Consider the following 57,671-nt stretch of genomic DNA (forward strand, 5'->3'; position numbering starts at 1 on the left):
CCAGTCGCTTGATCCACAGTCGAAGCAAGGTGAGCTGGCGCTGCTGTTGATACGCACGGCACGGGCGCTGCATGCGCTGACCGGGGGTGATGAGGACTGGATCAGGCATTTCATGCGCACCCCCAACAAGATCACGGGCGGCATTCCGGCTGAGCAGGTAGCCAGCATTCAGGGGCTGATGAGTGTGCTGCAGTTCGCTGATGCGCTGCGGGGCAAGACCTGATGATCTGGGAAGCAAGCGAAGGCCCTGAGCATATCGGCCTGCTACAGGGCCGGCTGTTTCGCCTGGTGGAGAGCCAGGGCCAGATTGCCACCCTGGGTTATGTGGACACCCTGGAGGAGCAGGCACTGCTGGAAGAATTGCTCGATAGCGTGAAGCCACCCTACCCCACGGATACCGAAACCCTGCATTATCTGCTCAAGAGTCCGTTCCGCTATCCTCCCCTGCGCTGGGGCTCGCGCTTTGGCCGCACCCACGAACCCAGCCTGTTCTATGGTGGCGGTACGGTGCACACGACACTGGCCGAATCCGCCTATTATCGCTTCGTGTTCTGGTATTCGATGGAGGGGCCCTCGCCGAAGGACCGGATACGCAGCGAACATACCTTGTTCTCGGCGCGCTATCACACGCCGGCGGGGGTTCGCCTGCAGCAGCCGTTCACTCAGCACCTTGGCGAGCTGACGCATCCCAGCCACTACCTGCCGTGTCAGCTGCTCGGCAGCGCCATGCGGGCAGCCGGCGTGCAGGCCTTCGAATACCCCTCGGCGCGGGACCCCGAGCGGGGCCACTGCATAGCGCTGTTCGCCCCTGCCGCACTCCGCTCCCGGCAACCGGACAATAGTAGTCAGTGGCTGTGCGAGCTCAGCGCCCAGGCAGTTTCCTTCAAGCAGATTGCTACCAATACACTGACCACCTTCATACTGCCCGACTTCCTGGTGGACGGTGATCTACCATTACCGGCCTGACATCGATTGTCGAAGAGATGGCATCTGGTCTTGCCGGACAGGGCCCTGTCGTCGAGCAGGTGCACGGCAACCCGTAAGCGGGCGCTGTTCACTGAAGCAGTAGCTATCAGCGGGGCATGACTGATTCCAGCCATTGCGCCAGGGCAGACCCTGCTGGCCAATTGCGAATGAAGCGTGCGCGGTCCTTCGCCCAGGCCTTGCGTCGCCCGGCCTCGCTGCGGTGCGCCTGCATGACATCCAGATCGATCAATACCACTTGATCGTCCTGCCACAGCAGGTTGGTGGCCTTGAAGTCACCATGGCTGATGCCTGCCGCCACCAACTGGTTGAAGGTTCGCAGCAATGCCTCGGCAATTACTGGATCAGGGATCGTTGCACCTGTCTCATCCAGGCGCTGGATCAGGTTCGGCCCTGGGCAGTACTCGCTGATCAGCCAGGCCTGGCGGCGCCAGGGCCCGATACGACGCTCGATCATCGCCAGCGGCCTGGGCGTGGCGATACCGAGGAATTCCAGTCTCCAGGCCGCCAACCAGGAGTTCCAGGCCCGGCTCGGACGCCAGAAACGCGTGAGCCAATGACCGAACCCCTTGATGTTGTAGCGCTTGATGACCATTTCACGGCCACCCACCGTGGCGCGGGTAACGGTGCTGCTCCCCCCGTCCTTGAGTAATGGCTTGCCGTTGAAGACACTATCTGGCGCGGCCAGCAAAGATGCCAGCGTTTCCTGCTCCGAGCGCAATACGACTGCAAAGCGGTTGCAGGACCGCTCAACCGCAAACTGGCTGCAATCACGCAGTGTCTTATCGAGAAAGCCATCCAGCCGTATCTGGCGTTGCGCGTGAATGTCCATGAGCAGGTGCTGACTCTGCAGGCCCGGCAACGGATGGCAAGCCAGGTAGGACTGCAGCAGATGATCCACCTGCTGGTCCCATTGCGGCATCAACTGGGCGAAGAACAGCGCAAGGTTGCTCTGGGCCATCGGCAATCCCAGCGGCTTGCCCGGCTCCTTCGCCTCGATCGCGTCCCCATCGATGACATACAGCTGTTGCGCATCCTGCAGGAAGTTACCCAGATGCAGGTCAGTCTGCGCCAGCCCCTGAGCATGCATGGCGGCAATGGCTTCCAGCGCACCCTGCAGGATGGCGACCGCCTCGGGGCTGCCCGGTGACCGGTCGGGTAGTCGCTCCCAGAGCTGCTGCAGACTTTGCGCGCCCGGCAGATATTCGGTCAGCAGATAGCGCCCGCCACCGGGCAGCTCACCACTGTCCAGCAGAGCAGGCGTGGTGATGCCCGCCCTCTGCAGGGCCTGGATACCCACGCTCTCACGCTGCCAATGACGTTCGGCACCGGTGGCGATGAACAGCTTGGCGAGCACCTGCTGGCCATTCCATTCGCCGCGTCCGACCAGGCGCTTTCCCGGCAGAATGCGCAGCCACTGCCGGATGAGCAGCGGCTTGCCCGCGGCGAGCTGCAGGCTGAGGTCGACCGGCGGGGTGCGCCCGGCATCGCGCAGCCTGGCGGTGGACGAACTCATTTGCGCCCCTTGCGTTTGCTGGCAGAGCGCTGGGTCACTCGTGTTGCCCAATAGCGAACCTGCGCGTCAACCTCTGATTTGCCCAGATAGGTCAACAGAAAACGCAGGCGCTGGGTCCGGCTGGGCGCCTGACTGCGGCGATTCAGGGCATCCAGGTCACGCATGTTCCCCCAGGGGGAGAAAAGATGGGCGCGGGATTTTTCCAGATCGATCAGACGCACCCCAACCCCATCGGCGAGCGGCTTGAGAAACAGATGTTTGGGGTAGAGGCAATTGTGCACCACCCCGCTCCCGTGCAACTGCGCCACCAGTGCCGCTGCCGCTATGAGCAGATCACGCTGCAGACGGTAGCCCAACTGGTCCCAACGGGAGAACCAATGGTCCAGGGGCTGGTAGCCTTCCAACGCCCGGGTCAGCAGAATGGCCTGCACCTTACCGTCAACCCGACGCCGGGCGTAGTAGGCCGCCTCCAACGCTGGAATACCGCGTTCGGCATAGCGACCTATATTGTAGAACTCGCGCCCGGCAGTCGGCTCACCCAAAGGTCTGCGCAAACTGCGAATCAGGTAGTTGCTCTGACGCTTGAGGTAGAAGACCTGTGGCTGTCCATTGGCATCTTCCAGCGTCAGCCGGCTGACGCTGCTGAAGCCGCCACGGGCGCGGTTGGGCTCATCCACCTGCTGCGCCGCGACATTCCACAATGCGTCGAAGCTATCGAGCTGATGTCGCCGCAACGTATCGCGCACACTCACCGAAACAAAAGGCGATGCACTCATTCTCGTCCCTCGAAATACCGCACGATCTTGCCGATACGCACGCGATCCGCCCGATTGAGCCGCTCCCGCCCACAGTACAGCAGATAGAAACGCAGCCTCTGGGTACGACTCAGGTGGAATTTGCCGATCTTGTCCAGACAGGCCAAATCCTTGATCTTGCGCCGCTCCAGGAACGGTCCCCACCAGAAGGTTCCGCCCGGGCAGTCGATCAGGTAGATGTTGCCCAGTGGCGCTCCGTCCACCAGGATATTGCGCCATTTGAGATCATTGTGGGCAAAGCGATGCTCATGCATTATCCGGGTGGCATCAGCTACCTGATGCAGGACATGCCTCGCCCAGCGCGGGTCATGCAGGCACGGGGCATGCTCAGCCGCCAGGCGTGCCATATCCCGCGTTCCCTGCAGCTCTTCGGTGATCAGTGCTCCGCGCTGGAAACCACCGAAGCGCTTTTCCATGCCATAGCCGACAACAGTGGCGACGGGGATACCCCAGGCGCGAAAGTACAGCAGGTTGCGCCATTCTGCGCGCACCCGCGGACGCCCGATGAAGCGCCGCAGATGCTTGCCGGCACCATGGTAGCGCTTGACGTAATAGTGTCGCGAGCCAACCTGGACCCGCAGCACCTCGCTCAGCGGATCGCTGGCGACTTGTTCCCCCTGCAGCGCAAACACCGCATCCAGAGATGCAAAGGCTGCACCGGCAGGGCCGATGACATATTCCGGGTTGAGTGTCCAACTGCTCATCTTTCGCTACCGTCCTTGGCGTACTTGCGCTCGAAGCGCGTCTGCAACCTGGCTGCCTTGCGCTCCAGCATGCTCAGCAGAGCCGCTTCCTCCGCAAGAATCCGTCGCAGCGGCAACTGGAAATAGGTCTTGAGAAAGCGCAGCTTGTCGCGTTCGCTCAGTCCGATATTCAACGCCGAGAAATACAGCCCGGCCAGATCCTTGTCGCGCCAGCGGCGTGGCACCTCCGTGCGCACCTGCGCCCGGTGCAGGTCGATCAGCGACAGGCGCAGATTGTCCGCACGGGGCGGGGTATCGATATGCAGCAGGAAGTGGCAGATATAGCAGTCACGGTGATTGACGCCGGCACGGTGCATGCGTCCGGTCATGTCAGCTACCCGATGGATAAGCGCATGCTTGAGCGCTGCTGGCGGCGGATGGCTCGGCCAGTCGCGGCTGAAGTCCTCCAGACTGATGGTCGGCGCCAGTTCCTCGGTGATGATGAAGGAGTGTCGCGCCGCAGGACTGCTGCCGCGCTCCCCAAAGGCCACGGCGGTCATGGTCGGCACACCGGCACGGGTCAAGGCCCCGATCGCCTCCCACTCCTGGTCGGCACCGAGCACCGGTCTCTTGAGTGTCGACCAGTTCTTGAATATCTCGCTCCAGCCAACGCCGCGGTGAATCTTCACAAAATAGCCCCGTCCAGCCACCTCGGTGCGCAGCGTGCGGCGTGCTTCCAGCTCGCGAAAGACCTCGCCCTGCAGCTGCTCCACCTCGACAAAGGCATCTCGTCCGGCCCACAGGGACTTGAAGGGTTCATGCAACACCAGCTTCAAACCAGCTCTCCCAGAATCACATCGGCGGCCCGTTCCGGCATGCTGTACAGATCGGCATGCTCGGCATATTCCAGGGCGTTCTGCTGCCACTCCTCGCGCGTCTGCGGGTCATCCAGAATACGTGCCAGCCAGCTGTCGAGGGTGTTCTGCTCGAAAGGCTCCGGCATCACCAGCCCGCAATCGGCCTCTTCGATGTAATGGGCATAGCCGCAGGCTGCCGTGGTCAGTACCGGCAGCCCCGCTACCAGCGCCTCCAGCAGCACGGTACCGGTGTTCTCGTTGTAGGCCGGGTGGATCAACAGGTCAGCGCCCAGCAGGAAGCGTGGTACATCGCTGCGTCCCTTGAGGATCTGCACCTGTTCGGACAGTCCCAGGGAACGCATCTGACGCAGGAATGGCGCCGGATCATCGGCGCCCATGACGATCAGACGCGTGCGCTGGCGCAGCGCCGGCGGCAGAGCCGCGACCGCCTCCAGGGTACGATCCAGCCCCTTGGTCTTGAAACCCGAGCCGATCTGCACCAGCAGCAGATCATCATCGGTCAGCTTGAATTCAGCACGCAGACCAGCACGGATCTCCGCCGCATTGGCCGGTGCGCGGCGGTCAAGCGCAATGCCGGGAGGCAATAGATGGAAACGCTCGACCGGTGTGCGGTAGTGCTTCATGAACAACGGCAGTTGCACTTCGGAGATCATCAGGATCTCGGTGCGCCCTTCAGGCCCGAAGACCGCCCGCTCGTAGGCGGAAAAATGCCGATAGCGCGGACCGTACTGATAGAACCAGCTGCGCTGGTTCTGCGCCTTGTCCTCATAACAGCCATCGGCAGCGTAATAGACATCCAGCCCCGGCATCTTGTTGAAGCCCACCACCCGGTCGGCCGGGTCACGCTTGAGGTCTGCCTGCACCCAGGTGACGAATTTCTCATTGCGCCGCTGGCTGCTCATTGCCCGCGCCGGAACAATACGGATATCGAAGCCTGATGGGCGCTCGCCTTCCCAACCCATGGTGTACACACGAATAGCATGCCCGCGCTGCTGGCAGACCTGGGCGATACGCAGGAAGTCACGCTGCAGGCCACCGAAGGGGAAGTACTTGTAGAGCAGAAATGCCAGTTGCATCAGGACTCTCTTTGTCAAGGATGCCCGCGTCTTCACCTATCTGGCGAAGGCGCCTGTTGTATATGCGCCAGAACACAGATTCATTCGAATCGGCGAGTTTAGCATAGCTGTGGTGGGCACTGGCGGAGCGGGGGTACATAGCTGGGGAGGCAGCCGTTAGCGTAGTGCAGGGGCGCTACACCCCGAGACTCACGGGTTTGTCGAGCGCCTGCTCGACGATAGCTGCAGCGGCTGCGAGGTTGCAGACGCGCTATCCCCTCAAGCACAACACCCCTTCCAACTCCAGCATCACCCGCTCCGGCTGCAGGCGGGTAAAACACAGCGGCAGCTCCTGGCGCAGGTCGAATTGCCGGGCATCGTCGGGGGTCGGCTCGTACTTGCACTTCTTGCTCATGCAGGGAGCACAGGGGAAGTCGCTGGCCAGATGCACCTGGCTCCGGCCGTAGGCGCCACTCCAACCAGGGTTGGTTGGCCCGAACAGGGATACCGTCGGCACATCCAGCGCCGCAGCCAGATGTCCCAGCCCGGTATCCACCGCCACGCAGGCGCGGGCGCCGGCGAGGATGCGGGCCATACCGGCCAGCGGTAGCCTGGGCAGCACCTGCACACCGGCAATACCTTGGGCGATACGCTCGGCCCGGGCCTTTTCCGCATCATTGCCCCACGGCAGCTTGACTTGGATGCCGCGTTCCACCGCCAGCTGCGCCAGTTGCTTCCAGTACAGCTCCGGCCAGTGCTTGGTAACCCAGGTGGTGCCGTGCAGGAACACGACATACCGCTCGGCGGCTTGCTCGCCGGCGAGATAGGCGCGGTTCACACCGTAATCCCCGGTCTCGGCGGGCACCTGATATCCCAACGCCTGGGCGAACAGTTGCCGCACCCGCTCCACCGCGTGTTGGCCCCAGGGCACGCTGAGAGGCTGATCATACCAACGGCTGGCCAGCGGCTCGCGGACCGAGTGGCGATCCAGCCCAGCCACCGGCGTCTTGAGCCCAGTCGTCAGGAGTGCACTTTTCAGCAGTCCCTGGGCATCGATGATCAGATCGTATTTGTGGGTTTTCAGACGCTGCCGGAAGCGGCGCCATTCACCACTGCGCAGAGTTTTCAGCGGATGCTTGCGCCAGCGGCGGATGGCCACCGGTATCACCTCGGCAACGGCCGGATGCCACAATGGAATCTCCGCAAAACCCTCTTCCACCACCCAGTCGAAACTGATACCAGGTATTGCCGCCTGCGCATCGGTCAGTGCCGGCAGCGTATGGATGACATCGCCCATGGAGGACGTCTTGATCAACAGGACACGCATGGTCAGACCGGCAGGGGATCGGCCAGCGGATCGCCGACCAATCGATCCAGCGCGTCGATCACCCGTTGCGGTTCCAGGTCACGCAGGCAGTTGTAGTGGCCGAAGCGGCAGGTACGATCGAAGCAGGGACTGCAATCGAGCCCCAGTCGTACTACCTCGACCTGTTCGGCAAGGGGCGGCGTGAAGTCCGGCGAGGTCGAGCCATAGACTGCCACCAGTGGACGGTTCAGCGCAGCGGCGACATGCATGAGCCCTGAGTCGTTGCTGACCACCGCCGTGGCGCATGACAGCAGGTCGATGGCCTCGGCAAGGCTGGTTTCCCCGGCCAGGTTGGTCGACTCCTCGCGCAGCCCGGGACGCAGCCGTTCGCGAATCTGTTCGCCCACCGGGTGGTCGTTCTTCGAACCGAACAACCAGACCTGCCAGCCCTGACGCACCTTCTGGTCCGCTACCGCCGCGTAATGCTCGGACGGCCAGCGCTTGGCCTCGCCGAACTCCGCACCGGGACACAGCGCCAGTACCGGTCGATCCAGTTCCAGGCCAAAACGTGCCAGTGCCGTCTCACGACTGGCCGACTCGATCTGCAGGGTAGGCCGTGGATAGGGTCGCGTCAGCTGATGCTCCGGCTCCCAGGCCAGCGCCATGAAGCGCTCGATCATCAGTGGATACTGGCTCTTGTCGAGCACGCGGATATCGTTCAGCAGACCGTAGCGCATTTCGCCGCGCCAGCCGGTGCGCTGGGCGATCCCCGCAAAAAACGGCACCAGGGCCGATTTCAGGGAATTGGGCAGCAGGATGGCCTGATCGTACTGACCGGCCAGACTCTTGCCGATACGCCAGCGACTGGCGATATCCAGCACGCCGTGCCCCAGCGGGAAGCTCAGCGCCTGGTTGACCTCGGGCATGCGCTCGAGGATCGGCCGGCTCCACTCTGGGGCCAGCACATCGATGACACAGTCCGGGCCGTGACGCAGTTTCAGGCAGGCAAACAAGGTTTGCGCCATGACCATGTCACCGACCCAGCTGGGACCGATAATCAGAATTCTCATCAAGCCTCACATCCTATCGTCATTGCGAGGTGCAGGGGGCGGCCGTCCGCCGACGTGGCAATCCATGCACTGGACGTTGCCGGCCAGCACTGGATGGCCCGCCCCGTGGATTGCCACACCCCCTTGGGCTCGCAATGACGGTATTCAGCTTTCAGCTCACTTGACCGGCGTCAGCCATTCGCGATACGCGCTGTTCTTGCCATTGACCAGATCAAAGTAGGCCTTCTGCAGTTTCTCGGTAACCGGGCCACGGCGACCGGCACCAATCTGCCGGCAGTCCACTTCGCGAATCGGCGTCACTTCCGCTGCGGTGCCAGTGAAGAAGGCCTCGTCAGCGATGTACACCTCGTCGCGGGTGATACGCTTCTCGACCACCGGAATACCCATTTCCCCGGCCAGGGTCAGCACGGTAGCGCGGGTGATGCCGTTCAGGCACGCGGTCACTTCCGGGGTATAGATGATGCCGTTCTTGACGATGAACACGTTCTCGCCGGAACCTTCGGCCACATAACCTTCCGGGTCCAGCAGCAGTGCCTCGTCGGCACCGGCCGATACCGCTTCCTGCAGGGCCAGCATGGAGTTCATGTAGGCGCCGCTGGATTTGGCCCGGGTCATGGTGATGTTGACGTGGTGGCGGGTGAACGAGCTGGTACGGATGCGAATGCCCTGCTCCAGCGCTTCTTCGCCCATATAGGCGCCCCAGTACCAGGCCGCGATCACGACATGAACCCGGAGGTTGTCAGCGCGAATGCCCATGCCTTCCGAACCGTAGAATGCCAGCGGGCGGATATAGGCGGTTTCCAGATTGTTCTCACGCACCGCGGCACGGCACGCTTCGTTGATTTCTTCCTTGGTGTAGGGAATCTTCATGCCCATGATGTGGGCGGAATCGAACAGGCGGTCCGTGTGCGCCTGCAGACGGAAGATGGCAGTGCCCTGATCGGTGTTGTAGGCGCGAACACCCTCGAACACGCCCATGCCGTAGTGCAGCGAGTGGGTCAATACGTGGACGTTGGCCTCGCGCCACGGCACCATTTTCCCATCAAACCAGATAACACCATCACGATCAGCCATCGACATAACAACCAGCTCCATTCATAGATCTATCTACTAGGTTCAGGTGCTCCGCCAGCCCACGGTCGCGTGGCTGGCCAGACGGAGCTTGCCCGTTGCGTTCTGGCCTGATCATGCCTGCCGAAAGATTCTCAAGGTCATTCAGGCATCCACGACGTCCGGTAGCCACTGCTGCCAGAGTCGGATGATGTCATGTCGGTAGTCATGAAACTGGTCGCCAGGTGTTTTCCCCGGCTGCTTTTGCAAAGCCAGGCGATGGGCTACTGCTCGGTAGGCCTTGTAAGCCTCCTGCACACGCTGAACGTCCTCACCGGCGATCAATCCGGCGTCACGCAGCCCGTCCAATATTCTGATGTTATCCGTAAAGCGCAGCAACTCTGGGTACCGGCACGACCAGGCCAGAACCGCATATTGCACCATAAATTCGATATCGACGATACCTCCGGCGTCGTGCTTGAGATCAAACTGCGCCTCGGCGGTAAAGGCAGACTCGTCGAAACCGGCCCGTGTGGCTTGCGTGGCAAGATTGTCGCGCATCTTCTGGCGCATGTTCAGCACCTCCTGGCGCAACACCTGCTCATCCCGCTCGCGCCCCAGCACTGCCGCGCGCAGGGCATTGAAGCGATCGCTCAACTGCCCGCAGCCGGCCAGCGGACGTGCCCGCACCAGCGCCTGATGCTCCCAGGTCCAGGCCTTCTCCTGCTGATAGCGGGCAAAGGCCTCCAGCGACGTGACCAGCAGACCGGAATCACCCGAGGGGCGCAGGCGCATGTCCACGTCGTACAGCACACCGGAGGTGGTCTGGGTATTGAGCATATGGATGATGCGCTGCCCCAGCCGGGTATAGAAGCGCCCACCATCCAGCGGACGCGGACCATCGGTTTCCGCCTCGGTATCGCCGTCATGGATGAATACCAGGTCCAGATCGGAGCCGTGCCCGAGTTCGATCCCGCCAACCTTGCCATAACCGACGATGATGAAATCCAGCTCGCAGGGACTGCCATCATGCCGCCGCGGTAGCCCATGGCGCCGGACCATGTCGCGCCAGGCCAGCTGCAGCACCTGCTGCAGGATCGCCTCGGCGATCCAGGTCAGGTAATCGCTGACCTTCATCAGCGGCAGGCTGCCGGCGACTTCCGAGGCTGCCACGCGCAGCGTGTGGGCACGCTTGAAATAGCGCAACACCTCCATCTGCTGCTCCAGGTCATCCTCGGGAATACGCAGCAACTGCTGGCGCAGCTCGTCCAGCAGTTCGCCGGTTTCCGGCGGACGGTACAGGCGACCGGCATTCAGCAGCTCATCGAGCACTACCGGATAGCGGGCGATCTGCTCGGCAAGCAACGGGCTGGCCGCGCACAACACCAGCAACTCGTGCAGCGCACCGGGATTTTCCGTCAGCAGCACCAGATAGGCCGAGCGCCGTGCCACCGCTTCCACCAGCGGCATCACCCGCTCCAGCGCCAGATCCGGGTCTTCCTGCTCACAGGCCATGCCCAGCAGGCGCGGCAGGAATACATCCAGGCGTTCACGACCCATGCGCTGCATGGCGCGCACGCGGCCGGAGCGCATGAGGTTCTGCAGCAGATTCCAGGCCCGCTCCGGATCCTTGAAGCCGCCTTCGGCCAATTGCTCCCGGGCCTGCTCCGGCTCGGGGAAGCCCGCCAGCAACGTCATCCATTCCGCATAGGGTGCCTGTGGCTGATCCTCATCCTCATCCGGGTCGGCAATCACGCCGGCAAAATGCCGCGCCACCCGGCTGCGCTGTAGCTCCAACTGGCGACGAAACTCATCCCAACTGTCGAAACCCATGATCAACGCCACCCGGGCCTGACCCAGCATGTCGGTCGGCAGCATCTGCGTCTGACGGTCATCGATGGCCTGCAGCGCATGCTCGGTATCGCGCAGGAAGAGATAGGCCCCCTTGAGTTCGTCCACCGCCTCATCGGGCAGATAGACATTGGTCGCCAGCACATCCAGCACCGCCAGGATCGGTCGCTGCTGCAGGCTACGATCACGCCCCCCGTGGATCAGCTGGAACGCCTGGCCGATGAATTCCACCTCGCGAATGCCACCCGAGCCCAGCTTGACATTGTCCTGCAGCCCCTTGCGCTGCACCTCACGCTGGATCAGTTGCTTGAGATTGCGCAGCGCCTCGATGGCGGCGAAATCCAGATAGCGCCGGTAGACGAAGGGCTTGAGCAGCCCGAGCAGCTCGGCGCCGGCACGCTGGTCACCGGCGACCACCCGCGCCTTGATCATGGCGTAGCGCTCCCAGTCCCGGCCCTGGCTCTGGTAGTACTGCTCCAGTGCATTGAAGCTGAACACCAGCGCGCCACTGTCGCCATAGGGCCGCAGGCGCATGTCCACGCGGAACACGAAGCCGTCGACGGTGACCTCATCGAGCAGCTTGATCAGGCGCTGTCCTGCCCGGGTGAAGAATTCCTGGTTAGAGAGGCTGCGCCGCTCGCCCTGGGTTTCCCCCTGGGCCGGAAAAGCGAAGATCAGATCGATATCCGAGGACAGATTCAGCTCCTGCGCGCCGAGCTTGCCCATGCCCAGCACCACCATGTGCTGCTGCTCACCGGCATGGCTCAAAGGCGTACCGAAACTGCTGGCCAGCTCCCGATAGACCCATTGGTAGGCCTGCTCCAGACAGGCATCGGCCATGTCCGACAGATCCCGGGTAGTTTCCATGGTCGGCGCCTGCCGAGTCAGGTCACGCCAGATGATGCGCACCTGGTGCTGCTGGCGGAAACGCCGCAGCCGCTGCGCCAACTGCTCCTCAGTCGCGGCATCGGCCAGCGCCTGGGCCAGCAGGCTGGCCATCTCGCCAGCGGCCAGCGAGCGCCACAGCCGTCCATCCTCCGTCAGTCGCCAGGCCATGCCGGGGTCACGGCGCAATTGCTCGGCGACGAAGTCGCTGCCGGCCAATACCTGTTGCAGCTCTCCCATGAAGGCATCGCCCAACTGTCCCAGGCGGGATTCCAACCCTGCCTCATGTACTGCGCCAAGCCACTGCGCCAGGTGGTGGTCCACGACGGTGCGGAGTGCGGTGGGCAAAGTGGCGGGCAATGAAAAAGACATGGTCTATCCTGATTACATCCAAAGGATGCAGATTGCCATGCTCGGGCCACATGGAAAAGCCTGAAACAAAAAAACCCCGGTCCGCATGTAGTTTCACTACAGAAAAGCAAATGACCGGATGGTTTTATTGCTTCAAATGTAGTAAAACTACACGCACCGTTGACCATTGCATTCCCGAGCCCATACCACCACGCTCTGACAATGCGATTGTTTTTTACCCTGGGACCCACAAGGTCTGGAGAACAATATGAAGCATGAAGATATCGATCCACTCGAAACCCAGGAATGGCTCGATGCCCTGGAGTCCGTTCTCGATAACGAAGGCGAGGATCGGGCGGAATATCTGATTCAACGCATGGGTGAACTGGCCAGCCGCAGCGGTACGCACCTGCCCTATGCGATCACCACGCCTTACCGCAACACCATCCCGGTCACCCACGAAGCGGTGATGCCTGGCGACCTGTTCATGGAGCGCCGCATCCGCTCGATGGTACGCTGGAACGCACTGGCCATGGTCATGCGCGCCAACCTGCAGGATCCGGACCTGGGTGGCCACATTTCCACCTTCGCCTCCAGCGCCACGCTGTACGATATCGGTTTCAACTACTTCTTCAAGGCTCCCACCGAGGAACACGGCGGTGACCTGGTCTTCTTCCAGGGTCACGCCTCACCGGGCATCTACGCCCGCGCGTTCCTCGAAGGTCGCATCAGCGAAGAGCAGATGACCAACTACCGCCAGGAAGTGGACGGCAACGGCCTGTCCTCCTATCCGCACCCCTGGTTGATGCCCGATTTCTGGCAGTTCCCTACCGTATCCATGGGTCTGGGTCCGATCCAGGCGATCTACCAGGCGCGCTTCATGAAGTACCTGGAAAGCCGCGGCTTCATCGAGCCGGGCAAACAGAAGGTCTGGTGCTTCCTGGGTGACGGCGAGTGTGACGAGCCGGAATCCCTCGGCGCCATCTCGCTGGCTGGCCGTGAGAAACTCGACAACCTGATCTTCGTCATCAACTGCAACCTGCAGCGCCTCGACGGGCCGGTACGCGGTAACGGCAAGATCATTCAGGAGCTGGAAGGCAGCTTCCGCGGCGCCGACTGGAACGTGATCAAGGTCATCTGGGGCCGTCTGTGGGATCCGCTGCTGTCCCGTGATGTCGACGGCCTGCTGCAGAAGCGCATGGAAGACGCCGTGGACGGCGACTACCAGAACTACAAGGCCAACGACGGCGCCTACGTGCGCGAACATTTCTTCGGTGCCCGCCCGGAACTGAAGAAGATGGTCGAGAACATGTCCGACGAGGAGATCTGGAAGCTCAACCGGGGCGGCCACGATCCCTACAAGGTCTACGCTGCCTACCATGCGGCGACCAATCACAAGGGCCAGCCCAGTGTCATCCTGGCCAAGACCATCAAGGGCTACGGCACCGGCGCCAGCCAGGGCCAGAACATCGCCCACAACACCAAGAAGGTCGACATCGACAGCCTGCGCAAATTCCGCGACAGCTTCGGTATCCCGATCAGCGACGACAACCTGGAACACCTGCCGTTCTACCGTCCGGAAGAAGGCAGCCCCGAGTACAAGTACCTGCACTCGCGCCGCGAAGCACTGGGCGGCTACATGCCGCAGCGCCGCACCTCCAGCACACCGATTCCGATCCCGCCGCTGGAGACCCTCAAGTCCATCCTCGACGGTACCGGCGAGCGCGAAATCTCCACTACCATGGCCTTCGTGCGCATCCTCGCACAACTGCTGAAGGACAAGGAGCTGGGCCAGCGTATCGTACCGATCGTTCCCGACGAAGCCCGTACCTTCGGTATGGAAGGCATGTTCCGTCAGTTGGGCATCTACTCCTCGGTCGGTCAGTTGTACGACCCGGTCGACAAGGACCAGGTGATGTTCTACCGCGAGGACAAGAAAGGCCAGATCCTCGAGGAAGGCATCACCGAGGCTGGCGGCATGTCCAGCTGGATCGCCGCGGCCACCGCCTACAGCACCTACAACCAGCCGATGCTGCCGTTCTACATTTTCTACTCGATGTTCGGCTTCCAGCGTATCGGTGACCTGGCCTGGGCCGCTGGCGACAGCCGCGCCAAGGGCTTCCTGGTAGGCGGCACCGCTGGTCGCACCACCCTGAACGGTGAAGGTCTGCAGCACGAGGACGGTCACAGCCACATCCTGGCCTCGACCATTCCCAACTGCCGCACCTACGACCCCACCTACGGCTACGAGCTGGCGGTGATCATTCGCGAAGGCTCGCGCCGGATGATGGAAGAGCAGGAAAACATCTTCTATTACCTGACCGTGATGAACGAAGCCTACGCCCAGCCGGCCATGCCCGAAGGCGTGGAAGAAGGCATCATCCGCGGCATGTATCTGCTCGAAGAAGCCAAGGAAAAAGGCAAGCAGCACGTCCAGCTGATGGGCAGCGGCACCATCCTGCGTGAAGTACGCGAAGCGGCCGCCATCCTGCAGAAAAACTACGGTATCAGCGCCGACATCTGGAGCGTCACCAGCTTCAACGAGCTGCGCCGTGACGGCCTGGACGTCGAGCGCTGGAATCGCCTGCACCCGACCGACACGCCACGCCTGACCTACGTCGAGCAGAACCTGGCTGAACGCAGCGGACCGGTGATTGCCGCCACCGACTACATGAAGCTGTATGCCGAGCAGATCCGCCAGTGGGTGCCGGGCAACTTCAAGGCGCTGGGCACCGACGGCTTCGGCCGCAGCGACACCCGTCGCAAGCTGCGTGACTTCTTCGAAGTCGACCGCCGCTGGGTCGCCTATACCGCCCTGGCCGCACTGGTCGAGAACGGTGAGCTGCAGCCCGAGGTGCTGATCGAAGCGCAGGCCACCTTCGGCCTGAACCCGAACAAAGCCAACCCGCTGGATTGCTGAGGAGAGATACCATGAGTGAATTGATCAAGGTACCCGACATCGGCGGCGGTGAAGGTGAAGTCATCGAGATTCTGGTGCAGGTTGGCGACAAGATCGAAGCCGAACAGAGCCTGCTGACCCTGGAATCCGACAAGGCCAGCATGGAACTGCCCAGCCCCAAGGCTGGGGTGGTCACCGCCATCAAGTTCAAGATGGGCGACACCCTCAAGGAAGGTGACGACCTGATCGAACTGGATGTGGAAGGAGATGAAGCGGCAGCCAGCACAGAGCCGGCCGCCGAGGAACAGGAAAAAGCCGAACAACCGGCCAAACAGGAAGCGGCAGCCGCCGCTCCTGCGGAAAAACCTGCGCCGAAGAAAGCCGAAAGCAGCGTGCAGTCGTTCAATATCCCGGATATTGGCGATGGCAGCGCCCGGGTCATCGAACTGCTGGTTCAGGTCGGCGACAAGGTCGAGGCCGAACAGAGCCTGCTGACCCTGGAGTCGGACAAGGCCAGCATGGAAATCCCGGCGCCGACGGCCGGTGTGATCGAGTCCATCGAGGTGAAGCTCGAGCAGGAAGTGCAGACCGGCGACCTGATGCTGACCATGCGCGTGGAAGGTGAAAGCGAGGCTGAAGAAGCCGAGCAGGCACCCGCCGCCGCAGAGAAAGCACAGGATGATGTCGCGACCGCCCCTGCCAAGGAAGAACGCGCTCCGGCAGCTGCCGCCAAACCCGCGGAGCCAGCCCCGGTTGGCGCACCCAGCCGCGGCAGCAAGAAGGTCCATGCCGGGCCTGCCGTGCGCAAGCTCGCGCGCGAGTTCGGGGTGGAACTGACCGAAGTCAAAGGCAGCGGTCCGCGTGAACGTATTCTCAAGGAAGACGTGCAGAGCTTCGTACAGAATGTGATGCGCAAGAGCAAGGAAACCGGTGGCGCCGCCGTTACCGGTGGAGCCGGCATCCCGCAGGTGCCGGAAGTCGACTTCAGCCGCTTCGGCGAAGTGGAACTGAAGGACATGACCCGCCTGCAACAGGTCGGCGCAGCCAACCTGCACCGCAGTTGGCTCAACGTGCCGCATGTCACCCAGTTCGACCTGGCCGATATCAGCGAACTGGAAGACTTCCGCAAGGCGCAGAAAGCCGTCGCGGAAAAGGCCGGCGTCAAGCTGACCGTACTGCCGTTCCTGCTCAAGGCCTGTGCTCACCTGCTGCGTGAACAGCCGAACTTCAACGTCTCGCTGGCCGCCAATGGCAAGCAACTGATCCAGAAGAACTATGTGCACATCGGCTTCGCCGTGGACACGCCGGACGGTCTGCTGGTCGCGGTGATCCGCGATGTGGACAAGAAGAGTCTGCTGGAGCTGGCTGCCGAAGCGGCGGAACTCGCCGACAAGGCGCGCAACAAGAAGCTCAGCGCCAATGACATGCAGGGCGCCTGCTTCACCATCTCCAGCCTGGGACACATCGGGGGTACCTACTTCACCCCGATCGTCAACACCCCGGAAGTGGCGATCCTCGGCGTCAGCCGGGCGACGATGCAACCGGTATGGGACGGCAAGGCCTTCGAGCCCCGCCTGATGCTGCCGCTGTCCCTGTCCTACGACCACCGCGCCATCAACGGCGCCGCCGCCGCACAGTTCACCAAGCGTCTGGGTGAACTGCTGGCTGACATCCGGTCGATGTTGTTGTAAGCGCAATGGAGTGTCGAGTTCGATCTCGACACAATGCGCGCTGAACCTCTGGTGGCCGGGATGGAACCCGGCCTTCCATAGCGCAGCGCAGCCCGGAGTGTCGATGGCGATCCCGTCGAGTTCCATCTCGACACAAGCTCACCCTTCCGCCGGACTCGACCACTTCCACTCTTCTGCACTTTGACACAATCCAGCCTTGACCGGGTTTTGCTGAATATAATGTATCGCTGCCTGCAGATGGGTCTCGGTACGAATATAACGATCCCAGTATCCACGCATCCAGAACCCACCAACAGGCAACTGTAGATGCAGTCTTGCCGCATTCTGCAAAGCCCAACGCGCCGAGTAGGTTTTCCAACCCTGCACAATCCGCGGTAACGAGTAGCTTGGCTTGATCAATATATGCACATGATTGGGCATGATGGTCCAGGCCAGCAGTTGATAGCGAACATCCTGGTAATACTTGAAGCTTTGCTGCAACGCCGCCGCCATGCCCGGGTGGGCCAACAGGCAACAGCCGTACCCGCGATCGAGGTATCTTTCCAGCCGCGCGCGTAGGGCATCCGACTGCTCAGCCTCCGGCAACAGATCGGTCTCTTTTTTCCATTCTCTGATTACATGGAAAGGGATGCTGTCGGCCAGCCTGAAGGTGATGAATTGAATGGTGTCAGGAGCATCGAAATGAGGGAGATTGCGCGAGCTGTACCAGCCTCGATAGTCGCTCTGATGGGAGGTCATATGCAGCGGTCCGTGCCAATGTCGGCATGGATGCTAGCAATGCTCTCGCAGGCGGGATAGGAATGAGGTCACAGAATGGGAGGAAAGCCACCTAGAGCAGCGTGGCATGGAATGTCGATGGCGACCCCGTCGAGTTCCATCTCGACATCATGTCAGCCGGAGACGCCGCTGGCCGGGATGGAACCCGGCCTTCCATAGGGCAGCGCAGCCCGGAGTGTCGAGTTCCATCTCGACATCGTGCCAGCCGGAGATACCGCTGGCCGGGATGGAACCCGGCCTTCCATCGGGCAGCGCAGCCTGGGGTGTCGAGTTCCATCTCGACATCATGCCAGCCGGAGACGCCGCTGGCCGGGATGGAACCCGGCCTTCCACAGGGCAGCGTAACCCGGAGTGTCGAGTTCCATCTCGACATCGTCCCAGCCGGAGACGCCGCTGGCCGGGATGGAACCCGGCCTTCCACAGGGCAGCGTGGCATGGAATGTCGAGTTCCATCTCGACATCATGCCAGCCGGAGACGCCGCTGGCCGGGATGGAACCCGGCCTTCCATAGGGCAGCGTAACCCGGAATGTCGAGTTCCATCTCGACATCATGCCAACCGGAGACGCCGCTGGCCGGGATGGAACCCGGCCTTCCATCGGGCAGCGCAGCCCGGAGTGTCGAGTTCCATCTCGACATCACGGCCTACCGGGTAAACACGAACTCCTCCCCTTCTACTCCTGCCTTGATCACCGCACCCGGCTCGAAGTCGCCAGCCAGTATCCGCTGCGCCAGCGGGTTTTCGATCCAGCGCTGGATGGCGCGTTTGAGCGGGCGGGCGCCGTAGACCGGGTCGTAGCCGACGGCGATGAGTTTTTCCAGTGCCTCTTCGCTCAGTTCCAGGTTCAGTTCGCGCTCGGCCAGGCGCTGGCGCAGGCGGTCCATCTGGATGTCGGCGATGCCGGCGATCTGCTCCTTGCCCAGCGGCTCGAACACCACTACCTCGTCGATCCGGTTGACGAATTCCGGGCGGAAATGCTGGCCGACGGCGTCCATCACCGCGGCGCGCTGCGCTTCCGGGTCGCCGACCAGTTCCTGGATCTGCGCCGAGCCCAGGTTCGAGGTCATGACGATCACCGTGTTACGGAAGTCCACGGTGCGGCCCTGGCTGTCGGTCAGACGACCATCTTCCAATACCTGCAGCAGGATGTTGAACACATCCGGATGGGCCTTTTCCACTTCGTCCATGAGGATCACCGAGTACGGCTTGCGGCGTACCGCTTCGGTCAGGTAACCGCCTTCCTCATAGCCGACATAGCCCGGAGGCGCGCCGATCAGGCGGGCCACCGAGTGCTTCTCCATGAACTCGGACATATCGATACGCACCATGGCCTCTTCGGTATCGAACAGGAACTCGGCCAGCGCCTTGCACAACTCGGTCTTGCCCACCCCGGTCGGGCCGAGGAACAGGAAGGAACCACTGGGACGGTTCGGGTCCGACAGGCCGGCGCGCGAGCGACGTACGGCGTTGGAGACAGCGACTACCGCTTCGTCCTGGCCGATCACCCGCTTGTGCAGCTCCTGCTCCATACGCAGCAGCTTGTCACGCTCGCCTTCGAGCATCTTGGATACCGGGATGCCGGTCCACTTGGACACCACCTCGGCGATCTCCTCGTCGGTGACCTTGTTACGCAGCAACTGGTTCTCGGTCTTGCCATGCTGCTCGGCCATCTGCTGGCTGCGTTCCAGATCGGGGATGATGCCGTATTGCAGCTCGGCCATGCGGTTCAGGTCGCCCTTGCGCCGGGCATTTTCCAGCTCCTGCTTGGCCTGTTCGATCTTCTCCTGCAACTGGGCGGTGCCCTGCACCTCGGCCTTCTCCGCCTTCCAGATTTCCTCCAGGTCGGCGTACTCACGCTCCAGCCGAACGATGTCCTCCTGCAGTTTCTCCAGCCGCTTGATGGTGGCTTCGTCGTCTTCCTTCTTCAGCGCCTCACGTTCGACCTTGAGCTGGATCAGCCGACGATCCAGACGGTCCAGTTCCTCCGGCTTGGAGTCGATCTCCATGCGGATGCGGCTGGCGGCCTCGTCGATCAGGTCGATAGCCTTGTCCGGCAACTGACGATCGGTGATGTAACGATGCGACAACTTGGCCGCAGCGATGATCGCGCCGTCGGTAATCGCCACCTTGTGGTGCACCTCGTAGCGCTCCTTGAGGCCACGCAGGATGGCGATGGTATCTTCCTCGCTGGGCTCGTCCACCAGCACCTTCTGGAAGCGCCGTTCCAGCGCCGCATCCTTCTCGATGTACTGACGGTACTCGTCCAGGGTGGTGGCGCCCACACAGTGCAGCTCACCACGCGCCAGCGCTGGCTTGAGCATGTTGCCGGCGTCCATGGAGCCTTCCGCCTTGCCGGCACCGACCATGGTATGCAGTTCGTCGATAAACAGGATGATCTGGCCTTCCTGCTTGCTCAGCTCGTTGAGCACCGCCTTGAGACGCTCCTCGAACTCGCCACGGAACTTGGCCCCGGCGATCAGCGAGCCCATATCCAGCGACAGCAGGCGCTTGCCCTTGAGGCCATCAGGCACCTCGCCGTTGATGATGCGCTGGGCCAGACCCTCGACGATGGCGGTCTTGCCCACGCCGGGCTCACCGATCAGCACCGGGTTGTTCTTGGTGCGGCGCTGCAGCACCTGCACGGTACGGCGGATCTCGTCGTCCCGGCCGATCACCGGGTCGAGCTTGCCCTCCTCGGCCTTGCGGGTCAGGTCGACGGTGTACTTGTCCAGCGCCTGGCGGGACTCCTCGGCATTGGCCTCGTTCACGGTTTCGCCTCCTCGCAGGTTGTCGATAGCGGTTTCCAGGGCCTTTTTCGATACGCCCTGCCCCAGCAGGATCTTGCCCAGGCGGGTACCGTCGTCCATCGCCGCCAGCAATACCAGTTCGCTGGAGATGAACTGGTCACCGCGCTTCTGTGCCAGCGCATCGGCCTTGTTCAGCAGACGTGCCAGATCCTGGGACAGGTTGATGTCCCCGGTGGGGTTGCTGATGGTGGGTAGTTGATCAATCGCCGTGCTCAATTGCTGGCGCAGGCTGTTGAGATCGAAACCGACCTGCAGCAGCAGCGGCTTGATCGAACCCTGTTGCTGCTCGATCAGTGCCAGCAGCAGGTGCAGCGGCTCGATCTGGTTGTGGTCACGGCCCACGGCCAACGACTGGGCGTCGGACAGGGCCATCTGCAGAGTACTGGTCAGGCGGTCGATACGCATGGATGTCAGTCCTTATCAGACAGGCCGGAGCACAACTCCGGCGAGATTCATATGAGATGAATGATAGATGAGGATTATTATCGTGCTTTCAAGGGGGAGGACACTGATCAGTGTCAATTTTTTGTCGCAGAGTCCAGCCAGATCAGTGAAGCGAAGCGCCCGGTTTGCCCGTCGCGCCGGTAGGAGAAAAAACGCAGGGAGTCGCTGACCGTGCACAACCCGCCACCGTATATCGCGGTGACACCCTGCGCCTGCAGGCGCAGCCTGGCGAGTTGATAGATGTCCGCCAGGTAATGCCCCGGCCGCTCGGATGGGGTGAAACACTCGGCAGCGGCAGTGCTGCCGAAGATGTCCCGCACCTCCGGCCCAACCTCGAACGCCTGCGGGCCAATCGCCGGCCCCAACCAGACCAGCAGCTCCTGCGGCGCGACACCCAGTGCCGCCACGGTGTTTTCCAGTATGCCCGCAGCCAGCCCGCGCCAGCCAGCATGGGCGGCCGCCACCCGGGTGCCGGCACGGTCGCAGAACAGCACCGGCAGGCAGTCGGCGGTCATCACTGCGCAGGCCACATCCGTCTCGGTGGTCCAGCAGGCATCGGCCTCCTCCACCAGGCCTGGGGCGGCTTCCACCACGTCGGTGCTGTGAGTCTGTTCCAGCCAGGCAAGGCGGCAGCCGAGTTTGCGCGCCAGCTCCGCCCGATTGGCCAGCACATGATTGAGCTCGTCGCCGACGTGAGTGCCGAGATTGAAGCCCTTGAACAGGCCCTGACTGCAGCCATCCTGGCGTGTGGTCACGCAGGTTCTGACCCACTCGGGCGCCGGCCAGTCGGCCTTCAACCAATGCTCTTTCATTCTTCCTGCTCACCATCCGCGCGCAACAGCGCCAACAGCTCAAGCATATCCTCTGGCAGCGGTGCTTCCCAGCGCATCGGTCGGTTGTCATCCGGGTGCTCCAGCTCCAGACGCCGGGCATGCAGTGCCTGGCGCGGAAAACCGCGCAGCATCGCCAGCAGTTCCGGACTCGCGCCCGGTGGAATGCGCAGCCGCCCGCCATAGGTCGGGTCACCCACCAGCGGAAAATGGATATGGCTCATGTGAACGCGGATCTGGTGCGTGCGTCCGGTCTCCAGCTTGACCTTGACATGGGTATGGGCACGAAAGCGGCTGATCACCCGGTAATGGCTGATCGCCGGCTTGCCACCAGCGACCACCGCCATCTTCTGCCGGTTGCTACCATGCCGGGCGATCGGCTCGTCGACCTTGCCACCAGCGGTCATCACCCCGACTACCACGCATTCGTATTCGCGGGTGACCGTACGGTTCTGCAGCTGGATGACCAGGTCGGTCTGCGCTTCCAGGGTCTTGGCCACTACCATCAGGCCGGTAGTGTCCTTGTCCAGCCGGTGCACGATACCGGCACGCGGCACCTTGGCCAGTTCCGGGGCATGGTGCAGCAGGGCGTTGAGCAGGGTGCCGTCCTGGTGACCCGCCGCCGGATGCACCACCAGACCAGCTGGCTTGTTGATCACCAGCAGGGCGTGATCCTCATAGACAATGTCCAGGGCAATGGCCTCGGGCTGCCAATCACCCTGCACTTCCCGCTCGGCATCCAGTTCCAGCCGCTCGCCGCCATATACGGTGTCGCGCGGGCGGATCTGTTTGCCATCCACGGTCAGGCTGCCATCCTTGATCCAGCCCTGCAGTCGGGATCGGGAGTGGTTGGGGAACAATTGGGCTGCTACCTGGTCAAGGCGTTGACCACCACACTCGGGGGTGACCTGTGCAGACATGCGGATTCGTTCGGACATCAATGGCTCGCTGGTATGCGCCGAGGGGCGCAGGGGTGGCGCGCAATCCCTTTTGGTTTCGGCTCGGCGCTGTGGTTAAATACGGCTTCTTTGTCTGGCACATGATGTGCCGTGCAACAGGGTCCAACTATAACAGGACGGCTGTCTGGGCAACAGCGCGCGGTCGTCCCTCCGGATGTCAACTATGTCGATAAAACATCTACTGCTGGTCGGTCTGCTGGGTCTGCTGGCGGCCTGCTCATCAAACAAGGCAACGGTGCTGGACGATTCGCTCAGCGAATCCGAACTCTACGCCATCGCCCAGACGAATCTGGACGCCAACAACTACAGCCTGGCGATCGACTCACTGCGGGCCCTGGAGTCGCGCTATCCGTTCGGGCGTTTCGCCGAGCAGGCGCAACTGGAACTGATCTACGCCTACTACCAGAGCCTGGAGCTGGAAGCGGCGAAGTCCTCGGCTGACCGCTTCATCCGTCTGCATCCGCAGCATGCCGATGTGGACTATGCCTACTACATGCGTGGCATGACCTCCTTCACCCGTGACCGCGGCCTGTTCGAGCGCTTCCTGCCGCTGGACATGACCCGCCGCGACCCGGGTGCCGCGCGCGACTCCTTCAACGAGTTCGCCCAACTGGTCAGCCGCTACCCGAACAGTCGCTACGCACCGGATGCCCGCCTGCGCATGGTCTACCTGCGCAACCTGCTGGCCTCCTACGACGCCCATGTCGGCCACTACTACCTCAAGCGCGGCGCCTATATCGCCGCCGCCAACCGCGGCCGCTATATCGTCGAGAACTTCCAGCAGACCCCCTCGGTCGGCGACGGCCTGGCCCTGATGGTCGAAGGCTACCGCCAGCTGGCACTGGATGACCTGGCCGACAATGCACTGCTGACCCTGCAGACCAACTATCCGGAACACCCGAGTCTGAAGGGTGGTGAATTCCGTCATCATGTCGAGCCCGCGCAGCGCGACGCCGGCTGGGTCGAATCGATGACCGTCGGCCTGCTGGACAAGGTCATGACACCACCGTCGATGAGCCGCGAGACCCAGATGGAACGGGAAATGGAACAGCAGTACCAGAGCGCCCTTACCGCATTGCCGCGTGACATCCGCGCGCCACAGGCTGAAAGACAGCAGAAGCGTTCCATCTGGAGCCGTGTGACATTCGGGTTGTTTGACTGAGCTTCTGATGGCGTAGTGCAGACGCGCTACGCCATCGGCTCGCAGCCGTGCATGGCCGGCCCTGTGGATTGCCACGCCCTTCGGGCTCGCAATGACGTGGAGAGAGAGTCCGGTAATGACTGCAAGAGAGCCCCGCAACGACACCTGAGAAGGACCGGACAAAGGGGCCCGCATATCCTCCCTCGTCATTGCGAACCGCAAAGCGGTGAAGCAATCCACAGGCACGGAGTAGCCGGTGCCCCCTTCCCTTATTCCTCTATCGCCCAACTGGCCGTGATCGGCAACCGCCGGTCCCGACCGAAGCCACGCTGCGTCACCCGCGGCCCGATCGCCGCCTGACGCCGCTTGTATTCGTTGCGATCCACCATCGCCAGCACCTTGGTCACCACCGCTTCATCGAACCCGGCCTCAATGATGTCCCTGGCCGACTGGTCGTGCTCCACATACAGGCGCAGGATCTCGTCCAGCATTGGATAGGGTGGCAGTGAATCCTCATCCTTCTGGCCGGGGGCCAGCTCGGCCGAGGGCGGCCGGTCGATGACCCGCTGCGGTATCACCGGGCCCAGGCTGTTGCGGTAGTCGGCCAGGCGGAACACCATGGTCTTGGGTACATCCTTGAGCACGTCGTAACCGCCGGCCATGTCGCCGTACAGGGTCGAGTAGCCCACCGCCAACTCACTCTTGTTACCCGTGGTCAGCACCAGGGCGCCATTCTTGTTGGACAGCGCCATCAGCAGCACGCCCCGGCAGCGGGCCTGCAGGTTCTCTTCGGTGGTATCCCGCGCCATGCCGGCAAACACCGGCGCCAGGGTGTCGAGGAAGGCTTCGACCATCGGCGCGATCGGTAACACCCGATAGGTAACGCCCTGGTTGGTGGCCTGCTCGGCAGCGTCGTGAATGCTGATTTCGGCGGTGTAATGGTAGGGCATCATCACCGCCTCGACCCGACTGGCACCCAGTGCATCCACTGCCACCGCCATGGTCAATGCCGAGTCGATACCACCGGACAGCCCCAGCACCACGCTCTTGAAACCGTTCTTGCCAACATAGTCGCGCACCCCGGTCACCAGCGCCCGGTAGATACTGGCCTCCAGCTCCGGCAGCGGCTCCAGCGCCCCCGGGCGCAGGCTGACGCTGTGCTGGTCATACTCGATATCCACCGGATACAACCCTTCAACAAAGGCCGCACCACGCAGTGCGAGCTCTCCATTGGCGTCCATCGCGACCGAGCCACCATCGAATACCAGTTCGTCCTGGGCACCGACCTGATTGACATACAGCACCGGCATGCCGCCTTCGGCGCAGCGCTCACGCAGCACCGCCTCGCGCTCGGCCTGCTTGCCCATATGGAATGGCGAGGCATTGAGATTCAGCATCAACCGCGCACCGGCAGCCCGGGCCTGCTGCATGGGTTCGCTGTGCCAGATGTCCTCGCACACGCTCAGCGCTACCGGCAGCCCGGCGATATCCACCACGCAGGGACTGTCGCCCTCGGTGAAGTAGCGTTTTTCGTCGAACACCTTGTAGTTCGGCAGCTTCTGCTTGCTGTAGCTGGCAACCACCCGGCCATCGGCGATCACCGCCGCCTTGTTGTAGCAACGGCCATCGACCTGCCAGGGATAGCCCACCACCAGATGGATGCCGGAGACCCGTTCGGCCAGTTGCTGCAGTCCCTGCTCGATGCGCTCCTGCATGCTCGAACGCAGTAGCAGGTCCTCCGGCGGATAACCGCACAGGGTCAGTTCCGGATAGATGACCGCGTCGGCCTTGAGTTCGTCCCGAGCGTGGGTGGCGGTGTCCACGATCCGCTGCAGGTTGCCGCGAATGTCGCCGACACGCAGGTTGAGCTGGGCCAAAACGATACGCACACTGGCAGTCATTGCCGATCTCCTGTGTCTATGGTCGGGTTATTGTCGATCAAGCCCTCCGGCACCGCAACGACGATGACGGACTTGTTTGGCACAATGCCCGCGTGGGATACACTAGGGGCTGTCCTCATACTGGAATCATTGCGTTCATGGGCCTGATCAAACTATTCATCCTGCTGGTGCTGGCATATATCGCCTTCGTGTTCTGGCGGCAAATGAAGGCCGCCCAGGCGGACCGACGCCGCACCGCGCCACCACCACAAGCGCCCAAGATGGTTCGCTGTGCCCAGTGCCAGCTGCACCTGCCGGAACACCTGGCCCTGCGCCAGGGTGAAAAATGGTATTGCTGCAGCGAGCACCGCGATGTGGATCAGCAGGACTGATACAGTTGACTCCCAACGCCCGAAAATATTGCGTATCTACAATATCTATCGGGTGGTGCTCGGCCTTTTCCTGACCCTGCTGACCAGCTCCGCCCTGCGCGACGGGCTGATCGACCTGCAGAATCCGGACCTGTATGAAAGCGCCAGCTGGATCTATCTGATCGTCAATGTGCTGATCGCCCTGCTGTTGCATCAGGGCAAGCGCGACCTGCACCTGTTCGTGCTGGCGGTGCTGGATATCTTCCTCCTGGCGATCCTGTTCTATGCTGCCGGGGGCGCCAGCAGCGGCCTGGGCAACCTGCTGATCATCCCGGTGGCGACCGGCAATATCCTGTTGCATGGGCGCATCGGCCAGTTGCTGGCGGCGCTGGCCAGTCTGGCGCTGATCTACCTGACCTTCTTTCTCAGCCTGTCCCACCCGGCCATCAGCCAGAGCTATCTGCAGGTGGGCGTGCTGGGCTGCATCTATTTCGCCGTGGCGCTGTTCGTGCAACGGCTCAGCCGCCGTCTGCGCCAGTCGGAGAACCTCGCCCAGCAACATGCGGCCAGCCTGGCCAGCATGGAGAAACTCAACCAGTTGATCATCCAGCGCATGCGTACCGGCATCATGGTGGTCGACGAGGCACATGAAGTCCTGCTGGCCAACGAAGCGGCGGCGCAGATGCTCGGCAAGCCGATCATCCGCGGCATGGAGCTCGACCGCCTGTCCCCGGAACTGGGACAACGCCAGCGCCAGTGGCAGGTCAACCCGTCGATCCGCGCCCTGCCCTTTCGCAACCATATCGGCGGGGCGGAGCTGATGGCCAGTTTCAAGCGTCTGCCGGCCGATGAGCGCGAGTCCATCCTGGTGTTCCTGGATGACAACGCGGTAGTGGCGCAACAGGTGCAGCAACTGAAACTGGCCTCCCTCGGCCGACTCACTGCCAGTATCGCCCACGAGATCCGCAACCCGCTGGGCGCACTCAGCCATGCTGCGCAACTGCTGATCGAGTCCGAGCACATTCACCAGCAGGACCGCCGCCTGACCGAAATCATCCAGCAACACTCCAAACGCATGAACCGGGTCATCGAAACCGTGCTGGAACTGTCCCGGCGGCGCCAGAGCGAACCGCAGCTGGTGGACCTGACCCTGTGGCTGGCGCAGTTCATCCGCGACCACCGGCAGTCCAGCCCGGCCACCGATATCATCGAGTGCGAGTTCGAGAAGGAAGGCATCCTCACCCGCATGGACCCGAACCAGTTGAGCCAGGTGCTCGGCAACCTGTGCCAGAACGCCTTCCGCTACAGCGGCGAGGCGGGCAGCCCGCGAACCATCTGGCTGAAGCTGTATGAAGACGCCGATACCGGGCTGCCGACCCTGGAGGTCATCGACCATGGACCGGGCATCGACGATCGGCACCTGGCCCAGGTCTTCGAGCCCTTCTATACCACCGACTCGTCCGGCACCGGCCTGGGCCTGTACATTTCCCGGGAACTCTGCGAAAGCAATCAGGCCAGGCTGGAGTACGAACGCCTGGAGCCGCGCGGCAGTTGCATGCGTATAGTCTTCGCTCACCCGAAACGGCTGGTATGATGAGGGTCTGAGCCCCTACCTGAATAGCATTACCGCATGGAGCACCCGGTGAACAACCCACTGGCACTGATCATTGACGATGAGCCCGATATCCTCGAATTGCTGGATATGACCCTGGGCCGGATGAACATCAAGACCCGTAGCGCCACCAGCCTGGCCCAGGCCCTGGCGCTGCTGGACCAGCAGCAATTCGATCTGTGCCTGACCGACATGCGCCTGCCTGATGGCGATGGCCTGAGTGTAGTGCGTCATATCCAGCAGCACTGCCCCAATACCCCGGTCGCGATGATCACCGCCTATGGCAGCCTGGATACTGCCATCAGCGCGCTCAAGTCCGGCGCCTTCGATTTCGTCACCAAACCGGTGGACCTGCAGCGTCTGCGCGAGCTGGTCAACAGCGCCCTGCGTCTCAGCCGCCGCGCCGAACAGCCGGTGGCGCCGGAGGGCGATGATCCCATCCTCGGTATCTCCCCACCGATCCGCCAGTTGCGCAAGCAGATCGCCAAGCTGGCACGCAGCGAAGCACCACTGTATATCAGCGGCGAATCCGGCAGCGGCAAGGAGCTGGTGGCGCGACGCCTCCATGATCTTGGGCCCCGGGCCTGCCATCCGTTCGTGCCGGTGAACTGCGGCGCGATCCCCTCGGAGCTGATGGAGAGCGAATTCTTCGGTCACCGCAAGGGCAGCTTTACCGGCGCGGTGGCCGACAAGCCCGGCCTGTTCCAGGCTGCCGGTGGCGGTACGCTGTTCCTCGACGAGGTGGCCGATCTGCCGCTGGCCATGCAGGTCAAGCTACTGCGGGCAATCCAGGAAAAGGCCGTGCGCCCGGTCGGCACCCAGCAGGAAGAACCCGTCAACGTGCGTCTTTTATGCGCCACGCACAAGGACCTGGCGCTGGAGGTAGCCGAAGGGCGTTTCCGCCAGGACCTGTTCTACCGGCTCAACGTCATCGAGTTGCGGGTGCCGCCACTGCGCGAGCGCCGCGAGGACATCCCGCTGATGACCCAACGCATCCTGCAACAACTGGCACAGCGCTCCGGATTGCAGGTCCCCACCGTCGAGCCCGCCTGCATGGAGCGGCTGAGCAGTTACCGCTTCCCCGGCAACGTGCGGGAACTGGAGAACATCCTGGAACGCGCCTTCACCCTGTGTGAAGGCGACACCATCATGGCTGACGATATCCAGCTCAACAGCAACCCGCTGCCGAGTGAGGACCCCACCCTGGGCCAGATCGACTCGCTGGAGGATTTTCTCGATGATATCGAGCGCAAGGCGCTGACCCAGGCCCTGGAAGAGACCCGCTGGAACAAGACCGCCGCCGCCCGCCGCCTGGGGCTGACCTTCCGCTCGTTACGCTACCGCCTGAAGAAGCTGGGGATGGAGGACTAGCTTGGCTGCGTGTCGTGGTACCGGCGCGCATCGTCGTCGAGCAGGCGCTCGACAACCCGAGTACCACGGGGTGTAGCGCACCTGCGCTACGCCGGAATACTGTACTCGGTTGGTGGTCCTATTGCGACTCCGCCAGCCGCTGCACCCTGCCCTCGACCTGGTAAGGCGTCGGATCAACCACTGGCGGGCGGCGCAGCATCAGGTCCGCCAGCAGCCGACAGGAGGCAGGGGCCAGCACCAGGCCATTGCGAAAGTGCCCGGTATTCAGCCACAGCCCCGGATAGTCCGGTACCTCGCCGATATAAGGCACGCCATCCGGCGAGCCCGGGCGCAAGCCGGCCCACTGCCTGACCGGTTGCTGCTGCGCCAGGGCTGGCAGCAACTGGGCTGCCGAGGCGCGCAGCGATTCCAGCGCCTGCTCTGTGGTGCTCTTGTCGAAACCGGCATGTTCCAATGTACTGCCCAGCAGGATGTGACCATCCCGCCGGGGAATCGCATAGCGGCCGTCGGACAGCACCATGCTGCGCAGCCAGCCCGGCTCGCCCCGATACAGCAGCATCTGCCCCTTGACCGGCTGCACCGGCAAGGCCAACCCGAGGCCGGCCAGCAGATCACCACTCCAAGCCCCTGCCGCCAGCACCACGGCGTCCGCCGACAGGTTCTGGCCATTGCAATGCACGCCGCGCACCTGCCCCTGGTCCAGCAACAGACGCGTGTCGGCGGTATTTTCCAGCAGCCGGCAAGCCGGCATCTGCGCCAATCGCGCACGGAGCGCTGCCATCAGCCGTGGATTGCGCACATTGGCCAGATCCGCCTGCCACAGGGCGCTCCGGTACCCCTCGGCCAGCACCGGTACCTGGCGGTAGATGAATTCGGCGTCTACCCGATGCAGCGGCTTGCCTTGTCGGGTCGCCCAATCCAGCGCCTCGTCCTGTTCGGCATGGTCGAGCCACAACAGGCCACAGGCTGTGACTTCGGGATCGATACTGGTGAATTGCGCCAAGCGCTCAGCCAGGCTCGGATAGTAACCCTGTGACCAGTCGGACAGCACGCTGATTGCCGGTGGATAGCGCCACGGATACAGCGGTGAAACGATTCCTCCGCCAGCCCAGGATGCTTCACGACCCACCTGCTGACGCTCGATGAGCGTCACCCGCGCACCGGCATCCAGCAGATTGAGTGCGGATAGACAGCCGATCACACCCCCGCCGACAATCACGATATCCTGCATAACCACCCTTCCCCCAACGCATCGCCAGCCCGCGACAACCCCTGTGTGCACGGCAATTGCCGCTGTTCATGACCTGTCCCCAGCCATGCAAAGGTTATGACACGCAACCAGATAAAACAGGTATGATACGCGCAGTTTTTTGTGAGAGGCGACATGTAAATGACAGCAAAAGATGTAGACGTATTGCTGGTCGGTGGTGGCGTCATGAGCGCTACACTCGGAATGTTGCTCAAACAGCTAGATCCCAATATGACCATTACCCTGGTCGAACGTCTGGATCACGTTGCTCATGAGAGCACGGATGGCTGGAACAATGCCGGCACGGGGCACGCCGGTTACTGTGAGCTGAACTACACTCCCGAATCCGATGATGGCAACATCACGATCAACCGCGCACTATCGATCAATGCGAACTTCGAGGTGACCCTGCAGTTCTGGTCCTACCTCGTCGAGCAGAAGATCCTCCCGGCGCCCAGTAAGTTCATCAACCCCACCGCACACCAGAGCTTCGTCTGGGGCGAGAAGGACGTTGCCTTCCTGCGCAAACGTCATGAACTTCTCAGTGCCCATCATCTGTTTTCAGACATGCAGTACAGCGAATCGGCAGAGCAACTCGCCGAGTGGATGCCGCTGGTCATGCAGCAGCGCCAGAGCGGCCAGCCGGTTGCCGCCACCCGTGTCGAATACGGTTCGGATGTCGATTTTGGCTCCCTGACCCGCAACATGGTCAGTCACCTGACCACCCTGGACAACTTCGACCTGCATCTCAGCCATGCGGTCAAGAGTCTGCGCAAGAGCAGCCGTGGCCACTGGCGCGTTACCGTCAAGGACGAGCAGAGCGGCGAAGAAAAGAAGATCAACGCCAATTTCGTGTTCCTCGGCGCTGGCGGCGGCTCCCTGCCGTTGCTGCAGAAGTCCCATATCGAGGAAAGCCAGGGCTATGGCGGCTTTCCCGTCAGCGGCCAATGGCTGGTGTGCAAGAAGCCGGAGATCGTCCAGCAGCACCACTCCAAGGTCTATGGCAAGGCGCCGGTTGGCGCACCACCGATGTCGGTCCCGCACCTGGACACCCGCATCATCAACGGCCAGCCCGCGCTGCTGTTCGGCCCGTTCGCCGGTTTCACCACCAAGTTCCTGAAGAAAGGTTCGGTGCTCGACCTGTTCTCTTCGGTCAAGCCGTACAACGTGGCGCCGATGATGGCGGTCGGTCGGGACAACATGGATCTGACCCGCTATCTGATCAGCGAGTCCTTCCAGTCCCACAAGAACCGGGTCGACTCGCTGCGCAACTTCTTCCCCGATGCACAGGAAGAGGATTGGACGCTGCAGAATGCCGGCATGCGCGTGCAGATCATCAAGAAGGATGCCAAGGGTCACGGCAAGCTGGAATTCGGCACCGAGATCGTTGCTGCCAAAGATGGCACCCTGGCTGCGCTGCTGGGCGCATCCCCCGGCGCCTCCACCGCCGTGCAGGCGATGATCGACGTGCTCGAACGCTGCTTTGGCGAGCGCATGGCCACGCCGCAATGGCAGTCCCGCATGAAGGACCTGGTGCCGTCCTACGGCCAGTCCCTGGTTGATGACGCCGAACTGCTCAGGACCGTTCGTGAACGGACCCTGACCACGCTCGATCTGCGTCGCCACTGATCAGCCTGTCGCTGGAACCCCGGCCATGCCGCCGGGGTTTCCCGCCAAGCCGGCAAGCCTCCCGCTACTGCCGCGTCACATCCAGTTCGACACCCTGCGCCTGCAGCCGATCGAAGGCCGCATCCAGATCCGTCTTCAATCGCTCGGCAAATCCCGACTGGCGTGACAGCACGAAGCGCATGGGCAATTCAGCCACCCCGACCGAAGGCAGGGCCTGCATGCCCAATGTCTCCAGTGCCGAGCTCACCTGGGTCCGATAATCCAGCAGATAGTCGCCCCGTCCACGCAACAGCATCTGTACCGCGCCGACATGCGAGTTGCTTTTATGCACGGTGAGATCCCGGGCAGGATCACTGAGAATCTGCCGCAGGGCAGTAGTGTAGGTGAAGTTGGTAATCATGATCAGGCTCTTGCCCTGGATATCCTCCGGCCAGCGGGGCGGCGGAGTGCCGGGCAGGTGGTACAGATTGATGCCCACCCGCCCCAGGTCACGCTCGGTCTGCAGCGTATGCTCAGCCAGCCCCGGCTTATTCAGCATGCCCGGCCACACGTGGACCTCACCGCTTTCCAGCCCCAGCCAGATGCGAGCCGCCGGCAGGATGCGCAACTCGGCCCGGTAACCGGCCTCGTGCAACAACCTGGTGGTCAAGTCGACCCCCTTACCGACCACCCTGCCGGATTCATCCCGTTCCGCATATCCCGAGAAATTGAGAAACGCCACCTGCACCACGGGCTGCTGCGCAGCGGTGCAAACACCAGAACATAGAAGAAACAAGGCCAGCCATACCGCTGCTTTCTTCATAGGACCTCCCATTCCTTGCCGAGTGTGTCCCAGCCTAGCCGGCTGGCCCGGTATTGCAATAAAAAACCCCTTGCCGGCAATCCGGCAAGGGGTTCGTTCAGCAAAGCACGCGTTTAGTCGCGGTATACCGGCAGACGAGCGCAGATAGCCTTGACCTGATCACGCACGCGGTCGATCACCGACTCGTCACCCATGTTGTCGAGAATGTCGCAGATCCAGCCGGCCAGCTCGCGACACTCGGCTTCCTTGAAGCCGCGGGTGGTCACCGCCGGCGTACCGATGCGCAGACCGGAGGTCACGAACGGCGAGCGCGGATCGTTCGGCACCGCGTTCTTGTTGACGGTGATATAGGCGCGACCCAGGGCCGCGTCCGCGTCCTTGCCGGTAATGTCCTGCTTGATCAGCGACAGCAGGAACAGGTGGTTCTTGGTACCACCGGAAACCACGTCGAAACCGCGCTCGATGAATACCTCGGCCATGGCCTGGGCATTCTTCACCACCTGCTGCTGGTAGGCCTTGAACTCGTCGCTCATGGCTTCCTTGAAGCAGATCGCCTTGGCCGCGATCACGTGCATCAGCGGGCCACCCTGGCCACCGGGGAATACCGCCGAGTTCAGCTTCTTCTCCAGCGCCTCGTTGGCACGGGCCAGGATCAGGCCACCACGCGGGCCGCGCAGGGTCTTGTGGGTAGTGGTAGTGACCACGTCAGCGTAGGGTACCGGGTTCGGATATACACCAGCGGCAACCAGGCCGGCCACGTGGGCCATGTCGACGAACAGGTAGGCACCCACCTTGTCGGCGATCTCGCGGAAACGCGGGAAGTCGAGGATCTGCGAATAGGCGGAGAAGCCGGCGATGATCATCTTCGGCTTGTGCTCGAGCGCCAGCGCTTCGACTTCGTCATAGTTGATCAGGCCGGTATCGGTATTGATCCCGTACTGAACGGCGTTGTACATCTTGCCGGAGAAGTTTACCGAAGCACCGTGGGTCAGGTGACCACCATGGGCCAGGCTCATGCCCAGCACGGTGTCGCCAGGCTGCAGCAGCGCCTGGAATACCGCGCTGTTGGCCTGGGAACCGGCATGCGGCTGGACGTTGGCGTAGTCGGCACCGAACAGTTCCTTGGCGCGGTCGATGGCCAGTTGCTCGGCCACGTCCACGAACTCACAGCCGCCGTAGTAACGCTTGCCCGGGTAACCTTCGGCATACTTGTTGGTGAGCACCGAGCCCTGTGCCTGCATGACCGCAGGACTGGTATAGTTCTCGGATGCGATCAGCTCGATGTGCTCTTCCTGACGCTGTGCTTCCTGCTGCATGGCTGACCACAGCTCGGCGTCGAAAGTGGCAATATCGTTGGAACGGCTAAACATGTCACGGCCCTCTGCCAGAGATGTACAAATAAAAAAGAGGCCGCATTTTACCCCAACCGGACGTAACTGGCACATGAAAAGCATTCAGTCGGTCATATAGGTCCTTTCAAGGAGTTACCCGCCCCCGCTGGGTCGCCGCGCCACTGCGTGGCTCGCAATGACATGACTGTGAAGTATCGGGTAAAGGGGCGAGGCCGTCCCCGCTGTCATTGCGAGGAGCCGTAGGCGACGCGGCAACCCATGTTCCCGAAGTTACCGGCAACACCTGCAGTTTATATGGACGACGGGTCGGATTTGCCCTGGCCCCTAACTTGGGCTAGCCTTGCCCCCCATTCCCCGCCCCTTCTTTGCGGGTGCCCCATTATTCTCCATCAGCAATTACAGGTTTACGCCCCATGGCCCAATACGTTTACAGCATGCACCGGGTGAGCAAGGTTGTGCCGCCCAAGCGGCAGATCCTCAAGGATATTTCCCTGTCATTCTTCCCCGGCGCCAAAATCGGCGTACTGGGCCTGAACGGTGCGGGTAAATCGACCCTGCTGCGCATCATGGCCGGAGTGGACACCGAATTCGACGGTGAAGCCCGCCCCATGCCCGGCATCAACGTCGGCTACCTGCCGCAGGAGCCGCAGCTGGAGCCGGAAAAGACCGTCCGCGAGATCGTCGAGCAGGCGGTCAGCCAGATCAAGGACGCCCAGGCCCGCCTCGACGAAGTCTATGCCGCCTATGCCGAGCCGGATGCCGACTTCGACGCACTGGCTGCCGAACAGGCCAAGCTGGAGGCCATCCTCCAGGCTGCCGATGGTCACAACCTGGATCGCCAGTTGGAAGTCGCCGCCGATGCGCTGCGTCTGCCACCGTGGGATGCGGTGATCGGTAACCTGTCCGGTGGCGAGAAGCGCCGCGTGGCATTGTGCCGCCTGTTGCTGTCGGCACCCGACATGCTGCTGCTGGACGAGCCGACCAACCACCTGGACGCCGATTCGGTCGCCTGGCTGGAGCAGTTCCTGCACAACTTCCCCGGCACCGTGGTCGCCATTACCCACGACCGCTACTTCCTGGATAACGTCGCCGGCTGGATTCTGGAACTGGACCGCGGCCACGGCATTCCCTTCGAAGGTAACTACTCCCAGTGGCTGGAATCCAAGGCTGCCCGCCTGAGTGCCGAAGCCAAGCAGGAGGCCTCCCACGCCAAGGCGATGAAGGCCGAGCTGGAGTGGGTGCGCCAGGGGGCCAAGGGCCGCCAGGCCAAATCCAAGGCCCGCCTGCAGCGTTTCGAGGAAATGCAGTCCCAGGAATTCCAGAAGCGCAGCGAAACCAATGAGATCTATATTCCCGCCGGGCCGCGCCTGGGCGACAAGGTCATCGAATTGCACGGCGTCACCAAGAGCTATGGCGACCGCGTGCTGATCGATGACCTGAGCCTGAGCATTCCCAAGGGTGCCATCGTCGGCGTGATCGGCGGCAACGGGGCCGGCAAGTCCACCTTGCTGCGCATGATTACCGGCAAGGAACAGCCCGACAGCGGCGAGATCGTCATCGGCGATACCGTGAAGATTGCCAGCGTCGACCAGAGCCGTGATGACCTGGATGGCAACAAGACCGTGTGGGAGCAGGTCTCCGACGGCTTCGACCTGATCACCGTGGGCGGCTATGAAGTGCCCTCGCGCGGTTACGTTGGCCGCTTCAACTTCAAGGGCGCCGACCAGCAGAAGTTCGTCAAGGACCTGTCCGGCGGTGAGCGCGGCCGGCTGCACCTGGCGCTGACCCTGAAACAGGGCGCCAACGTGCTGTTGCTGGACGAACCGTCCAACGACCTCGACGTGGAAACCCTGCGTGCACTGGAAGAAGCCCTGCTGGATTTCCCGGGTTCCGCCATCGTGATTTCCCACGATCGCTGGTTCCTGGACCGCATCGCCACGCATATTCTTTCCTATGAAGATGATGCGAAGGTGGTATTCTTCGAGGGCAACTACACCGAATTTGAAGCAGACCGCAAGAAACGCCTGGGCGAAGCAGCCGCCCAGCCGCATCGTGTGCGCTACAAAAAACTGGCCTGACGAAAAAGTCACATTTTTGTGGAACTTTTCCGACCTGCCGCGTGCGACCAAAAAGCGCACGCGGCAGGGCTTCGCATAAGAGCCATAAATCCCTTAAAAAACATAAACTTGAATCTGTTTCACCAGCATCCAGCGGTCCCCTGCGCACCACTGCAGGGCACCCTTGAGCCCCATTGACGTGCATGTTTTTTTGTTAAGCACTATTTCAGAGCGTGTTCACCTCTGATAAATTTGCACCAACACGTCTTAAACTTGCAAAAAAGAGACCTCCATGACTGACACGCTGACAGCCTGCCTGGCGCATCTGAAACTGCGCGACCCAGGGCAACCCGAATTCCATCAGGCAGCCGAAGAAGTACTGAGCACGCTGTGGCCTTTCCTGGAAGAGAACCCCAAGTACCTGAAAGCCGGCATCATCGAGCGCCTGATCGAGCCCGAGCGCGTGATCATGTTCCGCGTGCCGTGGATGGACGATAACGGCCAGGTCCACGTCAACCGCGGCTTCCGCGTACAGATGAGCAGCGCCATCGGCCCGTACAAGGGCGGCCTGCGCTTCCACCCGTCGGTCAACCTCGGCGTCCTCAAGTTCCTCGCCTTCGAGCAGGTGTTCAAGAATGCCCTGACCACCCTGCCCATGGGCGGCGGCAAGGGCGGCTCGGATTTCGATCCCAAGGGCAAGAGCAATGCCGAAGTCATGCGCTTCTGTCAGTCGTTCATGACCGAACTGGCCCGCCACATCGGTGAGAATCTCGACATTCCCGCCGGTGACATCGGTGTCGGGGCGCGGGAAATCGGCTACCTGTACGGTCAGTACAAGCGTCTGCGCAACGAATTCACCTCGGTACTGACCGGCAAGGGCCTGACCTACGGCGGCAGCCTGATTCGTCCGGAAGCCACTGGCTACGGCTGCGTGTACTTCACCGAGGAGATGCTGCAGGAGCGCGGCCGCAGCCTGGAAGGCCTGCGCGTGGCGATTTCCGGCTCCGGCAATGTTGCCCAGTACGCCGCTCTCAAGGCGATGGATCTGGGTGCGGTGGTGATCTCCATCTCCGACTCCGGCGGCACGCTGTACTTCCCCGAAGGCATGACCACCGAGCAGTGGCATTACCTGATGGACCTGAAGAACGAGCGTCGCGCTCGCCTGCAGGACATGGCCTCCGAGCTGCAGCTGGAGTTCCTGAGCAAGCGTACACCCTGGCACCTGCCATGCGATATCGCCCTGCCCTGCGCTACCCAGAATGAACTGAACGGTGATGACGCCCGCGTCCTGGTAGCCAACGGCTGCTTCTGTGTTGCCGAAGGTGCCAACATGCCATCCACCCTGGAAGCGGTCGATGTGTTCCTGGAAAACCGCATCCTGTTCGCCCCGGGCAAGGCAGCGAATGCCGGCGGCGTTGCGGTCAGCGGCCTGGAAATGAGCCAGAATGCCATGCGCATGCAGTGGAATGCCGGCGAAGTGGACACCAAGCTGCACGCCATCATGCAGTCCATCCACTCCGCCTGCGAGCGCTACGGCAAGGAAGAGGATGGCTATATCAACTATGTGAAAGGCGCCAACATCGCCGGCTTCGTCAAGGTAGCCGACGCCATGCTGGCCCAGGGTGTGGTCTGACCTTCCGCCCTTACCTCCTTTCCTCCTCCTCGGCCTGCTCCGAGGAGGAGGTCATTCCCTCCGCAGCAACACCAGCAACTGAGCAGCTATAATAAGTCGCATAACGTAGCCGCCCGACGGGGGCCGTCATGTCAGACCATTATCGGCGCTTTTCCCGCATTCCCTTTGACGCCCACGTCAGCTTGCACCAGGACAACTGGCACGCCCACGGCCAATTGATCGATATCTCCCTGCATGGCCTGCTGCTCAGGCAACCCGACACCTGGTCACAAGTGGATATCAGCCAACCCTTGCGTGCGGTGGTCGAGCTGTCCAGCACCGACCAGATCCACATGGAAGTACAACAGGTATTCGCCCGCAATGGTTTACTGGGCCTGGAGTGCCGGCATATCGACCTGGATTCCATCAGCCACCTGAAACGGCTGGTGGTGCTGAATCTGGGCGATGATGTACTGGCCGAGCGGGAGCTCACGGCACTCTGCGCCGAACCCCATACAGATCCATGACCGCTTCGATTCAGGCCGCGCGCAGCACCACGAACTTGCTATTGCCACCCACCTGCGCAACGTTGCCGAAAAAGCGCCGCAATTTGACGTGATAACCGAGGTGACGGTTGCCGACCACCAGCAGCTCGCCATCCGCTACCAGCGCCTGGCGACTCTGCTGGAACAGGCGCATGGCGATTTCATCACCGATCACCTGTTGCTGATGAAATGGCGGGTTGCACAACACCAGGTCGGCACTGCCCGCCGGGGCGCCCAGCAGGCCGTCGCCGACGATGAAGCGCGCCTGTCGGTCGGGGAATGCCTGACTGAAATTCTGCCGGGCCGAGGCAACCGCAGCGTAGGACTCATCGATGAAGGTCAGCTGCGCTTCGGGGTTGAGCAAGGCAGCCTGGATACCCAGCGCGCCGTTGCCGCAGCCGAGGTCGACAATGCGTACCGCCCCCTCCATCCGGGGAAGGCATGGCAATAGCACCCGGGTGCCGATGTCCAGCCGCTCGCGGGAGAATACCCCGGGCAGGTTGGCCAGCTCGCAGCCACTGTCCGGCAGCGGATAGTGCGTGGTCAGTTGCGGCGTACCCGGCACAAGCGCGCTGTCGAGACGGGCGGTCAGCAGGCGTGCCTTTTTCCATGCCAGCGAGGCCTGATACGGGCCGATATAGTGGGCCAGCAGGTCTCCCGCACTCGGTGGCAGGTGCTTGAGCATGGCCCCAGCAGTCACCAGCGCATCCGCTGACAACAACGGTCGCAGACGACTGAGCTGGTCTTCCAGCAGGGCCAGGCTTTTCGGGATGCGCAGCAGGACCTGACTTATGGGCCCTTCGGGCAGGTGTTGACTGTCGATGAAGGTAACCTGCTCTGCCGTCAGCCGATTGTGGTCGATATTCAGCTGCAGGGCCTGCTGCGCCAGATGCGAGTCGCTCCAGCTGATCACCGGTCGGCCAGATCGCGCCAGTGCACAGGCCAGCGCGCCGAAGTTGTCATTGATCACCAGTATCGGCCCTGCGGCGGGCTCCGGTGCTGCCAGAGACTGCAACAGATACAGGTCCGCCGTATCCACCGGTTGCAAGGTCGGATTACGGGTAGGTGGGTAGCGCTCGAGCTGCAGCGAGCCGAAAGGGGTATCGCAATGGTACATGGCGGGCCGGTCTTGAATGAAAGACGGCTAGTATAGCCCAGGCCCCGCGGTGCCATCACCGCTGACGTCGCTCGGGCGAATAGCCGTCTGCAATACCTGAGCTGATGCGGTATTTCTGCAGCTTATTTCAGCGCCTGGCGCAACGCCTGGCAGACTATCTTCAGCGCTTCCACCCGCGCGTAGCGTTTGTTTTCGGCGGGTACGATGTACCAGGGCGCCAGAACCGTATCGGTATGCGCCAGCATATCGTTCAGCGCCTGTTCATAGTGCGGCCAGCGCTCGCGGTTGCGCCAATCCTCCTCGGTCAGCTTGTAATGCTTGAGCGGGGAGCGCTCCCGGGCCTTGAAGCGCCGCAACTGCTCATCCTGGGTAATGGCCAGCCAGAACTTCAGTACCAGGGTGCCCTTGGCGCTTAGCTGCGCCTCGAAATCGTTGATCTCATCATAGGCACGCTGCCATTGCCGGCGGCTGCAGAAGCGTTCGACCCGCTCGACCAACACCCGTCCGTAATAGCTGCGATCGAAGATGGCAACCCGACCGGGGGTAGGTACTCGCCGCCAGAAACGCAGCAGATAGGGTTGCAGGCGCTGCTCATGGGTTGGCGCGCGAGTGCCGTGCACGCGCATGTAACGCGGGTCCAGGCACTGGGTGATGCGGCGAATGGCGCCACCCTTGCCGGCGGCATCGGTACCTTCGAACACCAGCAGCAGGCTGCGCTCGGCAAAGGCCGGGTGCCGCACCAGTTCGCGCAGCTCCGCCTGATAATGCCTGAGCTGCTGCTTGTATTGCTGCTTGCCCAGCTTGAGGCAGTAATCCACCTGTTGCAGGCGCACCAGCGGCGCAGGCAGCAGCGGGGTCGGTGCCGGACGTTTGGTCTGCTTGTCCAGCAACTGGTGAATCTGCTGCAGCACTATCTGGCCAACGCGAATATCACGGTAGTGGGCGTCATCACTGGGCACTGCTATCCAGGGCGCCCAGGGGGTCGAGGTCAGCTCGCTCATCAGTTGCGTGGAGGTCATCACCTGCTCATGATCCACCGAACCAAGATCCCCCCACTCGCGCATCACCACGCTCTGCTCCAGCTCCTGCGCTGCGCCTTCCCCACCCGACGGCTGCTCGATCTGCAGCCAGAGCTTGACCAGTGCCACGCCTTCCTCGCTCAGCAATCGCTCGAAGCGGGCAATCTCCTCCATCTGCAGTTGAAACGCCTCAGCGTTGATTTCACCACGGCAGTAGCGGATCTGCGGCTGGTGGTACCAGGAGCCGAGATAGAAGCCGAGCTTGCCCGGTCCGGGCAGACTGATCCAGTAGCGCCACAGGTGCGGCATGCGCTGTTCGATCCCCTGGGGCAAGGCGAAGGCGCGGGTATCGAGGAAGCGGTTGTCCAGCCATTCGTAGAAGCTGTAGATGGCTTCGGCCTTGCCACCGTTGTCGTTGCCGCTGACCAACACCAGTACCGGCCCCTTGTTCGCCTTGCGCAGCTCGTACTGCGCCTCCAGCAGCGCCTCGTTGAGCTCGGCCCGCTGCCGTTTGAATGCTTTCTTGCTGAGATGGTGCTCCGGCATCTTTGTCGCCTGCGTCAGGATTTATTGCGTGCCGAACAGTATAGTGACGGCTGACAGAAAACAGGTTCAATGGAACGGCAATGGCGAAGAACAAACGACTCTACGGCTGCACCGAGTGTGGCGCCACCTTTACCAAATGGGCCGGCCAGTGCGCAGAATGCCGGGCGTGGAACACCCTGGTCGAGACCGTGATAGATACCACACCGGTCGGCGGCAGCGGCGGCCCGCGTGCCAGCAACTGGGCCGGAGAAGCGGCCCAGGTCAAGACCCTGGCCGAGGTCTCCACCGAGGAGATGCCGCGCCAGCCCAGTGGCTCTTCCGAGCTGGACCGGGTACTCGGCGGCGGGCTGGTCGGCGGCTCGGTGGTGCTGATCGGCGGCGATCCGGGCATCGGCAAGTCGACCATCCTGTTGCAGACCCTGTGTCGCCTGGCCCAGGACATGCCGGCGTTGTACGTCACCGGCGAGGAATCCCAGCAGCAGGTGGCCATGCGCGCCAAGCGCCTGAGCCTGCCGGAAGACAAGCTGAAGGTGATGACTGAAACCTGCATCGAAAGCATCATCGCCACCGCCCGCCGCGAACAGCCGAAGGTGATGGTGGTCGACTCGATCCAGACCATCTTCACCGAACAGTTGCAGTCGGCCCCCGGCGGTGTCGCCCAGGTGCGTGAAAGCGCCGCGCTGCTGGTGCGCTATGCCAAGCAGAGCGGTACGGCCATCTTCCTGGTCGGCCACGTGACCAAGGAAGGCTCGCTGGCCGGGCCGCGGGTACTCGAGCACATGGTCGATACCGTGCTGTACTTCGAAGGCGAGGCCGATGGTCGCCTGCGCATGCTGCGTGCGGTGAAGAACCGCTTCGGTGCGGTCAACGAGCTGGGCGTATTCGCCATGACCGACAAGGGCCTGAAGGAAGTCGCCAACCCCTCGGCGATCTTTCTCTCGCGCTACGAAGCGCCGATTCCCGGCAGCGTGGTGATGTCCACCTGGGAAGGGTCGCGGCCGATGCTGGTGGAGGTGCAGGCACTGGTCGACACCAGCCACCTGGGCAACCCACGGCGGGTCACCCTCGGGCTGGACCAGAACCGCCTGGCCATGCTGCTGGCGGTGCTGCACCGGCATGGCGGGGTGGCGACCTATGACCAGGATGTGTTCGTCAACGTGGTCGGCGGGGTCAAGGTGCTGGAAACCGCGGCCGACCTGGCGCTATTGGCAGCGGTGATCTCCAGCCTGCGCAACCGGCCCTTGCCGATGGACCTGATGGTATTCGGCGAGCTGGGCCTGTCCGGTGAAATCCGCCCGGTACCCAGTGGCCAGGAGCGCCTGAAGGAGGCCGCCAAGCACGGCTTCACCCGCGCCATCGTACCCAAGGCCAATGCCCCCAAGGAAGCGCCGAAGGGCATGCAGGTGGTGCAGGTCACCCGGCTGGACGAGGCCTTGGGAGTCCTGTTCGATTGAGTTGACGTCGGATGCCGACATTGGAGGGTCGAGCGGTTGTGCACATAAACTGTGGATAACTCTGTGAGCAGGCTTGTAGTAAACGCCGCTGGGCCATGCCGGGACAGGCGTTGGCCGGAGTAGTTCAAAAAACAGCCAGTACGCTTGATACCCTGTCCGGGGATAGTGGCAGAATGGCTGCAGCAGGCGAATTCCAGGGCTTGGCGAATTTGTCCAGGAAAAACTGTGCGGCCCGCCACAGTTTTCCGGAAATGGGTTATTGACAGGCCAGCGTAAAAATGGCCCTGCAGAAGTGTTCCACACAAACTGTGGATAACTCTGTAGACAAGGCTGGGAAAGGCCGCTGCAGGGCTTGCCGGGCCTGGCGCCCGGCAGGCTGTTCACGGTTTGATCAGCGGTTCGATGCCCGGCGCTTCCTCTGCAGCGTCGCGGTTTTCCTCGTTATGCTGGCCACGGTGATTGATGGTCTTGAGGCGCTGCACCACCCGGTCATTGATCGAGCCTTCGGGGAACTTGCCCTCGGCATCCGGGGTACCGGCATCTTCCCCGGCCAGCAGGCTGAGTGCCTGATCGACATTGTCCACCGCATAGATGTGGAACAACCCGGCCTTGGCCGCGTCCAGCACGGTCTGGTGCAACATCAGGTTGGGTACGTTGGCCCGGGGAATGATGACGCCCTGCTCGCCGGTCAGGCCGCGCGCCTCGCACAGCCGGAAGAAACCCTCGATCTTGACGTTGACCCCGCCAATCGCCTGCACTTCGCCGAACTGGTTGATCGAGCCGGTAATGGCGAAGCACTGTTTCAACGGCACCCGTGACAGCGCCGAGATCAGCCCGCAGACCTCACCCAGCGAGGCACTGTCGCCATCGATATAGCCATAGGACTGCTCCAGCGCGATGCTCGCGGAGATCTCCAGCTGATGATCCTGGGCATAGCGGCTGCCGAGATAGCCGGTGAGGATCATCACCCCCTTGGAGTGGATCGGCTGGCCGAGGTTAACCTCGCGTTCGATATCCACGATACCGCTGCTGCCGGGGTACACGGTGGCACTGATGCGCGCCGGCACACCGAACACCGAATCGCCGATGGCCAGTACCGTCAGGCCATTGCATTTGCCCACCGCCGCGCCATCGGTATCGATCAGGATCACCCCGGACAGCATGTCCTCGCGGATGCGCGCACTGGCCCGCCCGGTACGTGCCTCCTTGGCCTGCAGCGCGCGTTCGATGTGGCCGGTGTCGGTCATCCGGTCACCCGCCAGTTGGCGAACCAGGTCCGCCTCGGCCACCAGCTGGAAGATATCACTGATGCTCGCCGACAGATGCTGCTGATGCTCGGCCAGGCGCGCGCTGTAGGTCAGGATGCGTGCCACCGCTGCCACCGTCAGCGGCGCCAGCCCCTCCTCGTCCACCCGGGTCTTGAGCAACTGGGCCATGCCCTCGATGCTGTCGGGGGTGCGTGGCAGATGGTCGTCAAAATCCACCAGCACGCGAAACAGCTCCTGGAAGTCCGGATCATAATCCTGCAGCAGGTAATAGGCGCGGCGCGAGCCGATCAGGATCACCTTGACCGACAGCGGGATGACCTGCGGCGTCAGGGTCACCGTGGTCAGGCGGCCGATATCCGCCCAGGGCGATTCGATCTTCAGTTGCCGGGCGTGCAATGCCCGCTTGAGCGCCTCCCAGACGAAGGGCTCGGCCAGCAGCTTGTCCGCCTCCAGCACCAGGTAGCCGTTGTTGGCCCGGTGCAGCGCGCCGGGGCGGATATGCCGGTAGTTGGTGATCAGCGCACCCTGCTCGGAACTGTACTCCACCCGGCCGAACAGGTTGTCGTAGGAAGGGTGCGGCTCATGCACCACCGGCGCGCCGGGGGAGCCGGGATGGTCGACGATCAGGTTGGGGCTGTAGTGCTCGATCAGCGCAGCCTTCTTCGCTGCTTCGGGGCGTGCTTCCGAGCGCTCATCGACCAGCAGTTCCACCACCACCTTGAGCAGGTTCTGGTGGATCGCCTGGACATAGGCGCAGATGTCGGGGTTGTCGCAATAGCGCTCGGTCAACGGCTGCAGCAGCGGTTGCAGGGCATCGGTAATGGTCTGCTCGTTCAACTCCCGCAGCTCGTTGCTCGACTCGCGCTTCCATTGCGGCAGGCTGGCCAGCGCCTCGTTGAGTACCTCCTCGAGCACCGCGATGTCGGCATGGAAGCGCTCGCGCTCGGCTTCCGGCAACTGGGAGAACTCCGCCTCGTCCAGTCCCTTGCCATCACGCATCGGCGTGAACACCAGGTTCTGGCCGTCACGGTACAGCACGATACTGCGCTCCAGCGCCTGGCGCTCGACCATGTCGATGGCAGCGTCGTAACGCTTGTTGAAACTGCGGTCGATGGCGCTTTTCTTCTGCTGGAAGGCCGGATGTTCGAAGGCCGCCGGGAAGGTCGCCAGCAGGTTGTCGATAAGCTGGTGGATGTCGTCGATCAGCTGAGTCGCGGTACCGGCCGCCATATGCAGCGCCTTGGGCTCGCGTGACTCCTCGAAGTTGTTGATATACACACAGGCCTGTGGCGTGGGCATGCGCTTGGCCTCGGCCTTGAGATAGCGCATGGCATAGGAAAAGCGCCCGGTACCCGGCTCACCCATGACGAACATGTTGTAGCCCGCACGGCGCATGGCGACGCCGAAGTGCATGGCTTCGACGGCACGATCCTGACCGAGAATGCCCTTGAACGGCTCCAGATCGTCGGTGGAGGCAAAGCCCAGGCTCTCCAGGTCGATTGGCACGGTGAGTTGTTCTGGCGGCAGGCGCAGCGGGCCGGTTTTGCTCATCAAACTTCCTTGGAAGAAAAATAGGGAATGGGGGATCGTAAAAATTCAGTGTAAACCATGACCTGCGCCGGGGCCTGTCAAACCGCCCCGAACTTGCGCACCAGCTCGCGCACCAGCGGCTTCATGAAATAGCTGCTGGGCGGCATCAGGTCCACCTGCAGGCCCCGCTCACGCAATTCCTCAGCCACCACCGGACCGACCGCGGCGATGGTCAGGCCACCCAGGATCTCGCCCAGCCGCTGCTGGCCTACCGAGCGCCGGCCGATCTGGAACAGCCGGCGCACCTGGGTGGCGCTGGTGAAGGCGATGGCGTCTACCCGGCCGCTGGCCAGTTCGCTGATCAGGCTTTCCACCCGCGCATCCTCGACGTCATCGGCGTAGACATAGGGCGCCACCGGCGCCACATGCGCACCAGCACCCTGCAGGAACTCCATCAGCGGCAGGTTGGGATCGGTACCGTACAACTGCACGGCGATACGCCGGCCATACAGGTCCTCGCTCTGCAGGGTGCGTATCACCCCTTCGGTAGTGGGCTCCAGCGCAACCACATCAGCCTTCAGGCCAATACTGCGCAGCGCCGCACCGGGTTTGGGGCCGCGGGTCAGCTTGCGCACCTGGGCCAGCCGGGCGATGAAGTCCTCGCGCAGGCTGCCCCCGGCCCGCTCGGCAGCGGCCAGCAGGCGGCGAATACCTTCGCCGGTCAGGGCGATGAAATCATCCCAGGGCTCGGCGCTGAACTGCTGGAGCCAGTCCAGCACAGGGCGCTGGTCCGGTGCGTCATGGATGGATACCAGCGGACAGCGCAACACCTCGGCACCGCGCTTGAGCAGCATATCGGCGAACAGGTCCAGCTCGCGACTTTCCGGCAGGGCAATACGGCGGCCCGCAAGGGGCAGGGAATCAGGCATGGTTGCATCCGTTTCGAATCAGAGCAGCCATTGTGGGGTCGATCCGCCGGGTCATCAAGTGATGACCCGGCGCCGCAGCGCCTCAGTGGTGCCGGCGCAGGGTATCGGATGGCAGTTCGCCGAAGGCGCTCTTGTAGCTTTCCGAGAAGCGCCCAAGGTGCATGAAGCCATAATCCAGGGCAATCTCGGTGATATTGCGCACCCTGGTCGCCGAATCGCTCAGATGGTGATGAATCTGCTCCAGCCGGCGCTGGCGGATGAAGGATTTCGGCGTGGTCCCGGCCTGGCGCTCGAACAGCGCGTACAGCGAGCGCGGGCTCATGTTCGCCAGCTGCGCCAGTTGCTCCACGGAAATATCCTTCTTCAGGTGCTCGTCGATGTAGTCGGTGATACGCCCGAACGAGGGGCAGCTCTCGCCCTGCGGCTCGCGGCAGACGTTGCTGGCCAGGGTGCACAGCAGCTTGGAGGCGATGATGCGGCTGTACTGTTCCTGCAATGGCTGCTGGCACTTCTCGGAGGCCGCTTCCTGGCAGATCAGCGCCAGCAGGCTGTCGATACCCGACAGCTGCCGCAATTCATGCCGACTGGTACTGAAACGTATGCCCTGCCCCGGTGCCCGCCAGTGGTTGTCGAGGCAGACCTGCTCGAGTAGCGTCGCCGGCAGCTTGACGATCAGCTTGGTGCAATCCTCGGAATAGGTCAGGTCCACCGGGTCATCCGGATTGATCAGCAGCAGCTCACCGGGGGCGAAGTAATGCTCCTGGCCGCGTCCGCGCCACAGGCAATGACCGCTCAGCAGCAGTTGCAGGTGATAGATGGTTTCCAGCGCCGGCGAGGTGACCTGCACCCGGTCGCCATAGCTGAGACTGCACAGGTCGAGCTGGCCGAAGCGGCGATGCCGCAGGCTGGCCTGGGCCGCAACCCGGCGCGGCCGCCGGATGCAATGCACTCCCACGTGCTGGTTGACGTAATCCGACACCACATGGGGATCGGCATGTTCGAAGACGGTACTTCCGACATCCGGCAGACTGATCATCACAGGGCACCCTACATGTTCTTATAGTGCGGCCGGCAAGGGAGATTCCGGGCCGGACGCCGGGATGCAGCCAGCATAGGAGATTGGCTTGGTGCTCAACAGGCACCTTGTTCGATAATCGCACACTTTCAGCCGGTGCGGAGCGCCATCGGCGCCGGCTATACTCCGGCATGAGCGCCGCATTGAGGAGGATGCCGATGCAACAACCACTCTGGTCACCCAGCGCCAGCGACGTCGCCACCAGCCGCATGGATGCCTTTCGCCAATACGTGAACCACCGTTTCGGGCTGACCCTGGAAGGCTATGCTCCCCTGCATGCCTGGAGCATCGGGCAACGGGCGGATTTCTGGTTGGCGCTGGCGGAGTTCTTCGAGGTGCAATTCAGCACACCGCCCCGCGAGCTGCTCGACGAAGGACCGGACATGCCCGACGCCCGCTGGTTCACCGGGGCCACGCTGAACTATGCGGCCCACCTGCTGCGGCGCCAGGACCAGCGGCCAGCGCTGATCAGCATCACGGAAAGCGGTACCCGCGAGCAGCTCAGCCATGCCGAGCTGAGTGCCCATGTAGCCGGTCTGCAGCGCAGCCTGGAGCAGGCCGGGGTAGTGAGCGGTGATCGCGTGGCCGCGATCCTGCCCAACAGCTGGCAGGCCATCGTCGCGATGCTCGCCGTCAGTAGCCTTGGCGCGGTGTGGTCGTCCTGCTCACCGGACTTCGGCGCACAGGGCATCATCGACCGCTTTGGCCAGATCGAACCCACACTGCTGATCGCCTGCAGCGATTACCAGTATGCCGGCAAGTCGATCGATCTCAGCGACAGGCTCGCTGAGGTGTTGCGCCAATTGCCCAGTGTCGAACGGCTGCTATTGGTACCCGGCCCAGCGGCAACCCAGGGCGCCCGCCCGGCCTGCAGCCAGCCAGTGGAGCACTGGCAGGACTTCTATCAGCCCGGCGGCACGCCAGGGTTCCGCGCCCTGCCCTTCGATCATCCGCTGTACATCCTGTATTCCAGTGGCACCACCGGAGTACCCAAATGCATCGTGCATGGCAGCGGAGGCGTGCTGTTGCAGCACCTCAAGGAACTCGGCCTGCATACCGACCTGAAAGCCGATGACCGGCTGTTCTACTACACCACCTGCGGCTGGATGATGTGGAACTGGCTGGCTTCCGGCCTGGCGGTCGGCGCCACCCTGGTGCTGTATGACGGCTCGCCGTTTCACCCGAGTGACACCCGTTTGATCGACCTGATCGACACCGAGCGGATCAACGTCTTCGGCGTCAGCGCCCGGTACCTCGCCGCCCTGGAAAAGGCCGGTGTGCAACCGGCACGCAGCCACCGGCTCGACAGCCTGCGCAGCATACTGTCCACCGGCTCGCCGCTGTCCCCGGAGAGCTTCGACTACGTGTATCGCGACATCAAGCATGACCTGCGTCTGTCCTCCATCTCCGGCGGTACCGATATCGTCTCCTGCTTCGCCCTGGGCAACCCTCTGCTGCCGGTCTGGCGCGGCGAGCTGCAGGGGCCAGGGCTGGGCATGGCGGTGGAGGTATGGAATGAGGCCGGCCAACGGGTCATCGGTGAGAAGGGCGAGCTGGTCTGCACCCGGCATTTCCCCTCCATGCCCCTGAGCTTCTGGAACGACCCGGACGGCAGCCGTTACCGCGCGGCCTATTTCGAACGCTTCCCCGGGGTCTGGGCACAGGGTGATTATGCCGAGCAGACCGGGCAAGGCGGGCTGGTCATCCACGGCCGCTCGGATGCGGTGCTCAACCCGGGCGGCGTGCGCATCGGTACGGCAGAGATCTACCGCCAGGTGCAAAGGATCGAAGAGGTGCTGGAGTCAGTCGCCATTGGCCAGAGCTGGCAGGGCGATGTGCGGGTGGTGCTGTTCGTGCGCCTGCGTGAAGGCATCGAACTCGATGAGCAACTGCAGCAGCGCATCCGCCAGGAGATTCGCCGGCACGCCACGCCGCGTCATGTACCGGCGCGTATCCTCGCAGTGCCGGACATACCACGCACCCTGAGTGGCAAGATCGTCGAACTGGCCGTGCGCAACGTCGTGCACGGCCAGCCAGTGAGAAATACCGAAGCCCTGGCCAACCCGGAAGCGTTGCAGCATTTTCGCGACCGGGTCGAACTGGACGACTGACCTACTCGGCGTCAGCCTGCGCGCCGTTGCCATTGTTGGGCTGATAGTAGCCGACCGCGACCAGGTAGTTGCCGACCTTGCGCGCATAGGCGTGCTTGTGCTCGGTATCGCCGCTGATCGGGTGCTTCCACTGGTAGTCGAACTCGACCATCTCGCTGCTCGCCAGCTTGTCCAATGCCTCCTGGCCGAAAGGCTTGCCGAGGCGATCGGCCAGGGCGCTGAAGTCCCGCCCGATCAGACGCAGGTTGGAGCCATGGGCGACGAAGCGGTTGTTCTCCAGCTCCACGACGAAGACGTAGAGATCATCCTTGTAGAAGCGCTGATCCAGTGCGTTGATCGCATTGAAGGTGGCACGTGGATCACTGTTCACCGCCTCGGCGGCGGTATCCAGCAACTGCAGTGCCTGCTCGGAACTGGCCCGCGGCTGGTAATAGCCCACCGCCAATACGGTGTCGCCCACCCGCTGGAAGTACACATGCTTGGTGATCTTGCGCCCACCGGTACTCCAGTTGCCCCACGGGTAGTCCGCCTCCAGGATATCACCGCTCTCCGGCTGGCTCAGCGCCTGCTGGAACTTGGGCTTGAGCTCATCGTCGATGGTATTCATGATATCGCGCCCGATCAGCATCACCGACGGCCCGCCACTGGCGAGCATGATGCCGTTGGTGTTGATCACGAACACATACAGGTCATCCTTGACGAAGGGCCCCTGCCGACTGAATACCGCCAGGGCCTTGTCGCCGTTGGCCTTGTAGTAGTCGACGGCTTCGGTGAGCAGGGCTCGGGCTTTTTCGCCGTCTTCCTCGGCAGCTGCGATCTGCGTCTGCAATGGCAACAGCAAACAGGTAGCGAGCACTATCAATAACTGATGGACTTTTCTTGTCAGCATCCTGGTTTCCTTTTCTGGTGATATCGCTTGTGTGCTCTAGCCAAGATACGCCAGGGAGACATGAAGCGCCAATGATGTCGAGCCCATCACATTAAAAACATTTTGATTTGTTTTATTGTTAAAGGTACTCTCATCAACGAATCGGAGCGCCATTTCCGCTCCACAGGGCAAAACAATAATGCACAAGGGCCTGAACCATGACACCAATCCCGAACCAGCATCACAGTCTGATTTCCCGCCTGGGCCGCATCATGCAGTTGGCCTGGGTACCCAGGGATTACGATGCCACCCTCCGCTACTGGACCGAGACCATGGGCGTAGGGCCGTTCTTTGAGCTGAACCACATCCAGGTAGACGCCTGCCATTACCGCGGTCAGCCATCCAATGTCGACTTCTCGGTCGCCATTGCCTACTGGGGCGAGATGCAGATCGAACTGGTTCGCCAACACAATGACGCTCCTTCCATCTACCAGAGCTGGTTGAAGCAGGGTCGTGAAGGTTTGCACCACATCTGTCTGATAGTAAACAGCATGACCGAAGCCCGGGCACTTTGCGCCGAGGCTGGCGCAGAGGTCATGCAGGAAGTCTGGCTGCCCGGCGGTGGCGAAGCCATTTACGTTGATCTGGGTGGCCTTATGGTGGAGATGATCGACTTTCCGCAGGAGAGCCTGGCGGTGTTTGCCGATATGAAAGCCGCCGCTGACAGCTGGGACGGCAGCGAGCCCGTACGGGTCCTTGGCTGACCCGAATCAGTAGAACAAACGCACGATAGAGGCAGTATGAACGCTGATACCCTTTGCCCCAGCGCGACCGTGGTCCCGCCTATGGTGGATCAGGCATTACCGGCCATTGCTGGGTTTCTGAATAGCCACTTCGGTGCCCAGCATACCCGGATTATCCAGGCCAACCGTCTGTCCGGTGGTGCAATCCAGGAAAACTGGCTGTTACAGGTCGAACATCAGGGCGGTAGCCGCCCTGGTCAGCAACGCTGGGTATTACGTACAGATGCCCCCTCAAGTGTGGCCGTCAGCATGACCCGCGCCCAGGAGTTCGCGGTACTGCGCTGCGCCTTCGAGGCTGGCGCCAGAGTGCCTGAACCGCTGGTACTGTGCTCAGACCAGCGGGTGCTGGGCCGCGAGTTCTTTATCATGCAGGCTCTGGAAGGCACCGCCTTCGGGCCAAAGCTGACCCGCGATGCAGTCAACGAAGAGCAGCGCCCTGCTCTGTGCCGAGAACTGGGCGCCAGCCTCGCCAGCCTGCACCGGATCACCCCACCGCACCCGCAGCTGGATTTCCTGCCGGCTCCTGCGGCTGACCATGCGCAGCACTGCATTGCCACCTACCGCGCCTATCTGGATACCCTCAGTGAGGGCTTTCCGGCACTGGAATGGGGGCTGCGCTGGTGCGAACTGAACCGTCCGACGTCGCTGCCTCCGCGCCTGCTGCACCGGGATTACCGCACCGGCAACTATATGGTCGCCAACGGTCAGCTCAGCGGTATTCTCGATTGGGAGTTTGCCGGCTGGGGCGACCCTCGGGAAGATATCGGCTGGTTTACCGCCCGCTGCTGGCGCTTTGCCGGGCCCCAGCGTGAAGCCGGTGGCATAGGTGAACTGGAGGACTTTTTCGATGGCTACAACAGCGTCGCGGAACTGCAGATGGACAGGGCAGCACTGACCTACTGGCAGGTCATGGCTCACCTGCGCTGGGCGATCATTGCCCTGCAACAGGCCGAGCGCTACCTCAGCGGCGGCGAGGATTCGCTGGAGCTGGCCCTGACCGGGCGCATGCTGTCCGAACTGGAACAGGAAATTCTGCTGCTGACCGGAGCCACGCCATGAATCGTCCCTGCGCCCCCGATCTACTGGTGACCGCCCGCCAACTGCTGCTGGACGAACTGCTGCCGGCCCTGCCCCGGGAGTTGCACTACCAGGCGCGAATGATCGCCAGTGCCATGATCACCGCCGCCCGGGACCAGCAGTTGGGCGAGAGCTGCGCTACGCAAGAGCGCCAGCAGCTGCAGGCGTTACTGGACGGGGCGGACAATACCGAGCTGCCTGCCCTGCGCAGACAACTGGCTGCTGCCATTCGCCTGGGGCAGCTCGACCACCACCCACAGTTGCACCAGAGTCTGCGACAGATCAACCGCAGCCAACTGGCCATCAATAACCCCAGAGCGGTGCGCGACTGACGCGCCTGCGCCTACAGGAGAAGTACCATGGATTTCAGCCTTGACCAGGAACTGCTGGAGCTGCAACAGCGCACCCGCGAGTTTATCACCGAACAGGTCATCCCTCTGGAATTTGATAGCCGCCAGACACCCCACGGCCCCAGCGAGGAACTGCGCAATGAACTGGTCGAGCGGGCACGCAAGGTCGGCCTGCTGACCCCACATGCCTCCCGGGAATTGGGCGGTCTGGGTCTCAGCCACAGGGCCAAGGCGATTGTCTTCGAGGAAGCCGGCTACTCGCCACTGGGTCCGATTGCGCTGCATATCCACGCCCCTGACGAGGGCAACATCCACATGCTGGAAGCCATCGCCAACGAGGCGCAGAAGGATCGCTGGCTCAAGCCAATGGTCGATGGCCGCATCCGCTCCTGTTTCGCCATGACCGAACCCAGCCCGGGTGCTGGCTCCGACCCCTCGATGCTGGCCACCACCGCAGTACGCGATGGTGACGATTACATCCTCAATGGTCGTAAATGGTTTATTACCGGCGCCACCGGTGCCAGCGTCGCCATCATCATGGCCCGCACCGAAGACGGCAACGCTACCATGTTCCTCAGCGATACCGACCAGCCCGGCTTCAAGGTCGAACGCATGATGGATTCGCTGGACAGCTGCTTTACCGGCGGCCACGGCGTGGTGGATATCGAGAATCTGCGGGTTCCGGCGGAAAATGTGCTGGGCGAAGTCGGCAAGGGCTTCCGTTATGCCCAGGTACGCCTGGCCCCGGCGCGCCTGACCCACTGCATGCGCTGGCTCGGTGCCGCCCGCCGCGCCCACGATATCGCCACCGAGTATGCCCGCACCCGCGAGTCCTTCGGTCGTCCGCTGGGTGAGCATCAGGGCGTCGGTTTCATGCTCGCGGATAATGAGCTGGACCTGCATACTACCCGCCTGGCAGTGTGGCATTGCGCCTGGGTACTGGATCAGGGTGAGCGTGGCAATCTCGAATCGAGCATGGCCAAGGTACTCAGTTCCGAGGCCATCTGGCGCGTGGTGGATCGCTCGGTACAGATTCTTGGCGGCCAGGGCGTCACCGGGGAGAAGATCGTCGAACGCATCTTCCGGGACGTGCGTCCATTCCGTATCTACGACGGTCCCAGCGAAGTGCACCGCATGAGCATTGCCAGAAAACTGCTGGCCGGCAAGTAAACTCCGTTGCAACACCCCTGGTGTGAGGTGTTGGGCTTGGGCCACTGATCTTGTACTTAGTCAGTTGGCCCTTTTTTATTCGATTGAGCCTGAAGGTATAAGTCATGACACAACGTCAGATCTATGTTGTAGGAGCAGCCCGCACCGCCATTGGCAGCTTTGGCGGTAGCCTGAAAGATAAACCCCTGACCGAGATCGCCACCACCGCGGTCAGTGCCGCCCTGACCCGCTCCGGGGTTGATCCTGAAGCGGTCGGCCATGTGGTCATGGGCAACGTGATTCCAACCGAACCCAGGGATGCCTATCTCAGCCGGGTAGCCGCCATGGACTCGGGTATTCCCAAGGAAACCCCGGCGTTCAACGTCAACCGCCTGTGCGGCTCGGGCTTGCAGGCCATCATCTCCGCAGCCCAGTCGATCCTGCTGGGCGATACCGATATCGCCATTGGCGGCGGCGCGGAAAGCATGAGCCGTGGCCCCTTCATCATGCCGGCCATGCGCTGGGGTGCGCGGCTGGGCGACGCCCAGGCAGTGGATTACATGAACGGCATCCTGCACGATCCCTGGCAGCGCATCCACATGGGTGTGACCGCCGAGAACGTCGCCAAACGCTACAACATCAGCCGCGAGGCCCAGGATGAACTGGCTCTGGAAAGCCAACGCCGCGCTGCCCGCGCCCGGGCCAAAGGCTATTTCACCGAGCAGATAGTGCCGGTGGAAATCCGCACCCGCAAGGGCGTGATCATCTTCGATAGCGACGAGCATATCCGTGAGGATGTCAGCCTGGAACAACTGGCCGGCATGAAACCGGTATTCCAGCGCGACAACGGTAGCGTCACCCCCGGCAACGCCTCCGGCCTCAACGACGGCGCCGCCGCCCTGGTACTGGCCGAAGAACAGGCCGTCAAACGGCACAACCTGACCCCCATGGCTCGCCTGGTCGGCTATGCCCACGCCGGTGTCGAACCAGAATACATGGGTATCGGCCCGATCCCCGCCACCCGTCTGGTGCTGGAACGTACCGGTCTGAGTCTGGCAGACATTGACCTGATCGAGGCCAACGAAGCCTTTGCCGCCCAAGCCTGCGCCGTGGTGCAGGAGCTGGGGCTGAACCCGGAGATCGTCAACCCCAATGGCTCGGGCATTTCCCTCGGTCACCCAGTAGGTGCCACCGGCGCAATCATCAGCACCAAAGCCATCTACGAGCTGCAACGCACCGGCGGACGCTATGCGCTGGTCACCATGTGCATCGGTGGCGGTCAGGGTATCGCCGCCATTTTCGAACGTGTCTGAAATCCATCCAGGATATAGCAGGAGAATAACAACATGAGCATTCGTACCGTTGGCGTGATTGGCGCCGGTACCATGGGCAACGGCATCGCCCAGGTCTGCGCCGCAGCCGGCTTCCAGGTCACTCTGGTCGATATCAACGAGGCAGCACTGGAACGTGCTCTGCAGACCATCGATCGCAGCCTTGATCGGCTGGTACAGAAGGAAAAACTGGGTAGCGAAGACAAGCAGCAGGCGCTGGGCAATATCCGCACCACCACCGAGCTGGCGGCACTGGAATCCGCTGACCTGGTAATCGAGGCCGCTTCCGAAGCGGAACCGGTCAAACTGTCGCTGATCCGTCAAATCGATGAGATCGTCTCCGCGCAGGCAATCATCGCCACCAACACCTCCTCCATCTCCATCACCCGTCTGGCGGCGGCCAGCAACAATCCGGAGCGGGTGATCGGTATGCACTTCTTCAACCCTGTGCCGGTCATGGCACTGGTCGAGCTGATTGGCGGTCTGCAGACCAACGAAGCCACTCGTCAGGCTGCCACCGAGTTTGTCAGTGACATCCACAAGACCGCCATCACTGTGCGCAACAGTGCCGGTTTTGCGGTCAACCGCATTCTGGTGCCGATGATCAACGAAGCCGTGTTCGTACTGCAGGAGGGGATCGCCAGTGCGGAGGATATCGACCTGGGCATGCGCCTGGGCTGCAGCCATCCGATCGGTCCACTGGCGCTGGCCGACCTGATTGGCCTGGATACTCTGCTGGCGGTGATGGATGTGTTCTATACCAGCTTCAACGACAGCAAATACCGCCCTGCCCCGCTGCTGCGGGAAATGGTCGAAGCGGGCTACCTTGGTCGCAAGAGCGGTCAGGGCTTCTACCACTACCCGGCCTGAGTGCCGGGTAGTTCCATGACCAGCTCAATGAAAAGGAGAGAGCCATGTCTGATGCGCCCTTGACCCTGGAGCGTTCCGGCAAACTGCTGCACCTGCAATTCAACCGCCCGGCCTCGCTGAATGCCATCGACAGCGCCATGGCCGAGGCCTTCCTCGGTGCAGTCACCGAGGCTGTGGCGGATGATGCAATTCGCGTCATCATCCTCAGCGGCGCCGGACGCTCGTTCATGGCCGGAGGGGATATCGCCCAGTTCAGCCGTGATCCAGGCAGCATTCCGGACAGCCTAATCGAACCGATGAACAAGGCCATCCTGCTGCTCAGTGGTAGCGACAAGCTGGTGCTGGGTAGCGTGCAGGGGCCAGTCGCCGGTGCCGGCATGAGCCTGGCACTGGTCTGCGACCTGCTGATTGCCGCGGACAATACCCGCTTCAGCTTTGCCTATACTGCGCTGGCCGCCAGTGGCGATCTGGGTATCAGCTGGAGCCTGCCGCGCCTGCTGGGCCTGCGTAACGCCATGGGCGTGGCGCTGCTGGGCGACAGCATCAAGGCCGATGAAGCGCAACGTCTCGGGCTGGTCAATCGGGTAGTAGCCGCAGAACAGCTGGCAGAACAAACGCTGAACCTGGCCAACCAGCTGGCGGAACTACCGGCACTGGCCAGCGCCAGCATCAAGCGACTGATGCAGGCCGCAGTGCAACAGGACCTGGGCAGCCAGCTGGCCGCCGAGAAACAGGCCTTCAGCCAATGCATCGAGCAACCGGAGTTCCACACCGCCGTTGCCGGATTCCTGGCCAAACGCAAGTAGCCACCAGGCCACTGGCGTAGCAGGTGCGCTCCACCCCGGGTTGGCGAGCGTCTGCTCGCCGACAGCCTTCAGCAACTGCACATCCGCGGCATGACGAAGGGAGCTACCCTCCGCTTCCAGCCGCCCGCCTTGCCCTCGGCTGCCACTGGTGCAGCAACAGTCCCAGGCCAATCAGCAGTGCGCCAAACCACACACCGGGCGGCAATTGCTCGGCATTGAACAGCTTGCCCACCACCAGCGCCAGCAGGGGTGTAATCACCAGAATCAACGCCACCGATGCCGAACTCATATGGCGGATGATGTAGTAGTACATGGCAAAGCCCACTACCGAGCCGAGCACGCCCAGATAGGCAATCGACAGGCTGGCGCGCAGGCTCAGTTGCGCTGGCCAGCCTGCATCATCGAAGCACCACAGCAGCAGGAACAGCGGCGCCGCCACCAGCAGAGAACCAGTGGTGGTAGCCATGGGATGGCTATCATCGGCAATCACCTTCATACCGACCAGTGAAGCGGAGTTGCACACCACGCCGAGCAGCAGGGCCACGACGCCGGCGGCAAAGCCCGCATGCAAGCTCAGACCCTGATCGAGAAACACCACGCCCAATCCAGCCAGGCCAAGCAGCATGCCCGATAGTCGGGCCGGACTGAAGCTGTTCTCCCCCAGCCACCAGGCCGCCAGCGCACTGGTCATCAAGGGCGACAATCCAAAGATCACCGACATCAAGCCTGATTCAATACGGGTAGAAGCCCAATAGACACAGCTCATGGCAAGAAAGATTCCCAGACCCGCGCAGCAATAGCTGCGCAGTGCCTGGGCATGCAAGGGTAGAGGAATACGCCAGAGCACCAGTACCAGCAGCGCACAGATCAGCGCCATGAGCATGCGCAGCATGGCGG

Annotated in this window: 45 protein-coding genes (2 of these 45 only partly in view); 21 read left to right on the forward strand and 24 right to left on the reverse strand. The window is 62.4% G+C overall.

Annotated elements, in window-relative coordinates:
- Together CQ007_RS04325 and CQ007_RS04330 are read left to right on the forward strand one after the other, a co-directional pair.
- Positions 1 to 223, forward strand: partial view of an MbcA/ParS/Xre antitoxin family protein gene (locus CQ007_RS04325; protein WP_105643686.1) — the 3' portion only. The gene continues 149 nt to the left of window position 1, outside the view; 223 of the gene's 372 nt are visible here — the last part of the coding sequence; its start codon lies beyond the left edge, outside the window; the stop codon is at positions 221 to 223.
- On the forward strand, positions 223 to 966 hold the full coding sequence (locus CQ007_RS04330) for an RES family NAD+ phosphorylase (RefSeq protein WP_105643687.1): 744 nt from the start codon (positions 223 to 225) through the stop codon (positions 964 to 966). Before CQ007_RS04325 ends, CQ007_RS04330 begins: the two co-directional genes overlap by 1 nt.
- Before the next feature lie 106 nt (positions 967 to 1,072).
- Here the strand turns inward: CQ007_RS04330 and CQ007_RS04335 are convergent, their stop codons facing one another.
- From CQ007_RS04335 to glnE, 9 genes are all read right to left on the reverse strand, one after another.
- Positions 1,073 to 2,500, reverse strand: a complete 1,428-nt coding sequence (locus CQ007_RS04335; protein ID WP_105643688.1) for a lipopolysaccharide kinase InaA family protein — start codon at positions 2,498 to 2,500, stop codon at positions 1,073 to 1,075.
- On the reverse strand, positions 2,497 to 3,276 hold the full coding sequence (locus CQ007_RS04340; protein WP_105643689.1) for a lipopolysaccharide kinase InaA family protein: 780 nt from the start codon (positions 3,274 to 3,276) through the stop codon (positions 2,497 to 2,499). Before CQ007_RS04340 ends, CQ007_RS04335 begins: the two co-directional genes overlap by 4 nt.
- The gene (locus tag CQ007_RS04345; RefSeq protein WP_105643690.1) at positions 3,273 to 4,019 is read right to left on the reverse strand and encodes a lipopolysaccharide kinase InaA family protein; all 747 of its coding nucleotides are present in this window, start codon (positions 4,017 to 4,019) and stop codon (positions 3,273 to 3,275) included. The genes CQ007_RS04340 and CQ007_RS04345 overlap by 4 nt, the downstream gene beginning before the upstream one ends.
- A complete protein-coding gene (rfaP, locus tag CQ007_RS04350) occupies positions 4,016 to 4,834 on the reverse strand; it encodes a lipopolysaccharide core heptose(I) kinase RfaP (RefSeq protein ID WP_105643691.1) in 819 nt (272 codons plus the stop codon). Before rfaP ends, CQ007_RS04345 begins: the two co-directional genes overlap by 4 nt.
- Positions 4,831 to 5,952, reverse strand: coding sequence for a glycosyltransferase family 4 protein (locus tag CQ007_RS04355; RefSeq protein WP_105643692.1), 1,122 nt, complete (start codon positions 5,950 to 5,952; stop codon positions 4,831 to 4,833). Before CQ007_RS04355 ends, rfaP begins: the two co-directional genes overlap by 4 nt.
- 250 nt (positions 5,953 to 6,202) lie before the next feature.
- Positions 6,203 to 7,258, reverse strand: coding sequence for a lipopolysaccharide heptosyltransferase I (gene waaC / locus CQ007_RS04360; protein WP_105643693.1), 1,056 nt, complete (start codon positions 7,256 to 7,258; stop codon positions 6,203 to 6,205).
- A gap of 2 nt (positions 7,259 to 7,260) precedes the next feature.
- Positions 7,261 to 8,307 (reverse strand): lipopolysaccharide heptosyltransferase II, encoded by a 1,047-nt coding sequence (waaF, locus tag CQ007_RS04365; RefSeq protein WP_105643694.1) that lies wholly within the window; start codon positions 8,305 to 8,307, stop codon positions 7,261 to 7,263.
- A gap of 156 nt (positions 8,308 to 8,463) precedes the next feature.
- Entirely contained in the window at positions 8,464 to 9,387 is a 924-nt protein-coding gene (locus tag CQ007_RS04370; protein WP_105643695.1) for a branched-chain amino acid transaminase, read from the reverse strand.
- A 135-nt stretch (positions 9,388 to 9,522) separates the two neighbouring features.
- Positions 9,523 to 12,465: a bifunctional [glutamate--ammonia ligase]-adenylyl-L-tyrosine phosphorylase/[glutamate--ammonia-ligase] adenylyltransferase gene (glnE, locus tag CQ007_RS04375; protein ID WP_105643696.1), complete on the reverse strand. Its 2,943-nt coding sequence runs from the start codon at positions 12,463 to 12,465 to the stop codon at positions 9,523 to 9,525.
- 247 nt (positions 12,466 to 12,712) lie between these two features.
- Here glnE and aceE point away from each other — a divergent pair, with 247 nt between their 5' ends.
- Positions 12,713 to 15,364 carry a pyruvate dehydrogenase (acetyl-transferring), homodimeric type gene (gene aceE, locus CQ007_RS04380; RefSeq protein WP_105643697.1) on the forward strand — a complete coding sequence of 884 codons (2,652 nt, stop codon included), beginning with the start codon at positions 12,713 to 12,715 and terminating at the stop codon, positions 15,362 to 15,364.
- Positions 15,365 to 15,375: 11 nt separating this feature from the next.
- Positions 15,376 to 17,034: a dihydrolipoyllysine-residue acetyltransferase gene (gene aceF / locus CQ007_RS04385; RefSeq protein ID WP_105643698.1), complete on the forward strand. Its 1,659-nt coding sequence runs from the start codon at positions 15,376 to 15,378 to the stop codon at positions 17,032 to 17,034.
- Positions 17,035 to 17,172: 138 nt separating this feature from the next.
- On the opposite strand, the gene CQ007_RS04390 is transcribed toward aceF, so the two are convergent.
- The 4 genes from CQ007_RS04390 to rluD all read right to left on the reverse strand — a co-directional run bounded on the left by CQ007_RS04390 (position 17,173) and on the right by rluD (position 22,829).
- Positions 17,173 to 17,772, reverse strand: coding sequence for a transposase (locus CQ007_RS04390; RefSeq protein WP_105643699.1), 600 nt, complete (start codon positions 17,770 to 17,772; stop codon positions 17,173 to 17,175).
- Between the two features lie 682 nt (positions 17,773 to 18,454).
- On the reverse strand, positions 18,455 to 21,022 hold the full coding sequence (clpB, locus tag CQ007_RS04395) for an ATP-dependent chaperone ClpB (RefSeq protein ID WP_105643700.1): 2,568 nt from the start codon (positions 21,020 to 21,022) through the stop codon (positions 18,455 to 18,457).
- A gap of 113 nt (positions 21,023 to 21,135) precedes the next feature.
- Entirely contained in the window at positions 21,136 to 21,873 is a 738-nt protein-coding gene (gene pgeF / locus CQ007_RS04400; RefSeq protein WP_105643701.1) for a peptidoglycan editing factor PgeF, read from the reverse strand.
- Positions 21,870 to 22,829 carry a 23S rRNA pseudouridine(1911/1915/1917) synthase RluD gene (gene rluD / locus CQ007_RS04405; RefSeq protein ID WP_105643702.1) on the reverse strand — a complete coding sequence of 320 codons (960 nt, stop codon included), beginning with the start codon at positions 22,827 to 22,829 and terminating at the stop codon, positions 21,870 to 21,872. Before rluD ends, pgeF begins: the two co-directional genes overlap by 4 nt.
- Before the next feature lie 184 nt (positions 22,830 to 23,013).
- Here rluD and CQ007_RS04410 point away from each other — a divergent pair, with 184 nt between their 5' ends.
- Positions 23,014 to 24,012: an outer membrane protein assembly factor BamD gene (locus CQ007_RS04410; RefSeq protein ID WP_105643703.1), complete on the forward strand. Its 999-nt coding sequence runs from the start codon at positions 23,014 to 23,016 to the stop codon at positions 24,010 to 24,012.
- Positions 24,013 to 24,260: 248 nt separating this feature from the next.
- On the opposite strand, the gene CQ007_RS04415 is transcribed toward CQ007_RS04410, so the two are convergent.
- Positions 24,261 to 25,892, reverse strand: coding sequence for an NAD+ synthase (locus CQ007_RS04415; RefSeq protein WP_105643704.1), 1,632 nt, complete (start codon positions 25,890 to 25,892; stop codon positions 24,261 to 24,263).
- Positions 25,893 to 26,029: 137 nt separating this feature from the next.
- Here CQ007_RS04415 and CQ007_RS04420 point away from each other — a divergent pair, with 137 nt between their 5' ends.
- From CQ007_RS04420 to CQ007_RS04430, 3 genes are read left to right on the forward strand one after another with little or no spacing between them, the layout of a single operon-like run.
- Entirely contained in the window at positions 26,030 to 26,263 is a 234-nt protein-coding gene (locus CQ007_RS04420; RefSeq protein ID WP_105643705.1) for a PP0621 family protein, read from the forward strand.
- Positions 26,244 to 27,836, forward strand: a complete 1,593-nt coding sequence (locus CQ007_RS04425; protein ID WP_105643706.1) for a PAS domain-containing sensor histidine kinase — start codon at positions 26,244 to 26,246, stop codon at positions 27,834 to 27,836. Before CQ007_RS04420 ends, CQ007_RS04425 begins: the two co-directional genes overlap by 20 nt.
- Before the next feature lie 48 nt (positions 27,837 to 27,884).
- Positions 27,885 to 29,225 (forward strand): sigma-54 dependent transcriptional regulator, encoded by a 1,341-nt coding sequence (locus tag CQ007_RS04430; protein ID WP_256582194.1) that lies wholly within the window; start codon positions 27,885 to 27,887, stop codon positions 29,223 to 29,225.
- A gap of 118 nt (positions 29,226 to 29,343) precedes the next feature.
- Here the strand turns inward: CQ007_RS04430 and thiO are convergent, their stop codons facing one another.
- Complete coding sequence (gene thiO, locus CQ007_RS04435) at positions 29,344 to 30,456, reverse strand: glycine oxidase ThiO (RefSeq protein WP_105643708.1); 1,113 nt, start codon at positions 30,454 to 30,456, stop codon at positions 29,344 to 29,346.
- A gap of 159 nt (positions 30,457 to 30,615) precedes the next feature.
- On the opposite strand from thiO, the gene mqo reads away from it, so the two are divergent.
- Positions 30,616 to 32,103, forward strand: a complete 1,488-nt coding sequence (gene mqo / locus CQ007_RS04440) for a malate dehydrogenase (quinone) (RefSeq protein ID WP_105643709.1) — start codon at positions 30,616 to 30,618, stop codon at positions 32,101 to 32,103.
- A 64-nt stretch (positions 32,104 to 32,167) separates the two neighbouring features.
- On the opposite strand, the gene CQ007_RS04445 is transcribed toward mqo, so the two are convergent.
- Both CQ007_RS04445 and glyA read right to left on the reverse strand, forming a co-directional pair.
- A complete protein-coding gene (locus CQ007_RS04445; RefSeq protein ID WP_105643710.1) occupies positions 32,168 to 32,905 on the reverse strand; it encodes an ABC transporter substrate-binding protein in 738 nt (245 codons plus the stop codon).
- A gap of 113 nt (positions 32,906 to 33,018) precedes the next feature.
- Positions 33,019 to 34,275, reverse strand: a complete 1,257-nt coding sequence (gene glyA / locus CQ007_RS04450; RefSeq protein ID WP_105643711.1) for a serine hydroxymethyltransferase — start codon at positions 34,273 to 34,275, stop codon at positions 33,019 to 33,021.
- Between the two features lie 395 nt (positions 34,276 to 34,670).
- Here glyA and ettA point away from each other — a divergent pair, with 395 nt between their 5' ends.
- From ettA to CQ007_RS04465, 3 genes are all read left to right on the forward strand, one after another.
- Positions 34,671 to 36,335 carry an energy-dependent translational throttle protein EttA gene (ettA, locus tag CQ007_RS04455; RefSeq protein ID WP_105643712.1) on the forward strand — a complete coding sequence of 555 codons (1,665 nt, stop codon included), beginning with the start codon at positions 34,671 to 34,673 and terminating at the stop codon, positions 36,333 to 36,335.
- A 271-nt stretch (positions 36,336 to 36,606) separates the two neighbouring features.
- Positions 36,607 to 37,947, forward strand: a complete 1,341-nt coding sequence (gene gdhA, locus CQ007_RS04460; protein WP_105643713.1) for an NADP-specific glutamate dehydrogenase — start codon at positions 36,607 to 36,609, stop codon at positions 37,945 to 37,947.
- Between the two features lie 128 nt (positions 37,948 to 38,075).
- Complete coding sequence (locus tag CQ007_RS04465; protein WP_105643714.1) at positions 38,076 to 38,453, forward strand: PilZ domain-containing protein; 378 nt, start codon at positions 38,076 to 38,078, stop codon at positions 38,451 to 38,453.
- Between the two features lie 10 nt (positions 38,454 to 38,463).
- Here the strand turns inward: CQ007_RS04465 and CQ007_RS04470 are convergent, their stop codons facing one another.
- Entirely contained in the window at positions 38,464 to 39,588 is a 1,125-nt protein-coding gene (locus CQ007_RS04470; RefSeq protein ID WP_105643715.1) for a methyltransferase, read from the reverse strand.
- Positions 39,589 to 39,710: 122 nt separating this feature from the next.
- Positions 39,711 to 41,153: a polyphosphate:AMP phosphotransferase gene (pap, locus tag CQ007_RS04475; protein WP_105643716.1), complete on the reverse strand. Its 1,443-nt coding sequence runs from the start codon at positions 41,151 to 41,153 to the stop codon at positions 39,711 to 39,713.
- An 80-nt stretch (positions 41,154 to 41,233) separates the two neighbouring features.
- Between pap and radA the strand changes: the two genes are divergently transcribed.
- A complete protein-coding gene (gene radA / locus CQ007_RS04480) occupies positions 41,234 to 42,607 on the forward strand; it encodes a DNA repair protein RadA (protein WP_105643717.1) in 1,374 nt (457 codons plus the stop codon).
- Between the two features lie 380 nt (positions 42,608 to 42,987).
- Here the strand turns inward: radA and CQ007_RS04485 are convergent, their stop codons facing one another.
- The 3 genes from CQ007_RS04485 to CQ007_RS04495 all read right to left on the reverse strand — a co-directional run bounded on the left by CQ007_RS04485 (position 42,988) and on the right by CQ007_RS04495 (position 47,370).
- Positions 42,988 to 45,426, reverse strand: a complete 2,439-nt coding sequence (locus tag CQ007_RS04485) for a Lon protease family protein (protein WP_105643718.1) — start codon at positions 45,424 to 45,426, stop codon at positions 42,988 to 42,990.
- Between the two features lie 77 nt (positions 45,427 to 45,503).
- Positions 45,504 to 46,334 (reverse strand): uroporphyrinogen-III synthase, encoded by an 831-nt coding sequence (locus CQ007_RS04490; protein ID WP_105643719.1) that lies wholly within the window; start codon positions 46,332 to 46,334, stop codon positions 45,504 to 45,506.
- A gap of 82 nt (positions 46,335 to 46,416) precedes the next feature.
- Positions 46,417 to 47,370, reverse strand: coding sequence for an AraC family transcriptional regulator (locus CQ007_RS04495; RefSeq protein ID WP_105643720.1), 954 nt, complete (start codon positions 47,368 to 47,370; stop codon positions 46,417 to 46,419).
- A gap of 197 nt (positions 47,371 to 47,567) precedes the next feature.
- Between CQ007_RS04495 and CQ007_RS04500 the strand changes: the two genes are divergently transcribed.
- Positions 47,568 to 49,520: an acetoacetate--CoA ligase gene (locus CQ007_RS04500; protein ID WP_105643721.1), complete on the forward strand. Its 1,953-nt coding sequence runs from the start codon at positions 47,568 to 47,570 to the stop codon at positions 49,518 to 49,520.
- 1 nt (position 49,521) lies between these two features.
- Here CQ007_RS04500 and CQ007_RS04505 read toward each other — a convergent pair whose 3' ends face one another.
- Positions 49,522 to 50,409, reverse strand: coding sequence for a cache domain-containing protein (locus CQ007_RS04505; RefSeq protein WP_105643722.1), 888 nt, complete (start codon positions 50,407 to 50,409; stop codon positions 49,522 to 49,524).
- Between the two features lie 197 nt (positions 50,410 to 50,606).
- On the opposite strand from CQ007_RS04505, the gene CQ007_RS04510 reads away from it, so the two are divergent.
- The 7 genes from CQ007_RS04510 (at position 50,607) to CQ007_RS04540 (ending at position 56,774) form a co-directional block, all read left to right on the forward strand.
- The gene (locus CQ007_RS04510; RefSeq protein ID WP_105643723.1) at positions 50,607 to 51,152 is read left to right on the forward strand and encodes a VOC family protein; all 546 of its coding nucleotides are present in this window, start codon (positions 50,607 to 50,609) and stop codon (positions 51,150 to 51,152) included.
- A 36-nt stretch (positions 51,153 to 51,188) separates the two neighbouring features.
- Complete coding sequence (locus CQ007_RS04515; protein ID WP_256582195.1) at positions 51,189 to 52,250, forward strand: phosphotransferase family protein; 1,062 nt, start codon at positions 51,189 to 51,191, stop codon at positions 52,248 to 52,250.
- Positions 52,247 to 52,600 carry a DUF6285 domain-containing protein gene (locus CQ007_RS04520; protein ID WP_105643725.1) on the forward strand — a complete coding sequence of 118 codons (354 nt, stop codon included), beginning with the start codon at positions 52,247 to 52,249 and terminating at the stop codon, positions 52,598 to 52,600. The genes CQ007_RS04515 and CQ007_RS04520 overlap by 4 nt, the downstream gene beginning before the upstream one ends.
- 27 nt (positions 52,601 to 52,627) lie before the next feature.
- Positions 52,628 to 53,788 (forward strand): acyl-CoA dehydrogenase family protein, encoded by a 1,161-nt coding sequence (locus CQ007_RS04525; protein ID WP_105643726.1) that lies wholly within the window; start codon positions 52,628 to 52,630, stop codon positions 53,786 to 53,788.
- Between the two features lie 104 nt (positions 53,789 to 53,892).
- The gene (locus CQ007_RS04530; RefSeq protein WP_105643727.1) at positions 53,893 to 55,080 is read left to right on the forward strand and encodes an acetyl-CoA C-acyltransferase family protein; all 1,188 of its coding nucleotides are present in this window, start codon (positions 53,893 to 53,895) and stop codon (positions 55,078 to 55,080) included.
- A gap of 33 nt (positions 55,081 to 55,113) precedes the next feature.
- On the forward strand, positions 55,114 to 55,968 hold the full coding sequence (locus CQ007_RS04535; protein WP_105643728.1) for a 3-hydroxybutyryl-CoA dehydrogenase: 855 nt from the start codon (positions 55,114 to 55,116) through the stop codon (positions 55,966 to 55,968).
- A 44-nt stretch (positions 55,969 to 56,012) separates the two neighbouring features.
- Positions 56,013 to 56,774, forward strand: a complete 762-nt coding sequence (locus CQ007_RS04540) for an enoyl-CoA hydratase/isomerase family protein (protein ID WP_105643729.1) — start codon at positions 56,013 to 56,015, stop codon at positions 56,772 to 56,774.
- Between the two features lie 103 nt (positions 56,775 to 56,877).
- Here CQ007_RS04540 and CQ007_RS04545 read toward each other — a convergent pair whose 3' ends face one another.
- Positions 56,878 to 57,671 carry the 3' portion of a DMT family transporter gene (locus tag CQ007_RS04545; RefSeq protein WP_105643730.1) on the reverse strand. 97 nt of this gene lie beyond the right edge of the window, so the window shows 794 of its 891 coding nt (coding positions 98–891); its start codon lies beyond the right edge, outside the window — the gene reads right to left on this strand; its stop codon occupies positions 56,878 to 56,880.

This window comes from Pseudomonas sp. MYb185 (assembly GCF_002979975.1).
Classification (GTDB): domain Bacteria; phylum Pseudomonadota; class Gammaproteobacteria; order Pseudomonadales; family Pseudomonadaceae; genus Halopseudomonas.

Bases quoted from the DNA above. Each gene is read 5' to 3' on its own strand.
- CQ007_RS04410 (WP_105643703.1), top strand. From the start codon at position 23,014: ATGTCGATAAAACATCTACTGCTGGTCGGTCTGCTGGGTCTGCTGGCG.
- pap (WP_105643716.1), bottom strand. From the start codon at position 41,153: ATGCCGGAGCACCATCTCAGCAAGAAAGCATTCAAACGGCAGCGGGCC.
- CQ007_RS04470 (WP_105643715.1), bottom strand. From the start codon at position 39,588: ATGTACCATTGCGATACCCCTTTCGGCTCGCTGCAGCTCGAGCGCTAC.
- CQ007_RS04420 (WP_105643705.1), top strand. From the start codon at position 26,030: ATGGGCCTGATCAAACTATTCATCCTGCTGGTGCTGGCATATATCGCC.
- CQ007_RS04515 (WP_256582195.1), top strand. From the start codon at position 51,189: ATGAACGCTGATACCCTTTGCCCCAGCGCGACCGTGGTCCCGCCTATG.
- CQ007_RS04340 (WP_105643689.1), bottom strand. From the start codon at position 3,276: ATGAGTGCATCGCCTTTTGTTTCGGTGAGTGTGCGCGATACGTTGCGG.
- ettA (WP_105643712.1), top strand. From the start codon at position 34,671: ATGGCCCAATACGTTTACAGCATGCACCGGGTGAGCAAGGTTGTGCCG.
- CQ007_RS04490 (WP_105643719.1), bottom strand. From the start codon at position 46,334: ATGCCTGATTCCCTGCCCCTTGCGGGCCGCCGTATTGCCCTGCCGGAA.
- CQ007_RS04345 (WP_105643690.1), bottom strand. From the start codon at position 4,019: ATGAGCAGTTGGACACTCAACCCGGAATATGTCATCGGCCCTGCCGGT.
- glnE (WP_105643696.1), bottom strand. From the start codon at position 12,465: ATGTCTTTTTCATTGCCCGCCACTTTGCCCACCGCACTCCGCACCGTC.
- CQ007_RS04370 (WP_105643695.1), bottom strand. From the start codon at position 9,387: ATGTCGATGGCTGATCGTGATGGTGTTATCTGGTTTGATGGGAAAATG.
- waaC (WP_105643693.1), bottom strand. From the start codon at position 7,258: ATGCGTGTCCTGTTGATCAAGACGTCCTCCATGGGCGATGTCATCCAT.
- CQ007_RS04525 (WP_105643726.1), top strand. From the start codon at position 52,628: ATGGATTTCAGCCTTGACCAGGAACTGCTGGAGCTGCAACAGCGCACC.
- thiO (WP_105643708.1), bottom strand. From the start codon at position 30,456: ATGCAGGATATCGTGATTGTCGGCGGGGGTGTGATCGGCTGTCTATCC.
- clpB (WP_105643700.1), bottom strand. From the start codon at position 21,022: ATGCGTATCGACCGCCTGACCAGTACTCTGCAGATGGCCCTGTCCGAC.
- CQ007_RS04445 (WP_105643710.1), bottom strand. From the start codon at position 32,905: ATGAAGAAAGCAGCGGTATGGCTGGCCTTGTTTCTTCTATGTTCTGGT.
- CQ007_RS04335 (WP_105643688.1), bottom strand. From the start codon at position 2,500: ATGAGTTCGTCCACCGCCAGGCTGCGCGATGCCGGGCGCACCCCGCCG.
- gdhA (WP_105643713.1), top strand. From the start codon at position 36,607: ATGACTGACACGCTGACAGCCTGCCTGGCGCATCTGAAACTGCGCGAC.
- pgeF (WP_105643701.1), bottom strand. From the start codon at position 21,873: ATGAAAGAGCATTGGTTGAAGGCCGACTGGCCGGCGCCCGAGTGGGTC.
- rluD (WP_105643702.1), bottom strand. From the start codon at position 22,829: ATGTCCGAACGAATCCGCATGTCTGCACAGGTCACCCCCGAGTGTGGT.
- CQ007_RS04530 (WP_105643727.1), top strand. From the start codon at position 53,893: ATGACACAACGTCAGATCTATGTTGTAGGAGCAGCCCGCACCGCCATT.
- CQ007_RS04500 (WP_105643721.1), top strand. From the start codon at position 47,568: ATGCAACAACCACTCTGGTCACCCAGCGCCAGCGACGTCGCCACCAGC.
- radA (WP_105643717.1), top strand. From the start codon at position 41,234: ATGGCGAAGAACAAACGACTCTACGGCTGCACCGAGTGTGGCGCCACC.
- CQ007_RS04415 (WP_105643704.1), bottom strand. From the start codon at position 25,892: ATGACTGCCAGTGTGCGTATCGTTTTGGCCCAGCTCAACCTGCGTGTC.
- CQ007_RS04330 (WP_105643687.1), top strand. From the start codon at position 223: ATGATCTGGGAAGCAAGCGAAGGCCCTGAGCATATCGGCCTGCTACAG.
- waaF (WP_105643694.1), bottom strand. From the start codon at position 8,307: ATGAGAATTCTGATTATCGGTCCCAGCTGGGTCGGTGACATGGTCATG.
- CQ007_RS04520 (WP_105643725.1), top strand. From the start codon at position 52,247: ATGAATCGTCCCTGCGCCCCCGATCTACTGGTGACCGCCCGCCAACTG.
- CQ007_RS04505 (WP_105643722.1), bottom strand. From the start codon at position 50,409: ATGCTGACAAGAAAAGTCCATCAGTTATTGATAGTGCTCGCTACCTGT.
- mqo (WP_105643709.1), top strand. From the start codon at position 30,616: ATGACAGCAAAAGATGTAGACGTATTGCTGGTCGGTGGTGGCGTCATG.
- CQ007_RS04355 (WP_105643692.1), bottom strand. From the start codon at position 5,952: ATGCAACTGGCATTTCTGCTCTACAAGTACTTCCCCTTCGGTGGCCTG.
- CQ007_RS04465 (WP_105643714.1), top strand. From the start codon at position 38,076: ATGTCAGACCATTATCGGCGCTTTTCCCGCATTCCCTTTGACGCCCAC.
- CQ007_RS04510 (WP_105643723.1), top strand. From the start codon at position 50,607: ATGACACCAATCCCGAACCAGCATCACAGTCTGATTTCCCGCCTGGGC.
- CQ007_RS04425 (WP_105643706.1), top strand. From the start codon at position 26,244: ATGTGGATCAGCAGGACTGATACAGTTGACTCCCAACGCCCGAAAATA.
- CQ007_RS04485 (WP_105643718.1), bottom strand. From the start codon at position 45,426: ATGAGCAAAACCGGCCCGCTGCGCCTGCCGCCAGAACAACTCACCGTG.
- CQ007_RS04495 (WP_105643720.1), bottom strand. From the start codon at position 47,370: ATGATCAGTCTGCCGGATGTCGGAAGTACCGTCTTCGAACATGCCGAT.
- CQ007_RS04535 (WP_105643728.1), top strand. From the start codon at position 55,114: ATGAGCATTCGTACCGTTGGCGTGATTGGCGCCGGTACCATGGGCAAC.
- glyA (WP_105643711.1), bottom strand. From the start codon at position 34,275: ATGTTTAGCCGTTCCAACGATATTGCCACTTTCGACGCCGAGCTGTGG.
- aceF (WP_105643698.1), top strand. From the start codon at position 15,376: ATGAGTGAATTGATCAAGGTACCCGACATCGGCGGCGGTGAAGGTGAA.
- CQ007_RS04390 (WP_105643699.1), bottom strand. From the start codon at position 17,772: ATGACCTCCCATCAGAGCGACTATCGAGGCTGGTACAGCTCGCGCAAT.
- CQ007_RS04540 (WP_105643729.1), top strand. From the start codon at position 56,013: ATGTCTGATGCGCCCTTGACCCTGGAGCGTTCCGGCAAACTGCTGCAC.
- aceE (WP_105643697.1), top strand. From the start codon at position 12,713: ATGAAGCATGAAGATATCGATCCACTCGAAACCCAGGAATGGCTCGAT.